The organism is Paenimyroides marinum (genome assembly GCF_900108395.1).
GTDB lineage: Bacteria > Bacteroidota > Bacteroidia > Flavobacteriales > Flavobacteriaceae > Flavobacterium > Flavobacterium marinum.
In genome coordinates this window covers 1-48,882 of sequence record NZ_FNXE01000027.1, presented here as the reverse complement: position 1 = coordinate 48,882, position 48,882 = coordinate 1, and the positions used below count along the sequence as shown (strand labels likewise).

Sequence of the window (48,882 nt, the reverse complement as noted above, 5' to 3'; positions counted from 1 at the left end):
AAAGAAGCTGCCCTTTTGGGACAGCCTCTTTAAATTTTAATATGTAAATATTTAGTTTTCAAAAGACTGCAATGAAACCAATTTTGAATACGTTCCATTTTTAGCTAATAACTCATCGTGCGTACCTTGTTCGGCGATTTCGCCGCGGTGCATTACCACAATCATATCTGCTTTTTGAATGGTTGACAATCGATGGGCAATAACCACAGAGGTTCTGTTTTCCATCATTTTTTCCAACGCATCCTGAACCAAACGTTCGCTTTCTGTGTCTAATGCCGAAGTAGCTTCATCCAAAACCATAATCGGAGGGTTTTTCAAAACAGCACGGGCAATCGAAATCCGTTGTTTTTGTCCGCCCGAAAGTTTTCCACCGGCATCGCCAATATTTGTATTGATTCCTTGAGGAAGATTCTGAACAAATTCAAACGCATTTGCAATTTTTAAGGCAGCAACTATTTCTTCATCGGTAGCGTTTAATTTTCCTATTCTTACATTATCGGCAATGCTTCCGTTAAACATAATGCTGTCCTGGGTAACCAAACCTAATTGTTCACGCAATGAAATCAGTTGAAGGTCTTTAATATTGTTTTGATCGATTAAGATTTCACCTTTTTCTACATCATAAAAACGCATCAATAAATTGGCAATAGTACTTTTACCGGAACCCGACTGACCAACCAAAGCAACCATTTTTCCTTTAGGAATTTCTAAATTAAAATTCTTTAAAACATTGCGTTCACCATCGTAAGAAAACGTTACGTTTTGAATGGATATTTTATCGTTAAAACCTTTTATCTCTATTGATTTTTCAGTATCACGGATAACATTTGGCGTATCAATGATTTCAAAAACGCGTTCTGCCGCAGCCATACCGTTTTTAACCTGATAAGTTGCTTTAGAGATGGCTTTTGCAGGAGTTAAAATATTATAAGCCAATGTAATGTATGCTAAAAACAATGCACCGTCTAATGTTTTTTCTACCAAAACCAAGTTTCCGCCGTAAATCAATAAAACGGCAATGGTAACGATTCCCAAAAACTCAGACATAGGCGATGCCAAATTGTTTTTCTTACCAATTTTATTGGTTAAAACGTATAGACGGTCGATTGATTGATTAAACAATCTTTTGAAAAATCCTTCGGCATTGTATCCCTTTACTACTTTTAATCCCGACAACGTTTCTTCTACAATCGAAATCAAATGTCCGTTTTCTTGTTGCGCACGCGTAGATTGCGATTTTAATGATTTTCCTATTTTTGAAATAATAAATCCGGCAATTGGTATAAAAATGAAAACAAACAAAGTAAGTTCCCAACTAATTTTAATCATTGCAATCAGCGAAAAAATAATGGTTAGCGGTTCTTTTACGATTAATTCCAAAACCAGAAAAAAGGAATTTTGTACTTCGTTTACATCGCCTAACATTCGTGCCATTACATCGCCTTTACGTTTTTCAGAATAATAGGCAACGGGTAGCTCTACAATTTTGGCATACATTTTTCGTCTGAAGTCGCGTAAAACACCGGTTTTTAATTTCATTAAATGTTGCAATCCCAAATACCCCGACAGGTTTTTAAGCAAAAAGGTAATAATTACCAGCGAAACCGTTAATACCAATGCGTAATTAGCTCCGTAAGTTTCAGAATAATGTGTAACGTAATAAAAAAGCGTGTCGTTTAAATAGGTATCAATACTTCCCAAACCGTTATAAGTGGGCAATTGGGTAACTTTTTCGCTGTTTCCAAACAATACTTTCAACACGGGGAAAATAAAGACCATTCCCACTGTGCCAAACAAAGCGTATAAAACGTTAAAGATGATGTTCCAAACAATGTTTTTCTTATAATGTAACGCGTAAGGAAGTATCTTTTTTAAATTCTCGTCCATTAATTTAAATTCATATCGTTAATAATGCGCTGAATTTTATCAGTTAGATAATCATCGGCATCTTTAATCTCTTCAACTGATTCAATAGGGGTATTGCTGCTAAAGTAGAACTTTATTTTAGGTTCGGTTCCGCTTGGTCGCGCACAAATTTTAGATCCGTCTTCCAGATAATAAATCAATACGTTTGATTTTGGCAGATACAATGGTTCCGTTTCGTTAGAAAACAAATTGGTAGCTAACGAACTTTGGTAATCTTCAATAAAAACTACACGTTCGCCTGCTATTTCTTTTAACGGGTTGTTGCGGAATTCTGTCATCATATTAGCAATTTCTTCGGCACCGTCTTTTCCTTTCTTGGTTAAAGAAATCAAGTGCTCTTTGTAATAACCAAAATCGACATATAAATTTTGTAATTCTTTGTAAACCGATGAACCCGATGCTTTTGCAATTGCCGCTATTTCACAGATTAACAAGGTAGAAGCCACGGCATCTTTATCACGAACGGCATCGCCCACCATATAACCGAAACTTTCTTCGCCACCACCAATGAATTTTTGTTCAGGGAAATCTTTGATGAACTTCGCGATCCATTTAAAACCGGTCAAGCCCACTTTACAATCAACCTCGTAAGCTTCTGCTAATGCCAAAATCATCGGAGTTGATACTATGGTTGATCCTATAAAATGTTTTTTGCCTTGTAATTTTCCTTCGCGTTTCCATTGTTCCAACAAAAAAGCGGTCATAACAACCATTGCCTGATTTCCGTTCAACAAAATCATTTTTCCTTCATTATCGCGAACGGCAACTCCCAATCGGTCTGAATCCGGATCGGTTCCAATCACAATATCGGCATTTAGTTCGTTAGCCAGATCAATTGCCATTTTCAACGCTTCCGGTTCTTCCGGGTTGGGCGATTTAACCGTAGGAAAATCTCCGTTTGGTTCAGCTTGTTCTTTTACGATATGAACATCGGTATAGCCTGCTTTTTCCAACACATTTGGAACGGCTTTTATTGATGTTCCGTGTAACGATGTATAAACGATTTTTAAATTTTTACGGGCATTTTCAGGTAACTGAAACACTGCGTTTTCAATAGCGGATTTCGCAAAAGCTTCATCGATTTCGGCACCGATGTATTCGATTAAATCCGGATTTGATTCAAACAAAATATCCGAATAATCTAAACGATCAATAACCTGAATAATTTCTTTATCTTGAGGAGGAACTAATTGTCCACCATCTTGCCAGTAAACCTTGTAGCCGTTGTATTCCGGCGGGTTATGCGATGCTGTTAACACAATTCCCGAGTGGCAATTCAAATAACGAACAGCAAAAGACAATTCGGGTGTGGGACGTAAATCCTCGAATAAATATACCTTGATTCCGTTGGAAGAAAATACATCGGCAACCACTTTTGCTAAAGTCTTGCTGTTGTGACGACAATCATAAGCTATCGCTACTTTGATTTGTTCGTTTGGAAATGATTGTTTTAAATACTGCGACAATCCCTGAGTGTTTTTACCCAATGTATATTTATTGATTCGGTTAGTACCCACACCCATAATTCCGCGCATTCCGCCCGTTCCAAATTCTAAATTTTTATAAAAAGCATCTTCCAGTTCTTTTGGAGAAGATGTGATTAATTCTTTGACTAAATTTTGAGTTTCAGCATCAAAAGGCTCTTGAATCCATTTGTTGCTTTGATTTAATATATTTTTTGGAATATCCATTTTATTGTTTTTTTGAGTTATAAATTACGTTGGTCTGAAATTTTATAACGAGCTTCGTTATTTTTATTCCGAAGGATGATTTCGCCCAAAAATCCGGCTAAAAACAGCTGGGTTCCCAAAATCATTGCGGTAAGCGAAATATAAAACCACGGATTGTTTGCTACCAGAACTGCTGGTTCGTGAACAGATAATTTGTACAATTTGTAAATACCAATGAATGCGGCACTGCAAAAACCTACAATAAACATTAACACACCAAGGGCTCCGAACAAGTGCATTGGGCGTTTGCCAAATTTTGATAAAAACCAAATGGTTATTAAATCTAAAAATCCATTGATAAACCGACTCATTCCAAATTTTGAAACGCCGTATTTACGTGCCTGATGTTTTACAATTTTTTCTCCGATTTTTGTAAAACCTGCATTTTTTGCCAATACGGGAATGTAACGGTGCATTTCGCCATATACATCTATGTTTTTTACCACTTTGTTACTGTACGCTTTTAAGCCGCAATTAAAATCGTGTAGTTTTACACTTGATGTTCTGCGTGCTGCCCAGTTAAAAAGTTTCGAAGGAAAGTTTTTTGCCATTACGGAGTCGTAACGCTTCTTTTTCCAGCCGGAAACCAAATCGTATTTTTGATTTACGATCATGTTGTATAAATCGGGAATTTCATCGGGACTATCCTGTAAATCGGCATCCATTGTAATGACCACATCACCTTTAGCAATGGCAAAACCTGAATGTAATGCCTGTGATTTTCCAAAATTCTTCTGAAAGCGGATTCCTTTTACATTAGTATCTTTATTGGAAAGGTCTTCAATAATATTCCACGATTCATCGGTGCTTCCGTCATCAATAAAAACAACCTCGTACGAATAATTGTTTCGTTGCATTACTGCAGTAATCCATTGATATAATTCGGGCAGCGATTCAGCTTCGTTCAATAAAGGAATTAAAATCGTAAGGTTCATTATTGTGCTTTTGGAGTTGAAAATTCTGATCTGTTTTTAAATGTCAATGCAATTAACAAACCTGCAATTGATGAACCTAAAAGATCTTGAGCAAATGAGAAAATTAAAGTCTTAATTGAGAAATTATCGTCGGCGTTATTATTTACCACACTAATTTTTTCATTAATTTCAGCCTGTGATAAATTTAAATCTTCTCCTATTTTTCTTGTCATTTCAATCATCAATTCATTATTTACAATCTTTGCTTCGGGATTTACAAAGTTGAACAAAATGTATTTTGAAAGATAACTTGCTAGAAAACCCAAAACAATCATTATAAAAAAGGCAGTAAAACCTTCTTTAAAAGTAATAAGGTTATTTAAGCGTCTTTTAGTAATCCAAACGCAGCAAATTCCTAAAATTAAAACTACAACTATATTTACGATAGTAAAATATGATTGTACGAACAACGTATAATCTGCAAAGAAAACAATTAGGTTTACCAATACATAGTAAGCCATTAAAATATAACCGAATGTTAAACCTGTTGTTTTATTGATAATATTCATAGTTTTAAGAATTTTATAAAATCTTACAAATATACAAAAATAGATGGTAGAATTTTTTGCTGTTTCATGATAAAAAAAGTCTAAAGTTATGTTTGCAAATTCAAAATATGTTGTAAATTTGCAGTCTGAAAAATAAACAAGTTTAAACAAAAAGCTATTGTTTTGTTTATACCTTTTTGAAATATAAAAGCATCAGAACAAACAATAAGCATTAACATTAAAAATCGATTTATCATGCAAAAAGGTATTCACCCAGAAAATTACAGATTAGTAGCGTTTAAAGATATGTCTAACGATGACGTATTCATCACAAAATCAACCGTTGAAACAAAAGAAACAATAGAAGTTGATGGCGTAGAATACCCGGTTTATAAAATGGAGATTTCGCGTACATCGCACCCATTCTATACAGGTAAATCTAAATTGATTGATACAGCAGGTCGTATCGATAAATTCAAAACAAAATACGCTAAATTCAAAAAATAATTTTTGGATTATTTTAGATAACAAAAAAAGTAGCTCTAAGAGCTACTTTTTTTGTTATACTATATATCTTTATTTTTTAAAACGGTACTGCACACCTAAACCAGCGTTGAAATAACTTGCAGAACCTTGTTTGATTCCTGAACCATTAAATCCGAAGTCTTGACTAAAGTGATTTACAAATGTTCCGTCAAGAAAAACAGCAAACTGGTTAGAGATATTGTATTTTGGCATAATTCCTATTTGTGCTACACCAACCATATCGGTTCCTTTTAAGCTCTCGCTTTTTCCTGAACCCAATCCAAAACCGGCATGTGCGGTTACATCAAAAGGTTGCATTATTCCATTTACAGCTGTTAAAATGTTGTACGTAGCTTCTAATGTCAATTTTCCGTATTTTACACCTGAATCATCTAAATCTTTATGTTGAAAATTTGAACTTGCGAAAGTACCTCTTACCCCCCAAACATCATCAATATGATAATTTATACCTGCTTGAAAAAATTTAAATCCGTTGTAATCGCTTGTTGTAATACCTTCTTTTGGACTTAAAGCTGCATTCATTCCGTATTGTACTTCTATACTTAAATTATCCCACAATGCTCTGTTTGCTTGTGCCTGGATGTTTTGAGCCAACAAAACAAATCCTGATACCAATAAAAGGCTTCTCAATTTATTTTTCATCATATTCTATTTTTAAATGATAACGTTAAAACTCCAAATTTAGTATTTACTTTAATAAAACACCCTATTAAAAGTAAATAAAAGTCAAATAATAGTATTTTCTGTTGAAAGTTTGGATTGTTATATAAATGGATATAAGAACCTTTTAGATAAAACCAACGGGCAACGGTCTATAAAAGAGAATATAGAGCATGAAAACCTTGCTAAAAAATGATTGGAGAAAAGGCTGAAACCAAAATAAATAAAAAAAGCTGTCTTTTTTAGACAGCCTCTTTTTATTTATTTTAAAGGATTATAGGTTTCCGGTTTCCAATCTTCACTTAATAAGTTCACAAAAGAATAATGTATCGCATCTTTAGAATCAAATTCGCCATTTTTGTTGATATCTTCTATAGATCTAAAATACAATTTATCGTCAATAACCTGCCAATCAAGTAATTCGTGATAAGTAGGCGTTAACTTGGTAAATTTTGTTCCGTTAATGTTTGATAGATACAGCGTTTTAATATCATTATCGTCGTATCTGCCATCTTTATTGGTATCCACATCAACCAACGTATAAACCAATAATTGCTTGTTTGTTTTTAATGCCAGTTCATCTAAATAATTGATTGATGAGATCTGCATTTTATTGGTTGTCAAAGGTTTTAAATCTAACGAATCTTTATGCTGAAACATAATATTGGTTATAAATCCCGTAATTTCAGGTGTAGAATAATTTGAAATCTTATAACTTACCTGACTGTTGATTTTTGAACTGCCCGAACGCGTTGAACCGGTATTGTAAATGCGTACATTGCCCACCGGATGTATCAAATAATTTGTTCCGTTGAATTTTATCGGCAAATCGGCAATATTAATTTCAGTAGAATCTATTTTTTGATAGCTGACTTCCGGTGTTTTTTGTTCGGCTTCATAAATAACTTTAGGTGTTTCTGCTTTTTCTTTACACGAAACAAAAACAGCTAAACTAACGGTTAAAAGGGTTATATATGACTTCATAAGTTTCAAATCTATCTTCAAATATAAAGATTTTTCAGCTTTACCAACGCATATTTAGCTTTAAATTAAAAGTTCGCATGGTCATTCGGTTGGGAATGGCATACATTACTTTTGAATACACATCGCGTACCCAGGTATTGGTAATGGCATTTTCGTTATTGAAAAGATTGTAAATTTCAAAACCTACCGCAACTTCTTCAAAAGGCTGTAACCATTTTTTATCTGAAGTAAAGGTTTGATCCTTAAAAATATAAGAAAAACCGGCATCGGTTCTCATATAATTTTTCAAACGGATCTGATAATCATACGGATCTACATACGATGGTGATCCACCAGGTAATCCCGTGTTATACACCTGATTTAAATAGAGTTTTAAGTTGGGTATGGCAGGCATATAATCCTGAAACATCAATCCTAATTTTAAACGCTGATCGGTTGGGCGAGCAATAAATCCTTTGTTGTTATAATTTTCTTCGGTTTTTAAATATCCCACAGAAAACCACGATTCGATTCCCGGAACAATTTCTCCATTCAATCGTACGTCTGCTCCGTAAACATAAGCCTCTGCATTGTTGTCTGCTCTATAACGAATACGCACGTTTTCTAATGTATAGGTGTTTACGTTAGACATATTTTTATAATACAATTCGGTAAACAGTTTAAATGGCGTTTCTTTTATTTTAAAGCTGTAATCATTCGATAAAACCACGTGAACAGCTTGCTGTGCTTTTACATCAGGATTAATCGATCCGTCCATTGCCCGCAGTTCGCGATAGCTTGGTGGCTGATGATACAAGCCACCCGACAAGCGAAAAACCATATCGGTATTATCCCAATTGGGTTTTATGGCAAACTGTGCCCGCGGACTGATTGTAAACTGTGCATCTGATGTTTCGTATCCTTCTGCATCAACATTCCAGTAATGACCTCTAACACCAATATTGACAAAGGTTTCGTGTTCACCAATTGCCCCGCGCTTACTCCATTGTGCAAAACCGTTTAAACGATTGATTTTTACAAAATTTGTTGCCCGAACATTTTGATACGGCAACAATTCGCCTTGATAAGGTTCATACGGTTGGTTATTGGGTGTGGAAAAATACGGATGTGCTAACGAAAACCCGGCAGAATCAACCATTTCCCATTCTACCAAACGATCACGTACATCTTCGCTAACATAACGCACGCCCCATTCTATCTCGTTTTCGCCTCTTTTATGCTGGCCTTTTACTTCAGCACTGACAATTAAGGCATCATAATTATTTCTACCGTGATTCAACTGTGAACCCAAGCCTACGGTGTATTCAACTTCGCCGGCATTTCCGCCTAAATCTCCACTTACATTTCCCATGGCGTATTGCCCCCAAATATCGTAATATTCTTCTTCTTTGGTGTGATATGCCGATGCGATTACCTTATAACTGTTTTCTAAATTGGGCTTGAATACACCTTTTAATGCCCCAAAATAGGTTTGGTACTGATCTATTTCTGAACCTTCGTAATAAACCGACATTTCTTTTGCATCACCAATGGTTCCGAATTTTGTACGTTTTACCAGAGGCGTATATTCATATACATTTTTTGAAGCGTTTAAAAGCAGACTCCACTCCCACTTTGCCGACGGCTGAAAGGTTATTAACGATTGCGCATCTAAATAACGAGGTTTGTAATCAACTTCTACATCTTGTGATTTTACCAGCAAGGCATTGTTTCGGTAACGAAAACCTGTAATGGCTGTCCATTTTTGATCTTTTGATGCCAAATCAACCGTAACGCCACCACCAAGAATACTGGCATCTAACTGTCCGCCAAATTGTGTAGGCTTGCGATAGGTTATATCTAAAACCGATGACATTTTATCGCCGTATTTTGCCTGATAACCACCTGACGAAAAATCGACTTTATCGGTCATAGACGTATTGGTAAAACTTAATCCTTCCTGCTGACCCGAGCGAATTAAAAATGGTCGATACACTTCTATTTCGTTTACATAAACCATGTTTTCATCGTAATTTCCACCACGAACCGCATATTGAGTTGAAAGTTCGTTGTTTGAATAAACGCCCGGAAGTGTTTTTAAAATATTTTCAACACCTGCATTGGCTCCGGGAATTCTGCGGATAACATCGGGCGAAATAATAGTTGTGCCTTCAAAACGCTGACGCAGATTTTTATCGATAACCAATTCCTGCAATTGTTCTGAAGCATCGCTTAAACGAATATTTAATTCAAACGACTGATTTTCTCGTAAAGATTCTACATAGGTAACGGGCAGATAATTTTCTGCCTGAAACTGTATGCTGATATTTTCTGCCGGAGTTACCTCTAAAAAATAAAATCCGTTGGTATTGGTATGTACCTGTTTATGCTGCGCCTGAACCAAAACGTTTTGTACCGGCACATTCTGCTCATTCAAAACAACGCCTTTAATATGAGCCGTTTGTGCAAATCCACAAGCAGAAATCACAAAAAATAAAAAAGTATAGGTGCTTTTTTTCAAAATATCTTATTTAGTTAACAACTATTGTTTGTTCAAATGTTGTGTTATTTCCAACACGGTCAGTTACTTCTAAACGCAACGTATTGGTGCCGGGCGTAAATTTTTCATCGCTCAATTTATGAATTAATTTCTTTGTTTTATAATCGTAATCAAATAAAATCCATTCATTGTTTAAATAACCACTGTAAGTATTGATACCCGACAATTTATCTTCTATTTCAAAAACCAATACGTCTTCTTTAGTAAAGGTCTCGTAATCACTTACAAAATTAACTATTGGATCTGCTTTATCGGTAACCAGCTCATAAGTCCCCAGTTCTTTGGTGCGAATTCTGAAATCGTTTCCACGTTTCCACGTATCAAAATATTTGACTTTTTTTCCATCGGTTTTGCCAATAAACGTTTGGTCTTTATTGGGATAATCATCTGGAACTAACATTTTTATGCTGATGTTTTTTTGAACCGCATATTCATCTTTATGTAAGGTTAATTTGTTGTTTTCTGTTTTAATTTTCAGATAAACATCTTCAAAAAATGTTCGCGCATCCCATTCTACCGAAACATTATTTTCTTCAAAAGCATAATCTTTTAAATAATCGATATATTTTCCGTCAGGTTTTGGCTTTTTATTGATTTGGTAATCGTAATATTTCACAGGAATTTCGATTGTTTGCTTGTTTTCATGTGCATCGAACACTTCAATTTTAAAATTCAAATCTTCACCCTCATTTACAACAATTTGCCCGTTGTTTTTCTTTGTTTTGATCAAACTCAATGGTAAATCATTGACCACAAATAGCTTTTGAATTCTGTTTCCCGACAACTGATAATATTTATAATCAATATACTGGTTCAGATATTTAGATTCATCGAAAGAAAATTCATCAAAAACCACTTCAAAATTTTTAGTTCCGTTAACATAAGTAACCATTCGGTAGATTCCGTTTTTTCCCCGACTTCCGTTTTGTGTATCGTGTGTGTTGATACCAAAACCAATAGTTCCTTTAGCCTGAATGGTATTGCTCTTATAACTGTTGTTTTGTTTGCTTAACGCTATTTCAAAAAACGAGTTTTCATTGTTTATTATTGTTTCATCGGTTATAGGATATACATACACACCGTTAATTATTGCCTGTTCTGTATCGGTAATGGCATCTTTTAGCGAAAAAGCCTGTGCATTTAAAATATGTTCTGTTTTAGTATCCCGAATTTCGTAATGCAGATGTGGACCACCCGAACCACCGGTATTGCCGATATATCCTATAACATCGCCTTTTTTAACAGGAAGTTCTTTTGCCAATGGAAACAATTCGATCTCAAATTGTTTTGATTCATACTGTTTATCGTTAACATATTTTGCAATTTTGTCTCCATAAGCACTTAAATGTCCATAAACAGTGGTGTAACCGTTATTGTGTTTAACGTACAATGCTTTTCCGTAACCAAAACTGCTGACTTTAATTCGGTTTACCACTCCGTCTGCAGGTGCATATACCGGGTCGCCAATTTTATAATTTGCACTAAAATCAACTCCGGCATGAAAATGATTGGGACGCAATTCGCCAAAACTGCCTGCAACCAACAAAGGAATCTTTATGGGAACGTCAAAATCTGTTATGGTTTTGTGTTGTGCCAATGAATTTAAACTTATCAAGAAAAAGCAAAAAAATCTGTAATTCATTTCTAAAAATTTAATTAAGAATAAGATATGAAAAAAAAATCACTTAAAACAAAGCTATTAAATTAAATTAAAACAAATAAACCGTGTTTAATTCATTTTTTTTTTTTATTTTCGACAGAAGAATAGTAATTTTGTAAATATAAATAAGGTTGTATAATGGAAAAACTAAGTGATATCACCCTATCGATTGAAACGAAGTTAAGTAAATTGATACAACATTTGGAAAAAGTTGTAGAAGAGAACAATCAATTAAAAAGTACGCTTCTGCAATACCAAACACAGCAAAACGAATTAAAGCAACAATATCTTGAAGTGCAAAAGCAATATGAAGATTTGAAAATGGTAAATTCGTTATTGGGCAGTGAAGATTTTAAAAAAGAAACAAAACTAAAGATAAATTCATTAGTTCGGGAAATAGATCATTGCATAGCACAATTAACAAACAACGATTAATTGTTTATGGAAGAAAAATTGAAAATAAAAGTTTCTATTGCAGACAGGGTTTACCCTTTAACTGTTCATCCGGAACAAGAAGAAGGAATTCGGGCTGCCGTAAAAAAAATAGAAGCAATGACCTTACAGCTCGAAGAAAATTTTGCCATGCGGGACAAACAAGATGTTCTGGCGTTTTGTGCCTTACAGTTTGCCTCACAAGTAGAGCAAAACAGAATACAAAACGAAGAAGGTTTAGAAGATTCTAAAGAAAAATTAATTGAATTTAATAACAGTTTAGACAATATTTTATTAAAATATCATATAAAATAACAGCTTAATTTAAGTTGTTAAAGCACTGCTCACATTAGCTCCTGTTTGATAAACTCAACACTAACAAATTAAAATGGGCGAAGCATTATCACTAAAGCATGCCATCTTTGAATGGATCCTTGAACGGTAAGATAGCTCAAAACTTGTTTTCCTAGAGTTTATGCAACTCTTCTAATGTGAGCTTTTTTTATTAACTATTTACACACTAATGGAGACAATAATAATTATTTGTGCAATTATAGCAGGTGCAGTAATTGGTTTTGCAGTAGCAAAATACCTGGAAAAAAACAACGCATCGTCTATAATAAAGAATGCACAAAACGAAGCCAAAGGAATTTTAAAAGACGCACGAGCGGAAGGGGAAACAATTAAAAAAGACAAAATCCTTCAGGCAAAAGAAAAGTTCATTGAATTAAAATCTGAACACGAACAGGTTATTTTATCGCGCGACAAAAAAATGGCTGAAGCCGAAAAAAGGACCCGTGACAAAGAATCGCAAATTTCTAACGAATTAAACCGTGCAAAAAAGGCAGCAGACGAAAGCGAAAAAACAATCAAAGAATACGCTGTAAAACTGGAAGCCTTAGAGAAAAAACAAGAAGAAACCGAAAAATTACACCGCGTTCAGGTAGAAAAACTTGAACAAATTGCTGGCTTAACCGCAGACGAGGCAAAATTACAATTAGTAGAAAGCCTTAAAGCAGAAGCTAAAACACAGGCAATGGCTTACATACAAGACACCGTTGAAGAAGCTAAAATGACCGCCCAGCAAGAAGCCCGTAAAATCATCATCAACACCATTCAGCGTGTAGGTACCGAAGAAGCTATTGAGAACTGCGTGTCGGTTTTCAATATTGAATCAGACGATGTTAAAGGACGAATCATTGGTCGTGAAGGTAGAAATATCCGTGCTTTAGAAGCAGCAACCGGTGTTGAAATTATTGTTGACGACACGCCGGAAGCAATTATCCTTTCATGTTTTGATCCTGTAAGAAGAGAAATCGCCCGTTTATCACTGCACAGATTGGTGACAGACGGTCGTATTCACCCTGCAAGAATTGAAGAGGTTGTTGCCAAAACAGCTAAACAGATAGATGAAGAAATCGTCGAAACCGGTAAACGTACCGTTATTGATTTAGGTATTCACGGATTACACCCCGAATTAATTAAAATGGTGGGACGTATGAAATACCGTTCTTCATACGGTCAAAACCTTTTACACCACTCACGCGAGGTTGCTAAACTTTGCGGATTAATGGCTGCAGAATTAGGATTAAACGTTAAATTGGCAAAACGTGCCGGCTTGTTACACGATATTGGTAAAGTACCTGAAACAGAAAGCGATTTACCACACGCATTATTAGGAATGCAACTGGCAGAAAAACACGGTGAAAAACCGGAAGTTTGTAACGCCATTGGTGCCCACCACGACGAAATTGAAATGACTGCCTTAATTTCGCCAATTATCCAGGTTTGCGATGCTATTTCAGGTGCAAGACCAGGAGCCCGCAGACAAGTTTTAGATTCGTATATTCAACGTTTAAAAGATTTAGAAGCCATTGCTTACGGATTTGGCGGAATTAAAAACGCATACGCAATTCAGGCAGGTAGAGAATTACGCGTAATTGTAGACTGTGAAAAAGTATCTGATGAACTGGCTTCGAATTTATCGTTTCAGATTTCGCAAAAAATTCAAACCGAAATGACTTATCCCGGTCAGGTAAAAGTAACGGTAATTAGAGAAACAAGAGCAGTAAATATTGCGAAGTAACCCTTTTATATATAATAAAAAAATCCCGCGAATTGCGGGATTTTTTTATTCCAAATTATTTAGTTGCTTTTAAAGAAACTGTTAATTTAATATTGTCATTGATTACTTTATCACCGGCTAAATCTTTAACAACAGAGCCAGAGTTAAAATTCACACCCCATTTTGTTCTGTCAATTTCAAAAGGATCAGAAACCACCGTTACATCCGTATCAGTTACAACAACTGTAGCAGGAAATTTAATAGCGTGAGTAGTTTCTTTAACAGTTAAATTACCTTCAACCATTTGTTTTGCGTTTTCTTCAGAAACACTTGTAATTTCAAAAGTAGCAGTCGGGAATTTTGATACATTAAAGAAATGGTCTGCGTTTTCTGCGGTAGCTCCTTTTAAATGCCCTTCTAATCCGGCTTTTTTCTCAGCATCTGTAATATCGGTAACATTAATAGAGTTCATATCAATTGTAAATTTACCACCTGTAACAACATTATCGGTTACAAAAACTTCTCCGTCTTTTAAAGAAATCGTTCCGGTATGTTGGTCTCCGGAAACTTTACCGCCAACCCAGTCAATTTTAGAGTCAGTTACGTTTGTAGTGTATGTTACAGCATCAGCCGTTTGTGTTGCAGTTTCTATAGCATCAGTAGTTTCAACAGTTGCATTCTCTTTTTTACATGCAGTGAATGATAAAGCTGCTAATACAACTAAAGCAATTACATTTTTTTTCATAATCTTTAATTTTAATTTAGTACAAATATATTTAAAAACTTTATTCAACAAACTAAAATGAATAATAACAACTATTTTCTTAACATAGATTAACGATATAAAACTGCCAATTTGTCTAAAAACCAACTATGGCTTTAATTTTGCTTAGAGTGATTTAGTAAAATGTAAGGAAAATGGAAAACGAAGAATTGAAAAACCAAGATACAGAACAAAATACAGAAAATATATCTGAAAACGAAATAGCTGATACCGCAGAAAAATTATCAGAAACACAGCAATTAGAGGAACAATTAGCTGCCGAAAAGGACAAGTTTTTAAGACTGTTTGCTGAGTTTGAAAATTTTAGAAAAAGAACAGCTCGCGAACGATTAGATCTGTTTGCCACAGCTAATGAAGATGTAATGAAAGGAATTTTACCTGTTTTAGATGATTTTGACAGAGCCATTGCTCAAATGGAAACCTTAGGCGAAAGTGAACACTTGACAGGATTTAACCTGATCGCAACAAAATTGCGTGACAATTTGTCTGCAAAAGGATTAAGTCTGGTTGAAATAAATAAAGGTGATGCATTTAATGCAGATATTTCAGAAGCAGTTACACAAATTCCTGCAGGCGATGATTTAAAAGGAAAAATCGTTGACGTAATTGAAAAAGGATACAAATTAGGTGATAAAATCATTCGTTTTCCAAAAGTGGTTATCGGACAATAAAAGGTTAAGATGAAGAAAGATTATTACGAAATATTAGGTATTGACAAAAGTGCCGACGCTGCTGCGATAAAAAAAGCCTATCGGAAAAAAGCTATTGAATTTCACCCTGATAAAAATCCGGGAGATAAAGAAGCTGAAGAAAACTTTAAACTGGCAGCCGAAGCTTATGAAGTTTTAAGCGATCCGGATAAAAAAGCCCGTTATGACCAATATGGTCACGCTGCATTTGAAGGTGCCGGCGGATTTGGCGGTGGCGGATTTAACAACATGGAAGATATTTTCAGTCAGTTTGGAGATATTTTTGGTAGTGGTTTTGGCGGCTTCGGTGGTTTCAGCGGATTTGGTGGCAGTAGCGGTCAACGTCGTGTAAAAGGATCAAGTTTACGCATAAAAGTAAAACTTACTTTAGAAGATATTGCTAACGGTGTAGAGAAAAAAGTTAAAGTAAAACGCAAAGTAAAGGCAGCCGGTGTTACATATAAAACTTGCGGAACCTGTAACGGGTCCGGACAAGTAATGCGAGTTCAAAATACCATTTTAGGTCGCATGCAAACCTCTTCTCCATGTCCTACCTGTCATGGTTCTGGTCAGATTTTAGATCACAAACCAAAGGATGCCGATGCAGAAGGAATGATCACTGCAGAAGAAACCGTATCAATTAAAATACCTGCCGGTGTTTCAGACGGAATTCAGCTAAAAGTGTCAGGCAAAGGAAACGAAGCTCCTGGCGCAAACAGTATTCCTGGTGATCTAATTGTTGTAATTGAAGAAATCGAACACGAATTTTTAAAACGTGAAGGCGAAAACATTCATTATGATTTGTATTTGAACATTGCCGATGCTGCTTTAGGTGGATCTAAAGAAATAGATACCGTGAACGGAAAAGTGCGTATCAAAATAGAAGAAGGAATACAATCTGGCAAAATTTTGCGATTAAAAGGCAAAGGTTTACCAAGTTTAAACGGCTACGGAAACGGAGATTTCTTAATACACATCAACATTTGGACACCTAAAAAATTAACAAAAGAACAAAAAGATTTCTTCGAAAGAATGAAGGATGACGACAATTTTATACCACATCCGCAAAAAGGAGACAAAAGTTTTTTTGAAAAAGTAAAAGAAATGTTTTCATAATTCAAATTTGTTTTATAGATTTGCGATACACTTATAAAACGGTGGATTTTCTTTTTCATAGCAATTTTTCCCATCCTTGTATTCACAAGGATGGGTTTTTTTTGCAACTGTTTCGTAGCTTTGTAAAAATAACATCAAAATAAATTATGACCCCAATATTAGAAGTAAACAATGTTGTTAAAAAGTATGGCAAAAAAACCGCTTTAAACAATGTTTCTTTATCTATACCGCACGGCAGCATTTACGGACTTTTAGGTCCAAACGGTGCCGGAAAAACTTCGCTTATTCGCATTATAAACCAAATTACTTTTCCCGATAGCGGCGAAATTTTATTAGACGGCGAAAAGTTAAGTCCAAAACACGTACAACATATTGGTTATATGCCCGAAGAACGCGGTTTATACAAAAGTATGAAGGTAGGCGAACAAGCTTTATATCTGGCACAATTAAAAGGGATTTCTAAAGACCAAGCCAAAAAACAATTGAAATATTGGTTTGAAAAATTAGAAATCGGCGATTGGTGGAACAAAAAAATTCAGGAACTATCAAAAGGTATGGCACAGAAAATTCAGTTTGTGGTTACCGTTCTGCATCAACCAAAATTGTTGATTTTCGATGAGCCTTTTTCAGGCTTCGATCCTGTAAATGCCAACATTATTAAAGACGAAATCTTAGAATTAAAGAAAAAGGGCAGCACCATTATTTTTTCAACACACCGAATGGAAAGTGTAGAAGAGCTTTGTGATGAAATTGCCTTAATTCACAAATCAAACAAATTATTAGACGGCTCTTTAATCGATATTAAAAAACAATATCGTTCCAATACGTTTGATTTGGGAATCAATACGCAGAACGAACAACAATTGAAAGATTTTCTGAATGCAAAATATCAAATCGAAGATACGTTTTTTAAATCTTTAGATAATGAACTGAAATTGTCTGTAAATTTAAACAGAAAACCTGTGAATGAATTACTTCAAGATTTAATTCCGTTTGGGCAAATCACACATTTTTCTGAAAAAATTCCGAGCATCAACGATATTTTTATTCAAACTGTAACCAATAACTAATGGGCGTTTTATCCTTAATTATAAAAAGAGAATTTATTTCTAAAGTTCGAAATAAATCATTCATAGTGATGACTTTTGTTAGTCCGCTTATTTTTGTGGCAGTTGCAGCACTGATCGGATACTTAAGTTCAATGAAAACCGAAGTGAAACATATTGGCATACACGATGAAAGCGGGATGTTCGTCAACGATTTTAAAAGCAACGAAAGTTATAAATACCACGATGTTTCTAAAATCGATCCAAAAATATTGAAAGACAGCGTTTCGCAGGCAAATTATGAGGGCATCTTGTTTATTCCTTCAAAAGAAAATCTGAAAGATTACGAAGAAGCGATTGAATATGTTTCCGAAGACAGTCCCAGTATTGGCTTCATTGCCGATGTAGAATCTAAGCTTTCAGATAAATTAATGCGTCAGAATTTAAGTTCAAAAGGCATTGATACGGTGCTGTTAGATCAATCTAAAATTGATGTAACCATGCACTTAACCAAAGCATCGGGCGAAGAAACCGTTAAAGGGCTGAACGAAATGAAAGTTGCTATTGGCTCGGCATTTGGTTACTTGATTATGATGTTCATTATTATTTACGGAAATATGGTGATGCGCAGCGTTATTGAAGAGAAAACCAACCGAATCATTGAAATCATTGTATCATCTATTAAACCGATACAATTAATGATGGGAAAAATCATTGGTACCACTTTTGCCGGTATATTACAGTTTGTTATCTGGGCAATTGTAGGAATGATTTTATTAGTAATAGCCAATACCGTATTTGGTTTAAACACATCAACACCTACAACAGAACTGGCAATGGAAACTGCTAAATTTGCCAATGTAAAAGTATATTTTGCTGAGTTTCTAAAACTTCCTTTGTTAAGCATGATTGCTTACTTCCTGATTTATTTCATTGGCGGGTATTTCTTGTATAGCTCATTGTATGCTGCCATTGGTGCCGCAGTTGATAATGAAACCGATACCCAACAGTTTATGTTTCCCGTAATTATGCCGTTGATGTTGGGTGTTTATATTGGTTTTTTCACCGTAATGAATGAACCGCACGGAACCGTAGCAACCATTTTTTCCATGATTCCGTTTACCTCGCCAATTGTAATGTTAATGCGTATTCCGTTTGGTGTGCCGTTTTACCAAATTGCACTTTCAATTGCACTTTTATTTGCTACCTTTATAGCTATTGTTTGGGTAGCTTCAAAAATTTACCGCGTAGGTATTTTAATGTACGGCAAAAAACCAACCTGGAAAGAACTTGTAAAATGGCTAAAATATTAAGTATGGCTAAAATATTAATTATAGAAGACGAAGCCTCCATCCGCAGAGTGTTATCTAAAATATTGGCAGAAGAAAACGATCAGTATGTGGTTTCTGAAGCTGCCGACGGAGAAGAAGGTTTAGAAAAAATAAAAAACGATGATTTTGATTTAGTTATTTGCGATATAAAAATGCCCAAAAAAGACGGCGAAGAAGTATTGCAGGAAGCTAAAAAAATAAAACCCGAAACACCTTTTATCATGATTTCGGGTCATGGCGATTTAGAAACAGCCGTTAATACCATGCGTTTAGGTGCTTTTGATTACATTTCAAAACCGCCCGATTTAAACCGATTGCTGACAACCGTTCGCAATGCATTAGACAATAAATTGTTGATTGTTGAAAACAAACGTTTAAAAAAGAAAGTAAGTAAAAGCTATCAAATGATTGGTGAAAGCGAACCTATTCAGCAAATCAAAGACATGGTTGATAAGGTTGCCGAAACCGATGCGCGCGTGTTGATTACCGGACCAAACGGAACAGGAAAAGAACTGGTGGCACATAACCTGCATGAAAAAAGTAATCGTTCGCAATATCCGTTGATAGAAGTAAACTGTGCGGCAATTCCATCAGAATTAATCGAAAGCGAATTGTTTGGTCACGTAAAAGGTGCGTTTACATCAGCCGTTAAAGACCGAGCCGGGAAATTTGAAGCTGCAGACAAAGGAACGATCTTTTTAGATGAAATCGGCGATATGAGTCTGGCTGCACAAGCAAAAGTATTACGTGCGTTGCAGGAAAACATGATTACCAGAGTGGGTGCCGATAAAGACATTAAGGTTGATGTTCGTGTGATTGCAGCAACCAATAAAGATCTGCGTAAAGAAATTGAAGAAGGCAGATTCCGTGAAGATTTGTACCATCGTTTGGCGGTGATTCTTATAAAAGTTCCGGCATTGAATGATCGCAGAGACGACATTCCGTTATTGATAGAACATTTTACAAAGAAAATTGCAGACGAAAACGGCAGTGCACAAAAAACATTTTCTACCGATGCCATAAATCTTTTAAAAGCATACGATTGGACGGGAAATATCCGTGAATTGCGAAATGTGGTAGAACGATTGATTATTTTAGGCGGAAAAGAAATATCTAAGTCCGATGTAGAATTATTTGCATCAAAATAAACAAAATGAATTTAAAAAAGATACATCCAAAATTACAGCAAGCCTTAATTGAAAACGGTTTAACCGAAGCTCCAAATGTTATTAAAGAAGCTTTTGGAACCATAAAATCGGGCAACGATGTGGTTTTAATCATAGAAAATCAGGAAGAAAGAGAAGAAACCATCGCTATATCGGTCATTCAGCGGTTGGAAAAAGCTTTTATGCTGTCGCCACGTGCATTGGTAATTGTTCAGGACAAACCACAGGCATTACAAATGGAAACAGTGTTTAAAAAACTAGCAAAATACACCGGTTTGCGTATTTTTATGACGCACGATAAAACCGATTTAGATGAAGATAAAAACCAGATTTCTATAGGAATCGATGTTTTAATTGGTACCCCCGAACGCTTGAATTTTATGTTTGGAAATGCCGGTTTTGATGTAAACCAGCTAAAAATGTTGGTTATTAACGATACCGATGAATTGCTTCGTTTGCGACACGATACCCGTTTGTACCGCTTGTCTGAAAGTATTGGCAAAACACAACGTTTATACGTATCTGAACAAGAAACCGAACGTTTAGAAATCTTTGTTGATAAAACCATGTTAGACAGCTACTGGTTTTCAGATGAGGAAGATTTTGATGAGGAATAGTTTCATTTGAAAATACTCACGTTATATTTTACCCGTTTTTATCTCTCAATATTCCTTATTTTTGCATAAATAAACTAACATCAATTATATGAAAGCATACGTATTTCCAGGTCAGGGAGCTCAATTTTCAGGAATGGGTAAAGACCTATATGAAACATCAGAAGTTGCCAAAGAACTATTTGATAAAGCCAATAACATTTTAGGTTTCAACATTACTGAAATCATGTTTAACGGAACAGATGAGGAGCTAAAACAAACCAAAGTTACACAACCTGCAGTATTTTTACACTCGGTTATTTTAGCGAAAACCCTACCCGATTTTAAACCTGAAATGGTTGCCGGACATTCGTTAGGCGAATTTTCAGCGTTGGTTGCCAACGGAACATTATCTTTTGAAGACGCGTTGCAATTAGTATCTAAACGAGCTATGGCAATGCAAAAAGCCTGCGAAATTACCCCTTCTACAATGGCTGCCGTTTTAAATTTAGACGATAAAGTGGTTGAAGATATTTGTGCGTCGATTGACGGTGTTGTGGTTGCAGCAAATTACAATTGCCCTGGACAATTGGTTATTTCAGGTGAAACAAAAGCTGTGGAATTAGCTTGCGAAAAAATGAAAGAAGCCGGTGCAAAACGTGCGTTGATCTTACCTGTGGGTGGAGCTTTTCATTCGCCAATGATGGAACCTGCACGCGAAGAATTAGCTGCAGCAATCGAAACAACTACCTTCCACACTCCTATTTGTCCGGTGTACCAAAACGTAACGGCTTCAGCCGTGTCTGATCCGGCAGAGATTAAGAAAAACCTTATCACGCAATTAACCGCTCCTGTTCGTTGGACACAATCGGTACAACAAATGATTGCCGATGGTGCTACTTCATTCACAGAAGTTGGTCCTGGAAAAGTATTGATGGGATTGATTAACAAGATTAATAAAGACGTGGAAACGATTAAAGGATAATATATTTAAGAACGACTTTCGAAAGGAAGTCGTTTTTTTATGTTATAACGTGAGTTCGATTATTATTTGCTTGATTTTGATACACAAGCTCCATAAATAGCGTCGGGTTTTAACCCGATGCTAAAAAAGAAGCAGATTAGTAGGGCTTTAGCCACACAGTTTGGCTAAAGCCTGGGAACATACAACTCTATGAAAAAACCGGCTAAAGCCACGTTGCTACTCATTTTTACGTTCTGTTATTAATCGAATTCAGGTTTATACTATTGGAAAAATTACTTGAAAACCAACACCACGAACGGATTGTATCTTAATACGATCATCATATTGAAAATATTTTCTTAAACCAGAACAATTATTTCATGGATTCAACCGATACTCAAAAATTTATTATTACACTTCGTTATCATTTTGGTAATCAACAGGTAAAATCAATCCAAAAAGTAGAAGGTACAGAAGAACAAAACCGATTGTAACAAGTAAAAGCACACGTGTATTTAATAAAATAATCTATATAAAATTTACAAATTATATAGATTATTTTTTAATTTTATATAGATAAAAATATACAAATCACATTTGTTATGGCATTACCTTACGTTATATCGCACCGCAAAAATAGCTTGCATCCCAACAAAGAGTCGCAATATTTTTTAAAATTGGTACAGAACAACCTTGTTGATTTAGATCATATTTGCAAAGAAATCGAGAAAGAAAGCACCCTTACCGCCCCGGATATTTATGCGGTAGCAGTGGCACTGCAAAACAAAATAATGGAACATTTGGCAAACGGTAACAGCGTAAAACTTGATTTTTTAGGCAAATTTTCAATGGGTGCTAAAGCCAAAGCGTGTACCGATAAAGAATTAGTAACAGCGAAAAGCATAGTCAAATTTCACATCAACTACCAACCCTCTGCAAAAACCAAAAAGTGGTTGAAACAGGATTTTGTTTTAAAGAAGAAATAAAATCGTAGTTTTACTTTCTATTAAAAAACGAATTATGAGATATTTTTATTTGCTTATTATTGTTTGTGTGTTGGGTTGTCAACCTAAAGAAGACAAACCTGAATTGGATTATGTGAAGATTGATGTTTATCCTATGCAATATCATATACCTTCGTCAATAACAATTGATTTTAAAAGTAGAATAGTTACATTTAGCGATTTATCTCAATTACAAATTATTCCAGAAGATTGTGGTTTTATCTCTGATAAACTCGAACCTAATGTAGAATTTAATCTTTTACATTTAAATGAAGAAGAATTTAATGAATTGAAAAAGATAATAAATATGAATTTTTTAAATTCAGTGCGACAACTCAATTACTCTGAATTTTATGATGAAGGAACAATGTTTAGAATAAGCATTTCAAACAATGATAAAATCTATGCAACCGGAAAATTTTTAAAGTTCGAACAAAGCTTAGATAAAAGAAAGATTTTCGAAGTTCTAAAAATAATAAAAAAGCATACAAACTCCGAATTCAATAAAAAATATATAAACGATATTTCACGATATCTTTACTAAAATAAAACAATGATCCCAAATTTACGAACAGTAACCGTTACCCGATATATCACGCCTTTGAGAGAAGGTGGTTCTTTACCTGCCTTGGCAGAAGCAGATGACGATTTTAAATATGTGATTAAATTCCGTGGCGCTGGTCATGGAGTAAAAGCATTAATTTCTGAACTTTTAGGCGGATTAATCGCTAAATATTTAGGTTTACCCGTACCCGAACTGGTTTTTATTGAACTAGATGAAGCTTTTGGGCAAACCGAAGGCGACGAGGAAATTCAGGATTTGTTGAAATTTAGCAAAGGGCTGAATCTTGGTTTACACTACTTGTCCGGTGCAATTACTTACGATGTTGCTATCAACGATTGCGAAGAACTTTTGGCATCTAAAATTGTATGGTTGGACAGTTTTATTACCAATGTTGACCGTACCTTTCGCAACACCAACCTCTTGATTTGGCACAAAGACTTGTGGTTGATAGATCACGGAGCATCGTTCTATTTTCATCATAACTGGAGCAATTGGGAGAAAACTTCTGTAACGCCTTTTCCGTTGATTAAAGATCATGCACTAATTCACAAAGCAACCAAATTGCAGGAAGCACACAATGAATTTACCTCAAAATTAAACGATGATGTGTTGCGTGAAATCGTAAATAAAATTCCTGACGAGTTTTTAAACTGGGAAGAAGGTCCTTCGAATGATGAAATCCGAGAGGTCTATTTTAAATTTTTGTCAAACCGATTGGCACATGCCGATATTTTTCTAAAAACGGCTCAGGATGCAAGATAAAGTAGTATATGAATACGCAGTAATTCGTGTTGTTCCAAAGGTTGAACGCGAAGAATTTATCAATGTTGGTTTGATTTTGTTCAGCAAACGCAAACGTTTTATCCGGTTTGAATACCAGATTCCCGAAGAAAAAATCAGAAGTTTCTGTCAAGAATTTGACATTGAACAGCTGAAAGAAAATTTGGAATCGTTTGCAAAAATCTGCTCCGGAGCTAAAGACGGCGGACCGATTGCCCAATTAGAACCCGATGAAAAATTCCGCTGGATTACCGCCGTAAAAAGTTCAAGTATTCAATCATCAAGACCACACCCCGGTTTTTCAAATGATTTGAATGCAACATTTGAAAGGTTGTATAACGAATTGGTAAAATGATAATTAGTAAATTTGAAAATTAGATAATTTGGAGATTTGAAAATGAAATATATTCTTTATTCAGTGCTATTTATAACCTTTTTTTCTTGTAATAAAAAAGAAGAAAACAAGCCAATACAAAAAATTGAAAAAGAATATATTACTGATCCTTTAGTTTATGAGGTAATAAATGCTGTTTTGGATATGCCTGAAATAAAAAAAGATTCAGCAAAATATATGTTGAATACAGCTAACTTATTTCTCTTTGATTTAGGAATGGACGGCGAAGATTTTTTCTTTCATGCAGAAAAATATTTTGGAGCGATTGATACCGTTTCGATTGAAAATCAAATAAAAAAATCAAGATATAGTTTTTATAAACAAGAAGAAATCAAAAGTTATCAACTTATCGATTATGATTTGACTTCTATCAATACCGATGAAGAATTAGATAGTTTAAATAATTCAGTCAATAAGTATATTCCTCATCTTTCAATTAGTTTTCCAATATTTAACAAGGAGAAAAACATAGCTCACATATCTTATTATTACTATTGTGGCTTTTTATGTGGTTTAGGAAAACAAATGTTCATAAAAAAGGTTAATAATAAATGGGAAATTCTAATTGTTTACAATGAAACCATATCCTAATAGATACTAAAAAAACTTATCTTTGCCCCGATACAAGGAATCAGCTTGCATAATTTATCTTTTGTTTCTTGATATGTTTTTTAAAAACTTTTTTTAAATCTTTATAAATACTACCTTTTAAAGGATTGTTTTCAATTGCTTCTAAAGCTTTATCGACTTTAACACTTAAAGGGATTTCTTTAAAAATACTGTATGAAAAACTACTATCCTTTTCAATTTCATCAATTACGCCTTGTGGGTCATTTTCAATTAATATTATCAACATTGTATAATCCTTCTCTTTTATCGCATAATCAAAAAGATTTTTATATTCACCGTCTTCTTTGAGCACAGGAGGAATAATACATTCCACTTTTTCTTCATGCGTGCCTTCTATCTGAGCATTGCACCACAAAGAAAAAAGAACCATCATAATCGTTATATACTTCTTCATAATTTATCTATTTTCATCTAACTATACAATTTTATTCATTTCTCTTAAACTCACTCAAAATAATGGCGGTGGCGGTGGCAACATTCAAGCTTTCGGTTTGTTGTAATGCACCAAAACGCGGAATGGCTATTTTTTGTGTGACCAAATGTTCTATTTCCTTTGATATTCCGTTTGCTTCGTTGCCCATCACAATAATTCCCTCGTTAGGCAATTGCTGTTTGTAAATATTTTCACCATCCATAAAAGTTCCTAAAATCGGTAATTCGTATTTTCTTAAATATTTCGGTAAATCGGTATAAAAAACATTTACACGTGTTAACGATCCCATGGTAGCCTGCACCACTTTTGGATTATAAACATCAACCGTTTCTTCGCTGCAGATTAAATCAGTAATGCCGAACCAATCGCATAATCTGATGATGGTTCCCAAATTTCCCGGGTCACGCACATCGTCTAAAGCAACTTTTAAACCAATTTTTGACGGCGGATTAACGTCTTTCATTTTAAACAATGCCAAACATTCATTCGGAGTGGTTAAAAGGGAGATTTTTTTTAATTCAACATCTGAAATTTCAGTTATAAATGCACTCGAAACATCAAATTTCAATTGTTGGGTAGTGTAAATCTGCTCAAGCTTAAAATTAGAATTTAACAGCTCTTTAATCACTTTAAATCCTTCGGCAATAAAAATTTTATTTAAATCGCGATATTTTTTTTGCTTTAACTGCGTTATATATTTGATTTGGTTTTTAGTAAGCATTCGTAAAAAATTGTAATTTTACCGGTTGAAACTGTTATGACTTTGAAAAATAATTTATCAAAAGTAGTATTTATTACTGTAATTTCCAGCATTTTTTTAGCATGTTCTTTAACAAAGAGGGTTCCTGTTGACGAGCGTTTGTTAATGGAAAATAAAATTCTGGTTAATGGCAAAACAGAAAACAGCGAAACCATAACGACACAATTGTATCAACAGCCCAACAGCAATGTTCTGGGCTACCGCCTGCGCTTGCACTTGTATAATATGGCAAAGGTAAACCCCGATTCAAGCTATCAGGCATGGTTAGATAAACATCCAAAAAACGAACGGTTTTTAACCAATCTTCTATCAGCAAAACAAGTAGATCGCTTGGGGACATCTTTTTTTGTTTCAGGTTTGGGCAGAACGCTTAAAAATTTAGGCGAAGCTCCTGTGATTTACGATAAAGAACGTACCAGTAAATCGGTAACCAAATTAAGGAATCATTATTTTAACCAAGGATATTTCAATACCAAAGTCTTGTTTGAATTAGATAGCCTGCAACCTAAAAAGGTAAAATCCTTATACAAAATCACTACAGGAAATCCTTATGCGTATGACAGTATTTCGGTAGTTGTTCGTTCGCCCGAATTAGATTCTTTATATAAAACCAACAGACGGACAAGCATTATTAAAAAAGGAGAACAATACAACGCTGCCAAATTAGACGAGGAACGCGACCGAATTACGTCGTTCTTTAGAAACAATGGTGCTTACGATTTTCAAAAAACGTATATTAATTACGAATTAGATACCTTAAAAAACAATCACACGACTGATATTTTGTTAAATATCGAAAACAAAAACATTAAAGAAGGCGATACTTTACGAACAGAACCTTTTAAACTGTACAAAGTCAGTCAGGTTAATGTTTTTAACAGCAACACCTCTTCAGATGCTTCCGTGATTACCGATTCTGTTCAATATAAAAACATTAATATTTACAGCAAAGGCAAATTAAATTACAAACCTAAAGTGCTAAGCAACGCTATTTTTATCGATAAAGACGGATATTTCTCTGATATGCGTCGTTCTATCACTTCACGTTCGTTAAGCAATTTAAAGGTGTTCAGATATCCATCTATTGAGTATGTACCCGATACACGAGATAGTTTAGGCAAAGCCCTCATAGCAAACATTACTTTAAACCCCAAACCACGAGCTATGTTTACGCCTTCTATAGATGCCACGCATTCAAACATTCAGGATTTTGGTATCGAAGGTAGTTTAGGGTATCTGTTTAACAATGTATTCAGAGGAGCCGAAGTTTTAAACGTAAGCATCCGTGGAAATATTGGTTCCTCATCAGCAAAATACAGAAACAATAAAAACACCTTTTTTGATATTTTAGAATATGGAGCCGATGTGAAACTGACCTTTCCACGCTTTTTGTTCTTTCCAAATATCATTGACAGGCTGGTAGATCGTACATCGTTTCCAAATACTACATTAAGCGTAGGTTTTTTCAATCAGCAAAACATTGGTTTAGACAAACAAAACCTTACGGGAATTTACAGCTATTCATGGTCTTATAAAAGGCGAAACACTTTAAGCTTAGATGTTTTTAATTTACAGTTTGTTCGTAACATGAATCCGGGAAATTACTTTAATGTATATCGCTCGTCTTATAATAACCTGAACAACCTTGCTGATCAAACCAATACCAATCCGGATTATTTTGATGAAAACGGAAATCTGACCATTGCCGAAGGTGGTGCCGATGCGTTTATTTCAGATGTATTAAACGGAAATACGGACATTGCACAAAACGACCCAAAATATCAATCCGTTCGCAGTATTTCTGAACGTAAACAGCGGTTAACAGAAAACAACCTTATTTTAGCAAGTAACATTGTTTATACGTATTCTAACCGTTTTAATATCAAAGATCAGGATTTTTTTACATTCCGTACCAAAATAGAATCGGCAGGAAATGTTTTAAATGCTTTGGCAAAATCTAACAGCAAGTTAAGCGATAATGGTAAACGAACCGTTTTAGATGTTGCCTATTCACAGTACATTAAAGGCGAAGTAGATTTTGTAAAATATTTCGACTTAGGAAATAAAAACGTGTTGGCATTACGTGCCTTTGGCGGCATTGCCATTCCGTACGGAAACAGCGACAATATTCCGTTTTCACGAAGTTATTTTGCAGGCGGATCAAACGATAACCGTGCGTGGCAATCTTACCGCCTGGGGCCCGGACGCAGTGGTGGTATCAACGATTTTAACGAGGCCAACATGAAATTGGCATTTAATGCAGAATATCGTTTCAATGTTACCGGTCCCTGGAACATGGCTATTTTTGCCGATGCAGGAAACATCTGGAATACTTTAGATAATGAGACCGATGAAAAAATGACGTTTAACGGCATTAAATCTCTTCAGGATATTGCTTTGGGAACAGGTTTGGGCGTTCGGTACGATTTCAATTTTTTTGTCATTCGGTTAGATGCCGGTTTTAAAACGTATAACCCTGCCAATGAATCAAATAAACAATGGTTTAAAGAATGGAATTTGAGTAAAACCGTTTTAAATGTCGGAATTAATTATCCGTTTTAATAAAATTACTACTTTTGTATATTCAACATTTTTCAAATTAAAACGCACAACATAAAAAATATGGCACATAATATTAAGCCGGGTGTTGCAACCGGCGATCAGGTTCAAGAAATATTCAATTACGCAAAAGAAAAAGGATTTGCCTTACCGGCAGTAAACGTAACTTCGTCAAGCACCATTAACGGTGTCTTGGAAACAGCTGCAAAATTAAATTCGCCTGTTATCATTCAATTCTCTAACGGTGGCGGATTATTTATGGCGGGTAAAGGTTTAAGCAACGAAAATGAACGTGCGGCTATTGCAGGTTCTATTGCAGGTGCAAAGCAAATTCACGAGCTGGCAGAATTATACGGTGCTACCGTAATTTTACATACCGACCATTGCGCAAAAAAATTATTACCTTGGATTGACGGTTTATTGGATGCCAGCGAGAAATTTTATGCAGAAACCGGTAAACCTTTATTTTCATCGCACATGATTGATTTGTCAGAAGAACCAATCGAAGAAAATATCGAAATCTCTAAAAAATACCTTGAGCGTATGAGCAAAATGGGAATGACTTTAGAAATAGAATTAGGAATTACAGGTGGCGAAGAAGACGGCGTTGATAACACCGGCGTTGATTCTTCTAAATTATACACACAACCCGAAGAAGTTGCTTATGCGTATGAAGAATTAATGAAAGTTTCTCCTCGTTTTACAATTGCAGCTGCTTTTGGAAACGTTCACGGAGTGTATAAACCCGGTAATGTAAAATTAACGCCTAAAATTTTAGATAATTCTCAAAAATACGTTCAGCAAAAATTCAATACAAAAAACAATCCTGTTGATTTTGTATTCCACGGTGGTTCCGGATCTACATTAGAAGAAATCCGCGAAGCAATCTCTTACGGAGTCATCAAAATGAACATCGATACCGATTTACAATTTGCCTTTACCGAAGGCGCCCGCGATTATATACTGTCTAAAAAAGAGTATTTAATGACACAAATCGGAAATCCGGAAGGTGCAGATGTACCAAATAAAAAATATTATGATCCGCGTAAATGGATGCGTGAGGCCGAATTAACATTTAACAAGCGTTTAGAGCAAGCTTTTGCCGATCTTAACAACATAAATACATTATAATAATTTGTTTCAAGTTCTATTTGTTTTAAATCGTTTAGAACAAATCCTGAAACCCTAAACAAAATAATAACATGGCTTGGTTTAAAAGAAAAGAAAAAGGTATTACAACACCTACCGAAGATAAGAAAGACATACCGAAAGGTTTATGGTATAAATCGCCAACAGGAAAAATCGTTGAATCTGAAGAATTAGCAAAAAATTTATGGATTTCTCCTGAAGACGATTACCACGTACGAATTGGTAGTAAAGAATATTTCGAAATCTTATTTGACGACAACAAATTCAAAGAATTATTTGGTTCTATTACATCAAAAGATCCTTTAAAGTTTGTTGATACCAAAAAATACAGCGATCGTTTAAAAGAAGCAAAAGATAAAACCAAATTAAAAGATGCCGTACGCGTTGCCGTTGGTAAATCAAAAGGCGCCGATTTAGTTGTTGCCTGTATGGATTTTGCTTTTATCGGTGGATCAATGGGATCGGTAGTAGGTGAAAAAATTGCCCGTGGAATTGACCATTCCATCAAGCACAATATTCCGTTTATGATGATTTCAAAATCAGGAGGTGCCCGTATGATGGAAGCTGCTTATTCATTAATGCAAATGGCAAAAACATCGGCAAAACTGGCACAGCTGGCAGATGCTAAAATTCCGTATATCTCTTTATGTACAGATCCAACCACAGGAGGAACAACAGCATCTTATGCTATGTTAGGAGATATTAATATTGCAGAGCCGGGAGCTTTAATTGGCTTTGCCGGACCGCGTATCGTTAAAGACACCACAGGTAAAGATTTGCCGGAAGGTTTCCAAACATCAGAATTTTTATTAGAGCATGGTTTCCTTGATTTTGTAGTTCACAGAAAACAATTAAAGAACAAGGTAAATTTATATATAGATTTGGTTTTAAACAGACCAATTCGTTAAGAAAAAGGCATCGTACAAGCGATGCTTTTCTTTTTTAGACTAAACAAAAAGCTTAACATAATAAATGCTTAACAGCTATTGTAAACAATATCAAAAGTTTAAAAAATAATTAAAAATTAGTTTCGTAAAACCCTTGTAAAATAAAATAATCATTTTATATTTGCACACGCAATAAGGCTTACAAGCCGTGACATTGATAGTTCTTTGCTCGAGTGGTGGAATTGGTAGACACGCTGGACTTAAAATCCAGTGAACAGTAATGTTCGTGCGGGTTCAAGTCCCGCCTTGAGTACTTTTTGCAAATAATAAAATTCTTATTAAATTTGCATTTATGTTCTTTAAAATAAAAACGCGAAAATAGCTCAGTTGGTAGAGCGCAACCTTGCCAAGGTTGAGGTCGCGGGTTCGAACCCCGTTTTTCGCTCAACGTTATTACAATTTGCTCGAGTGGTGGAATTGGTAGACACGCTGGACTTAAAATCCAGTGAACAGTAATGTTCGTGCGGGTTCAAGTCCCGCCTTGAGTACTAACGTTTTTTTTAACTTTGCGAAAATAGCTCAGTTGGTAGAGCGCAACCTTGCCAAGGTTGAGGTCGCGGGTTCGAACCCCGTTTTTCGCTCTATACAATAATCGCTCGAGTGGTGGAATTGGTAGACACGCTGGACTTAAAATCCAGTGAACAGTAATGTTCGTGCGGGTTCAAGTCCCGCCTTGAGTACAAAATCCTGAATCTTTTGATTCGGGATTTTTTGTTTATTGCCTATTAGCTGCTATTTTTAATCATATAATTCTCTATTTTCTCTTATTTAGAACTTAATTTTTCTGCGTACAGGACAAAACCAATAGCCTTTTTAATTTAAAATGATTTTATATTAACCTCATTAGAAAGCTTTTATCAACATTTTATCAACATTTCATTTTAAGATGTGTAACTTTAAAATAATAAACTTAATATTTATTGCTATGAACACAGTTAGAATATCAAAAAAATTAGAAAAAGCTTTGAATGCTCAGGTTACTTTAGAAGCTTACTCAGCTCAAATGTACCTAATGCTTGCTTGTTGGGCCGATGAAAATCAATTAGACGGAGTTAAGAACTTTATGATGAAGCATTCTCAGGAAGAACGCATTCACATGGCCAAAATTATTGAATATATCCAGGAACGTGGCGGAACCGTGAGTATTGATGCTATTAACAAGCCCGGACCAAAACCAAATTCTGTAATTGAATGCTTTGAAAGTGTTTTAAATCAGGAAATAGAAAACACCACGGCAATTTACAAAATAGTAAAAATGAGTATGGATGAAGAAGATTGGGCAACGTGGAACTTTATGCAATGGCTTGTTGCGGAGCAACGCGAAGAAGAAAAACTGGCTCTTGACCTGTTAGACAAGGCCAAACTTGCCGGTGGTTCTTCCATGAGCGATACTGCAAAATTTGAGTTAAACAAAGTTATTGGCAATACCGGACAAGAATTCCCTATTGCAGATGATGTAAATCCTTTGGAATAAAAACGTGTTCAATCAAATTTTAAAGGCTGTCCTTTTTTGGGGACAGCCTTTTTATTGAATTACTCCTTAACTTTAACAATCGTTCCGTTGCTGTGTTGCGAATGTTCCGGTGCATACATACTTTGGATGGTAGAAATACCGCTTGTAAAGGTTCCGATGTTGTTTAAACGTACTTCATATTCCAAAACGTATTTCCCTTTGGTTAACATATCAACAAAGAAATGTGTGGCAGCATCGCGGGTAGATTGATAATATCCTAAACCATTTTTATAATGATAACCCGACAATACATCAACCGGTTCAAATGTAGCAGGACGTACGTCTTTAATATGCACAAAACTCATATTGCGAATAGCTTCTATTTCTATTCTTACTTTTACTTTTTGTCCTAAAATCAGTTTGGTTTCTGCAGTTACCAAATCCCATTTACCTTCTTTGTTTTCGGTATAATAATTTCGGGAAATGTTTAACAAACCATCCTGAGAGTTTTTGATTGTACTCATATCTTCAAAATATTGCCAATAAACACCCCCAAAAACAGGTTGTGAGGTCGTATTTTTTACTTCAATTTTTCCCATCGATGGTTTTACTTCTTCACCTGTCCAACGATACGAATAGTTTCCAATTTGTTGTTCGGTTTCAGTAGCTTTACCGGTATTTATTTTCTCATTTCCTACCTGAATCTGGATACTTCCTTTCTCCGGTTTTGTATCTTGTTGACTCAATAAAAATGCGTACAATGACTGAGTAGTTGCTTTGGTAGTTCCCCAATCGGTTTGCAGTTTTTGACTCAACAACCAGGCATTTAAACGTTGGACTTTGTCCTGTGGCATTTCCGTTTCTTTGTAAGCTTCGATAATTAATGCCTGAACTTCCGCAGCATTGTAATAGTAATAATTTTTACTTGAGTTTTCTTTCCAATACATTCCGTAGGTTTCATCAATCACAGCACTTTCTTCTAATTGATGGATGATTTGTTTTGCCCAATTGGTATCACCTTTTCGCTGTAAAACCAAAATTAATCGGGCTTTATCATACAAAGGCAATTTAACCCAATCTTTTTTCAACGCTTCTAACCTTTGGTCAATTCTCGCCTGATTTTCTTTGGAAACCGCAAACGAATCTGTGTAATAACTCTTTACAAAAGCATAATCAATGACTTCTGAAAATGAAGCTTCTTGTTTGTTTTTAAATTTCTTTTCAAACTGAACATCCAAATAACGATAGGCTTTGTTGATGAATCCTTCGGTATTGTTTAAAAACGGATTCTGAATACCTAAATTTTTCAACTGTGCAATCGTTACCAAAATATGTGTGGTAATGTACGGATTTTCATTTCCACCCGAAAACCAAGGCAAAGCTCCCGACGGCAATTGTCGTTCCGTTAAAATATCTTCAATTTTCTTGGCTTCGTCGTCTAATCGATTTACATCGAAATAATGAGCAAATTGTGCTTTTTGTTCTTCGTCCGAAACTAAATCTTTCATCCAAGGTGTTTCCTGCAACAAAATTTCTTTCAGCTCTTCGTTTTCTTCCAATTTAGATTTCGGGTTTTCTTTCCATTCTTTGACTAATTGTTGAATCGACGGATTGTTTTCCAAAACATTTGATGCAATGACATTCGCAAAATATTTAGCAAACAACTGTTCCGAACATTGATGCGGATAATCCAACAAATATGGTAACGATTGCATCATCAACCAAGTGGCATTGTTGGAAACATCAATACGCAACTGATGATTTTCCAAAGTCGCAGAGGTATTTTCCGACAAATTTGTTAATTGATAGGTTTTGTTTTCATTTGCTAATTGCCAAATCGGTACCGTTTCCGTAACCAACTGACGATTGCTTAAAACCGGAATTACACTTTCTTCTCCATCCGTAAAATTGCCCGACTGCACCGAAATACGATACTGTAAACCTTCAATGTTTTTGGGAATCTGTACCGTCCAACTAACCGCATTCGCACTTAATCCTTCAATGGTAACCGGAACTAATTTTTCGGTTTTGATGATTTCGTCCGACAGTTCTTCGCCCGTAATGGTATTGAACAAACGCAACATAGCCGTGGCATTTAGTGGCTGAGCCGTGGTATTGCTCACACGGGCTTTTAACACCACCTCATCGGTTTCGCGGACAAAACGAGGCATATTCGGCTGAATCATTACGTCTTTTTGGGTTCTGCTCAACGTTTCTATATAGATATAATCTGTGGATTTATTGTGTGCCAAACCTCTGAATTTCCATTGCGTCAACGCCTCAGGTGCTGTAAAATCAATCACAATTTCTCCCTTATCATTGGTTTGCAAATGCGGATAGAAAAAGGCTGTTTCGTTTAGGTTTTTGCGTAACGGAATGTTATTATGTGTATCTTCAACATTTTGTATTCCGTAGGTTGTTGTTGAAGTTGTTGTTGTATATGCTACTGAATTTTCTTCCATAAAACGTTCTCCGCTCCCCGGTCCCTTACTGCTTTTGTCTGCAGCACCACCCTCCATTGTTTTTGAAGAAACAGTGCTTGCTACAACATTGCTTTTAGGTTTACTAACCGTTCTGTAAGTATCAACAACAATTTCATCAAAAGAGAAAGAGTCATCTTCAATTAAAACAAAATTTAATATTTGTGTAGGTTGTACATATAATATTTCTGTTTTAAAACCTTCATAAACAACTTTAACCTGATCTCCAACTGAAGCTTTAATTTTATAAACTCCTTCTATATCAGTTTCTGTGAATTTATCTGTTCCCAAAACATTTACAGCTGCTCCCGGTATTGGATCTCCAAATTCCGTTCTCACAATTCCTGTTATTTCTTTTACAATACCATCTCTGATAATATGTTTTGAATCTATAATATCATATTCTAATGCTTTATCATTTCGTAATACTTTTTCGATGAAAACTTTTTCTTCATCTAAAGTATCAGTAAAACTTTCAACTCTTTCTATATAATACTTATAAATTCTATTAAATGTTTTCATCTGTTTATTTAATCTGTTATAAGAAATTTTTGAAACAATTTCATCAATCGGTTGCAAATGAACTACTGTTAGTCCTTTTTTCAATTCCAAACGTTGTTCTTTATATCCTAAAGCAGTAACACCAATCAACTGTGATTTCTCTCCCAAAACTTTTGCAAAACCGTCTTCGTTGGTTGTTGTTTGATTAGCGTTTTTGAAATTAAAAATCATCGCATTGGAGATAAATGCTCCGGTTTTTTCATCACGCACTTCAATTTGATAAAAATCAGCTGTATTATTTAGGATATCTACGGGAAGTTGACTGTAATAATCGGTGTAATTTGTTCTGTTGCTAAAATTATACCCAAAATAATTCCACGTATTCCAATAAAAATGGATATTAGACGCACCAAAATCTGAACCGTATAAATAATTATGCTGTATCATATCTTTCTTTTCTGGTGATGAAAAGCTTACGTAAGTATAATCATTCAGTTTTTGAGAATTTGTGATCCAAGATTTTTCATCTCTATCCCATTCATCAATTAGTAAATCTAAAGAAGCATCGTACATAGAGGCTAAAAACTCGCCTTGAAACGCTTTGTTGGTTTTGGCATTTTTTAGCAACAATTTCCATTGGTATTGTTGTGCAGGATTTAATTTATCGTTCCACGATTGCCATTCTACCAACCATTTTTCGTCTTCTTTTTTCTCTTGCTCAATGGTATAACTTCCTTTATCTGAATACAATTGTTGCTCTTTCATAAAAAACCAATTGTACGAAATGGTTTCATTTTCGGTGCTGTTTGCTAACGGAATTTTAATTAATTGCGAACCTTTTTTAACCAAAAACTGTTTCGATTGAACCGTGGCGTCACGGTCAAAATATTCTACATACAACCAAACATTATCATACAAACTGTTGGTTTCTAAAATCAGTTGGTTTTTGTTTGATTTGGAATGATTTGTAACCGCAACGTTTTTGTTTGTCGCTAATTTTTCTTCTGCATTTTTAATATCAAAATTCGTAGAAGATTTAACAGACAAACCTGATTTTTCGTCTAAAATTTCAAACGCTAATTGATAAGCTCCTGTTTTCCAATTTTTAATATCTAATTCAAAATCTTTATCTTTTTGAGTGGTATAAGTGCCTTCGTAAACCAATTTTCGTTCTAAAGGTTCATTATCTTTTTCAGTATACGTTTCATACGGAAATAATTTTCTGAATGTCGTTTCATCTATCGACGTTAATTCAGGCAAACTCCACGGACGATTGCCATAAAATGTTGAATTAGGTAAGGTTTGATAAATTTTCACTGTTCCGGTTACCGGCGAAAATTCGTTATTGTGTGTAAACGATTTAATTGAAACATTCAAAGGTTCATCTGTTTTTGCTGTATTATATTTATAAATGCTTAATCTATGGTTGGTATTTGCAACTGTGAAACGGCGATCGTATTCACGAACTTCTCCCGCCGTGTCGGTTACTTCAATAAAATAATTAACGTAATTTGTTATTATTTTCTCTTTCAATATGTTTCCAATTGAATCCGATGGAATAGTAAACGTATATTCAAAAGCACCTTGCTCATTAGTTAATAATTCTTCTTGAATATCAATTATTTTTTTTGATTGATAGGTTTCGTTATCGTAATACGAACTGTTAATTCTCAACTTCACCTTTGCATTGGCAATTGCACCGCCTGCCAAACTGTTCGCTTTCCCTTTTATGGTAACTTTTTCATCATAAAAAACATTTTGTTTGATTTCTTCTAACGTTACATCAAAAGTGGGGCGTTTGTATTCTTCTACTTGATAATCAAATCTTTCATCAGGAAATGAAAGACCTTCCCAAAATTGCTTATCATTTTTATCTGTGTATTCGTCTAATTCTTCAAGCGCTATAGAAAATTCACCAGTTGCAATAGATTTTGGCAACAAAAAAGTTCCGCTAAAAGCACCTAATTTATTGGTGGTAACAATAATTTTGTTGACTTCATCGCCATTGTCATCTTCCAAAATTACCTGAAACGATTTATTTTCCAATACACTATTACCTTCCTTTTCTTTCAGATACAAAATCCCTTTAAAATGAACTTCTTGTCCCGGACGATAGATGCTTCGGTCGGTAAATAAATCAATTTTTGCTTCTCGTTTCGCATCGTCTTTGCTTATATATTGCCCGTAACTATCTACATACAGATTGGTTTTGTAGGTTTCGTTTTTCAAATATACCGCAACGGTATTGTCTGTGTTATATTCTGTTTTGTTGGGAACAATTACTTTCCCCAATTCATCGGTTACAAAACTTTTGTTTTTGAATCGAACCACTACTTTTTCATAAGGTTTTCCTGTTTTTGGATGTACCACATATAAAGCAGAAGTTTCATTGTCGATATTTTTTGTAAACACCGAAACATTTGTTGTTTGAAACGTATTTATTCTTTGATAATGAAAACTTTCCAAATCTTTCGTTTCTGAATAAGCCACTAACAAATACGTTCCTAAAGGAAATTGAGCTCCTAAAATTTCTGTTGATGTTTGAAAGTAAGGTAAATCTTTTGGTAAAACGTGTGAAATAATTTTAAGCGGTTGCTGATTTTTAACAACCAACTGATAAACACTGTCATTTAAAACCGTGTGTTTAGAAAAATCGTAATATGCTAAATGCACACTGTCAATATTTTTGTAATCAATAAGGTATTTTACAGGTTCTCCTTCGTAAACCTCTTTCTTTAACGAAACCGCAAACTCTTTTTGTTTAATACTGTTTTCTAAAAGCTGTACATTTTCTAACTGATCGTTTTCCTGTTTATTTTTCTTAACTTCTGCAATGGCTTTTAAAGAACGTTTATAATAATCTTTCTTATCGGTTTTATTAGCTTCTTTGCTCAATTTAATCGCATAATCAGCGTACCACCGATTTTTATAAAAGTTGGTCGATAGATTTTTTCCTAAACCCTGAAAAGCTGTTCCTTCTGCAGATTTGTCATCAGCAAATTTTTCAAAACGCAGGTATCGGATTTTGTCTAATGTTTTGTTTTGATTGGTAGCGATATAGTGTTGTTCCAACTTTTGAAACAATTCAACAGCCTTTTTACCCAATTCATTTTTTAAATCATCTGCTTTGGGTGGAAAAACGATTTTCTCCTTTGAGAAGGAAGCGTCAAAACGATAGAATTCCTCCTGAAGGGGACGCACTAAAGATGAATTGTAAGCGTAATCATTAATAAAATTTATCGCAAAAAATTCATACACCGATTGATTTAGATTGTTATCAATATAATCATAATCAATCAAATCTTTGATCGTTGAAACTTTAGTTTGTTTCAATAACGATTCCTCTTCAAACAGTAATTTTACTTCTTCCAAAACCACTTGTTGATAATGTTCCTTAGACCATAAATCAATATCCTTTGGAATTTCTGCCGTTGTGGTTGTTACTAAAGAATTCCTTCTCCAATAACTTTGTTTTGAATCGTAAGCCGACAGTATTGTTTTGATATAATACCAACGATAAACTTCTTTGTAAATTCCTTTACTACCTGCTAATTCTTTTTGCAGACGGTCAACTTTTTTTTGATAATTTGTTTCTTCTAAGACATTTTCCAACTTCATTTGAAACAAAACGGCTTTCGCTTTTTCAGCTTCATTTTTAGATTGATGTGCTTTCTTGTACAATGCATCCACATTCGTTTTAAGTGTTTTATAACTCCCTTCCTTCTCCAACTGATAAATTTCTTTCCATTCTTTAGAAAAATTTTGAGCAGTAAGCAATGATGTACAAAAAAGTGTTACCAAGAAAACAACAGACTTCATAAACAGTTCTAATTTAGTTTTAACAAATTAACAAAAAATTCTCCAACCTTAATTCCCTATCTTTACTTTTTATAATTTTAAGCTATGAAAAAGTTAGTTTTTGGCGGAGTATTGTCTCTTGTTTTGGTATTGTTTTCTTGTCAATCCAAAAAAGAATCCACAGAAACGGATGAAACCGGACAACAAATCGCTTTAATTACCGATTACAATGACTTGTTTGCAAAATTCACTAAAAACGACGAGAAGCTTTATGTAATCAACTATTGGGCTACGTGGTGCAAACCTTGTATAGAAGAGCTTCCGGAGTTTATGGAAGTGAATAATGAATTGAAAGACAACACAAATTTTAAAATGATTTTAGTCAGTCTGGATAAATCGAGTGCCTTGGAAACCGACGTGAAAGCCTTTATCGAAAAAAATAATATTCCCACGGATGTTTATCTTTTGAGCGATAACAAACGGCAGATGGAATGGATTCCGTTGGTTAATGAACGCTGGAGTGGTGCTATTCCGGCAACGGCTTTGTATAAAAACGGAAAACAGCTTTATTTCACCGAAGGAACTTTAACAAAAGAACAATTAAAAGAATTAATTCATAAACACCTCTAAATTTTTAAATCCTATGAAAAAGATGTTCCTTATCGCTGCGGGAGTTTTGTTCCTTACGGCTTGTAAAAAAGAAACGACCATTACAGAAGAAAATGTAGCAAACGATACGCTTGCGCCAACCGAAGAAGTTGCTGTTGAAAGAACCGGTTACAAAATCGGCGACAACGCAACCGACTTTTCATTGACGGGTACCGACGACAAACAGCATTCCTTATCTGATTACACGGATGCCAAAGGTTTTATCGTTATTTTTACGTGTAACCATTGCCCTTATGCAAAAGCTTATGAAGATCGAATTGTGGCTTTAGACAAAAAATACAAAGAATTGGGTTATCCTGTAATTGCCATTAATCCAAACGACGCTTCTGTTCAACCCGAAGACAGTTTTGATTTAATGAAAGTACGTGCTCAGGAAAAAGGATTTACGTTTCCTTATTTGGTAGATGAAAATCAGGAAATTTATCCGCAATACGGAGCTACTAAAACACCGCACGTTTTTGTATTGCAAAAAGAAAACGGTAAAAACATTGTAAAATACATTGGTGCTATTGATAACAATCATGAAGATGCGAACGATGTTTCGGAAAAATATGTTGAAGCAGCCGTTGATGCACTTTTAAAAAATGAGCCCATAAAACAAACCGAAACCGTTGCAATTGGCTGTACAATTAAAGTTAAAGAATAATTTTTGATAAAAACTCTTTCAGATTCATTGAAAGAGTTTTTTTTTAATTTATTTGAATTGTTACCTGATGAATGTGATAACGGTCAAATAATTCTCTGATTTCCTTCATCAAACGTTTTCGATCTTCTAAAATAAGATCTTCTGTTTCAATTTCTAATGTAGCAATATGGTTTTGCCCATCCATTGTCCAGATAAGCAATTCACGAATAACAGTGACTTCTGGTAAGTTTTCTATTTCTTTGTGAATGGTTTCAATAGCGATTCCTTCCGGAACTGCCTGTAACAAAACTTTAAACGTCTTCCAAAGATTTTTAAAAGCATTATACCCAATAAATAAAGCAATTCCAAGGGTAAGCACTCCGTCAATCCAATACCATCGGGTAAAATAAATAATTATTGATCCAACTAAAACTGCGATCCAGCCTAACACATCTTCCAACAAATGCAACATTACGGCGGTACTGTTGGCATCTCTTGTTGCGTGAGAATGATGAGAATGTACGTGATGATGTGTAGCCGTCCCGCCTTTTTTAATTTTCAAGAAAGCAAAACCATTGATTGCAATCCCCAAAACCGCCAAACCAAACATCCCGATACTATTCACTTCTTTAACGGTATCAAAGGACTGAACAGCGTTAATTGTCATAAAAAAAGCACCTATCAATAAAATACCCGACATTATAATTGCCGACAACAATGAAAATCGGCGGTAGCCATAACTAAATGAAGACGATTTAGGTTTTCGGGAAAACTTATCCATATAAACCGCCATTCCAATCGCAACGGCATCCATAAAATCGTGAAAAGCATCAGCAATAATCGCAGTGGAATTGGTAAGAATACCACCAATCAATTCTATAATCGCAAAAAACAGATTGAGAAAAAATGCCAGCGATAAACCTTTTGACGCTTTGGAAGCTGTATTCATAATAGCAGGAAGTTTATGTTAAAGGTATTAAATTATCAATACATATAAAAGTCTTTATCGTAATCAAAAAACACATCATAAAAATTCATCTATTGAATAAATCAACCTACTTAAAAGAAAGTATACTCTTAATTTTGGATAGAAAAACTCTTGTTACTATTTTATTTCCCTATATTTATCTGTCTAAAAAATACCACTTGATATGGGCAAACACCAACAACGCGTAAAAGAAGTAATCACTTTTTTTGAAAACAAAGACCTGTTTTTGGGATTCCGAAAGCTATTAGATTGTGCTATTGATACACAAGATATGGCTGTTTACAAAGAGACTGTGGAACTGACCGACTGGAAAGAGAAACACCCGAACGAAGAAGAAACACTAATTCATCGATCCATTGCTTTACTGAAAAAAATCAGAAATATTGAGGTCAAAGAACATCATACCAACGAGCATGTGCTGAAAGCTACAGAAATTACCAAAAGCTACGGAAACCAAAAGTTTACTTTAGGTCCGGTTTCACTAACGCTGAAAAAAGGCGAAGTTTTTGGATTGGTGGGCGAAAACGGGAACGGAAAAACTACTTTATTAAGGATTCTTGCAAAAGAGCTCGATTATTCATCAGGTACATTGGATTATTCGTTTGCTGCAAAAAAACCAACGGATTACGAATTGAGAACCAAACTTGTCTATATTCCGCAACGCACCGAAAAATGGTACGGAAGCCTGATGGACAACCTGCGTTTTGTACTTTCCAATTACGGCGAAAAACCGGAAGAAATCGAGCTTCGCGTGTTGATGATGGTCGCTCGTTTAGGCTTATGGAACTACAAACATTTGAAATGGAGTGAATTATCTTCCGGTTACAAAATGCGTTTTGAACTGGCAAGAACGCTTTTGCGTAAACCCGAAATATTATTGCTTGACGAACCTTTGGCAAATCTGGACGTTTTGGCACAGCAAATCATTCTGGAAGATTTGAAATCCATTGCCAATTCAGTCAATAATCCGATTGCTTTGATATTGAGTTCGCAGCAGCTTTATGAAGTTGAGAAAATCTCTAACAAAGTTATTTTCCTTAAAAACGGTAAATACAACGAGCCAAAACCGGAAACCGAGACTGAAAAACCAACACTAATTTTGGAACTAGACAGCAATAGCACACGAGAGGAACTGACCAATGTATTTTCGGAACTTGCAATAGAAAAAATCACGTTCAACGGCGGAATTTATATGCTGTATTTCTCTGGCGAAACTGCCTTTTCCGATGTCATTCTCACTTTGGGGCAAAACAGAGTTCCTATGACTTACATTCGTGACATTTCCGCCTCTACCCGCCGATTTTTTGTAAACTAAAAACTACTTTTATGAACTTTATCAATAAAATAAACAAATATCTTATCGAACGGTTTCCAACCATTTGGAATACTAAAATTGTTTGGATACTTCTCATCTGTTTACCTATTCACGGATTGTTCTTTTTGATTGGTTATTTTTCGCACACCAATCCGCAAACATTTCATTATGGTTATACTGCAAGCGATTATTTCAATTCGGGAATGATTTTGGTGCACATCATCATTTCGCTGTTGATGATTACAGGCTGGCTGGTCGCCATGTTTAAAAACAATGCTTTTAAGAATTTTTATCCGGTAAGCCGTACACAGCTTTTTGGACAGTTTTTGTGTTATTTCATCATTATTTTCTGTTCGGTCAGTTTTTATTTCTCTTATATGTTTGGGTTTAAACTGTTCATAACCAAAGAATATCCCGATGATTTAATGATTAAAAATGTAGCGATTATCAACAAAGCTAATGCTTTTTTAAGCACTGATTATCAACCTTATCAATTATCACAACGTAAATACCCGCAGATTTTTGAAGAATTGCATTGCGAAACCAACTCAGATTATATCGATTATTCCAAAAATCATTATGCGATACGCAACGAAGTGTATCAGTTTTATTCGTTGTATCAAAAAGCAGTTACACAGAAAAATGAGTACAACGAATTTCTGTACCCTGAAGAAGAACAAAAGAAAAATATTGATTTTGTGCGTTATCAGGTAAGAAATGATACATGTTTTTATTTCTACCGCAAAGAGGTTGTTGATGTTTCGGAATATGTAAAAAATGCGGAATTGTCTTATTATAATTTTTCACGTCCGTTTTATACGTTGTCCTCAGGAACATCTTCAAACCGGTATGATTCCTATTATTATAACGAAACTTATTATCCTCCACAAAATGATGCTCAGCTCAATCAACAGATTATCGAACTTTTGGACCGGAACAATCCTGAGGAAATCAAGCAGATTTTAGATGATTTCCTAAATATATCCAAACAGCTAAAAATCAAAACTAATCTCAACACAAACGACTGGTTTAAAATTGTTTACCACCCCGATAATTTTGAAGTGAAGCAGTTCATTTACAACAACTTTAATTTTGATTTAAACCCTTCTTATTATCCATATGATGCAGAAGCTGTCGTAGAAGCAGCTACCGCAAATGCTTCAGACGCTGTGATTGCGGAAGAAACCGTGTCGAGAAACAGCACTTATTATTTTTTCAAGAACAATCACACCAATTATTTCTATGAAACGGGTACGCTGAAAAACACTTTGTTAAATATTGATTCTATGAAAAACTATGATTTTATATCACAAAATATTCATATTTATCTCTGGATGTCGTTTATCCTTTCTGCTCTTATTTTCAGTTTCAGGGTAACCAATCTGCGAACGGTTATTTTTACAGGAATTACCACAGGTGTTTTAAGCCTATTGGTGGGATTGATATCTTTGATGTATTCACTCAGCGTTTCTTCCTACAATGTGGAATATTTTACTTCATATTTCATTTTAGCATTAGGGTTTGTCATCTTAAGCATACCCATTTTTATGCCTAAATCAGGTTCAAAATTGTTCCGGGGGATTTTAATTAATATGAGTATTCTCGGTTTTGTACCTTACGTTTTTTTGATTTTAGGCATCATCACTATGCACCAAAAAGATGCTTGTACTGAAATTTATAATTATTCCGATTGCTTTATTTTGCTGGATTGGCTGGATATCATACCCACAAGTTGGATTTTATTAACAACCGGATTTATATTTCTGTTGATATATACATCAGTCATAAAAAAATGGCGGGCATTGCCGGAATAAAAAATACGAATGATGAAAACACATACCACCAATTATTTTAGTACATTAATTACAGTTGCAGAAGATTGTAAGGCAGAACGTGGAACCATTCCTCCGGAAAAAAACAAATTGACGATTGCCAATTATCAATTTGATTTATTGGCAAAACAACCTTTTCAATATACTTCTGATGAAATTCTGTTCACAGTTTTTAGCATAAGAAACGATATTTCTGCTTCTGAAACAGCTACCGAAAAAAGGAAATTCTTTTCAAAAGGTCAACCATGCTTAAGGACTTCACCTTTGGCAAAAAATTATGGTTGGGGCATTTATTTTAACGAAGAAGGCAAAATAAAACTGATGGATTCTGCTTCAGACGAATATCAAAAACTGCTGAAAGATGAAAACATTAAAAAAGTTTCGGCAATGAAAAGTAAGAGAACCTAATGGAATAAAACTAAAAATCCTGACAAACTAATGAATGTCAGGATTTTTTATGTTTAATATCAAAAAGCTACATATTTCTTCGATACTGCCCGCCTACTTTAAACAAAGCTTCGGTAATTTGTCCTAAAGAACAAACTTTGGTAGCATCCATCAAAGCTTCAAAAATATTCTGGTTATTGATGGCTACTTCCTGAATACGTGTCAGCTGTTGTTGCTCTTCTTCGGCCTTAGCCTTGTGAAGATTTTCTTTTGTTTTAATCTGGAACTCTTTTTCTTCTTCGGTTGCACGAATGACTTCTTTCGGAACAACTGTTGGTGATCCTTTTGAACTTAAGAAGGTATTCACTCCAATAATCGGGAAATCACCATTGTGTTTCAATGTTTCGTAATACAATGATTCTTCCTGGATTTTTGAACGTTGGTACATAGTTTCCATGGCTCCTAAAACACCACCACGTTCGGTAATACGGTCAAATTCCTGTAAAACGGCATCTTCAACCAAGTCTGTTAATTCTTCAATAATAAACGAACCTTGTATCGGATTTTCGTTTTTCGCCAATCCTAATTCTTTATTGATAATCAACTGAATTGCCATTGCTCTGCGTACAGACTCTTCAGTTGGCGTAGTAATCGCTTCATCGTAAGCATTGGTATGCAACGAATTACAGTTATCGTAAATCGCATACAGTGCCTGCAACGTAGTACGAATATCGTTAAAATCAATCTCTTGTGCGTGCAATGAACGACCCGATGTTTGAATGTGGTATTTCAACATTTGTGCACGTTCATTGGCTCCGTATTTTTGTTTTAAGGCTTTTGCCCAGATACGACGTGCCACACGTCCAATTACCGCATATTCCGGGTCGATACCGTTTGAAAAGAAGAATGACAAATTCGGTCCAAATGCGTTGATATCCATTCCGCGCGACAAATAATATTCTACATACGTGAAACCGTTTGCCAGCGTAAATGCTAATTGTGTAATCGGATTAGCTCCTGCTTCTGCAATGTGATAGCCCGAAATTGAAACCGAATAGAAATTACGTACATTATTATTAATGAAATATTCCTGTACATCGCCCATTAAACGCAAAGCAAATTCCGTTGAGAAAATACAAGTGTTTTGTGCCTGATCTTCTTTCAGAATATCTGCCTGAACCGTTCCACGAACTTGAGCCAGCGTATTCTTCTTGATTTCGGCATAAACATCAGCAGGCAAAACCTGGTCACCTGTAACGCCCAAAAGCATCAATCCTAAACCGTCATTTCCTTCCGGCAATTCGCCGTTGTATCGAGGTCTTTCTAAACCATTATCTTCATAAATCGCTTTGATTTTTGACTCAACTTCTGCTTCTAATTCATTTTCTTTAATGTATTTTTCACAGTTCTGGTCAATCGCTGCATTCATAAAGAAACCTAAAAGCATCGGTGCAGGACCATTAATTGTCATTGAAACTGAGGTTGCAGGATGTGATAAATCGAAACCTGAATACAATTTTTTCGCATCGTCCAAACAACAAATCGAAACCCCAGCGTTTCCAATTTTTCCGTAAATATCAGGACGATGACCCGGATCGTTTCCGTATAAAGTTACCGAATCAAAAGCGGTTGACAAGCGTTTTGCAGGCATTCCTTTTGATACATAATGGAAACGGCGGTTGGTTCGTTCTGGTCCTCCTTCACCGGCAAACATACGCGTTGGGTCTTCCCCTTCGCGCTTAAACGGATACAAACCGGCTGTAAACGGAAATTCTCCCGGTACATTTTCCTGCAATACCCAACGTAAAATATCGCCCCAAGCTTCATACTTTGGTAAAGCGATTTTTGGAATCTGCAAATGCGATAACGATTCAGTATGTGTTTGAATTTTGATTTCTTTGTCACGAACTTTGAACGAATAAACCGGATTTTTGTATTTGTTTACTTTATCGTCCCAGGTTGTAATCACTTCCCAGTTATACGGGTCTAAATCACGTTTCAACTTGTCAAATTCAGCTAATAAAACTTTGGCTAATTCTGTATTTTCTGTACCGTTAATTTCAATGCCGTGTTGTGTCAATACAGGAATTTTTCCCGAAATAGTTTCAATGGTTTTAAAAATTCCATACAGTTTCTGAGCAACTTCTTTCTGTGTTTTTGCCTTTGCGTCATAACTTCTGTTATTTTCTGCAATTTCAGATAAATAACGGGTTCTGCTTGGCGGAATTACAAAAATCTTCTCGCTCATTTCTTTGGTAATCTCAAAAGTAGAATTCAAATCAGCTCCTGTTTTTTCAACAACTTTATCAATGATTGCTTTATACAATTGATTCGTTCCCGGATCGTTAAACTGAGAAGCAATGGTGCCAAAAACCGGCATTTCATCAGGATTTATATCCCAAAGATTATGGTTTCTCTGATACTGTTTTTTCACATCACGCAACGCATCCAAAGCCCCACGCTTATCGAATTTATTAATCGCTACGATGTCGGCAAAATCCAACATATCGATTTTTTCCAACTGTGTAGCCGCACCAAATTCAGGTGTCATAATATATAACGAAGCATCGGAATGGTCTAAAATTTCCGTATCTGATTGACCAATACCTGATGTTTCCAAAATAATCAAATCGTATTTCGCCGCTTTCAGTACCTGAATCGCTTCCTCCACATATTTTGACAATGCCAGATTGGATTGACGCGTTGCCAATGAACGCATATACACACGAGGATTGTTGATGGAATTCATACGAATACGGTCGCCAAGCAATGCACCACCTGTTTTCTTTTTCGAAGGGTCAACTGAAATCAATGCGATATTCTTTTCCGGGAAATCAATCAGAAAACGACGAACCAATTCATCTACCATTGATGATTTTCCTGCTCCACCCGTTCCGGTAATTCCCAAAACTGGTACAGATTTATCCTCTACTTTATTGAAATCAAACAACTTCAGAAAATCATCTTCACGATTTTCGGCTAATGAAATCAAACGGGAAATTGTGGTAACATCTTTATCTTTTAAGGATTGATAAATATCTTTTCCTTCCGGCAAATTCAAATCTAAAGTTGGGTAATCAGCTTTTTCAACCATATCATTGATCATTCCCTGCAAGCCTAACTCACGACCATCATCCGGCGAATAGATACGGGTAATGCCGTAATCCATTAATTCCTTGATTTCAGAAGGAAGGATAACGCCGCCGCCGCCGCCAACAATTTTTATATGACCTGCTCCTTTTTCCTGAAGCAGATCATACATATATTTAAAATACTCGTTGTGTCCGCCTTGATACGATGTCATGGCAATGGCATTAGCATCTTCCTGAATCGCCGTGTTTACTACATCTTCTACCGATTTATCGTGACCTAAATGAATCACTTCACATCCGGTAGATTGAATAATACGGCGCATAATGTTAATGGCTGCATCATGACCGTCAAACAAAGCTGCTGCTGTTACGATACGAACCTTGTTTTTGGGAGTGTATATTTTTTGTTCCATCTTGTTTTTATTTCGACTTCGCAAGTTACATCTTTTAAAAATTATATAAAATAGCTTAAGGCATTATCTTTAAAATGTTTAATCAACAAAAAAACAGGAAACCAATTGTTTCCTGTTTTTCATTTATTTAAGCCGGGACTTATCGTTTTAACGAGAAGTGACCATTTACTTCTTTGTTTAATCCTGTTTTTGGATCTAGATATTCGGCTTTGAACCAGTAGTCGGTCGATGGAAGCGGTTTGCCGTTGAAAGTTCCGTCCCATCCTTCGCCTGCCGGGCTTAACTGTTTGATCAGTTTGCCAAAGCGGTCAAAGATGTAAATCTTCGATTCGGGCTGGTTCTTTAACGACCAGATGTTCCAGGTGTCATTGTAACCATCGTTGTTCGGGGTAAAGTATTTTGGATAATCCATCAC

Annotated in this window: 40 protein-coding genes, 5 tRNA genes and 1 other RNA gene; 31 read left to right on the top strand and 15 right to left on the bottom strand. The window is 35.2% G+C overall.

Annotation, left to right across the window (positions count from 1 at the left end; all coding sequences use genetic code 11):
• Positions 1-51: 51 nt before the first annotated feature.
• Genes BLW20_RS09820 through BLW20_RS09805 form a run of 4 tightly spaced genes read right to left on the bottom strand, consistent with a single transcriptional unit; the run spans position 52 to position 5,139 of the window.
• Entirely contained in the window at positions 52-1,887 is a 1,836-nt protein-coding gene (locus tag BLW20_RS09820; protein WP_091099836.1) for an ABC transporter ATP-binding protein, read from the bottom strand.
• A complete protein-coding gene (locus BLW20_RS09815) occupies positions 1,887-3,617 on the bottom strand; it encodes a phospho-sugar mutase (RefSeq protein ID WP_091099832.1) in 1,731 nt (576 codons plus the stop codon). Before BLW20_RS09815 ends, BLW20_RS09820 begins: the two co-directional genes overlap by 1 nt.
• Before the next feature lie 17 nt (positions 3,618-3,634).
• Positions 3,635-4,591, bottom strand: a complete 957-nt coding sequence (locus BLW20_RS09810) for a glycosyltransferase family 2 protein (protein ID WP_091099831.1) — start codon at positions 4,589-4,591, stop codon at positions 3,635-3,637.
• Positions 4,591-5,139 carry a DUF4199 domain-containing protein gene (locus BLW20_RS09805; RefSeq protein ID WP_091099827.1) on the bottom strand — a complete coding sequence of 183 codons (549 nt, stop codon included), beginning with the start codon at positions 5,137-5,139 and terminating at the stop codon, positions 4,591-4,593. The genes BLW20_RS09810 and BLW20_RS09805 overlap by 1 nt, the downstream gene beginning before the upstream one ends.
• Positions 5,140-5,373: 234 nt before the next feature.
• Between BLW20_RS09805 and BLW20_RS09800 the strand changes: the two genes are divergently transcribed.
• Positions 5,374-5,625 carry a type B 50S ribosomal protein L31 gene (locus tag BLW20_RS09800; protein ID WP_091099823.1) on the top strand — a complete coding sequence of 84 codons (252 nt, stop codon included), beginning with the start codon at positions 5,374-5,376 and terminating at the stop codon, positions 5,623-5,625.
• Between the two features lie 69 nt (positions 5,626-5,694).
• On the opposite strand, the gene BLW20_RS09795 is transcribed toward BLW20_RS09800, so the two are convergent.
• From BLW20_RS09795 to BLW20_RS09780, 4 genes are all read right to left on the bottom strand, one after another.
• A complete protein-coding gene (locus BLW20_RS09795) occupies positions 5,695-6,309 on the bottom strand; it encodes a hypothetical protein (RefSeq protein ID WP_143037771.1) in 615 nt (204 codons plus the stop codon).
• Between the two features lie 276 nt (positions 6,310-6,585).
• Positions 6,586-7,308, bottom strand: coding sequence for a hypothetical protein (locus BLW20_RS09790; RefSeq protein WP_091099817.1), 723 nt, complete (start codon positions 7,306-7,308; stop codon positions 6,586-6,588).
• Positions 7,309-7,348: 40 nt separating this feature from the next.
• On the bottom strand, positions 7,349-9,808 hold the full coding sequence (locus tag BLW20_RS09785) for a TonB-dependent receptor (protein WP_245725307.1): 2,460 nt from the start codon (positions 9,806-9,808) through the stop codon (positions 7,349-7,351).
• A gap of 10 nt (positions 9,809-9,818) precedes the next feature.
• Positions 9,819-11,489 carry a M23 family metallopeptidase gene (locus BLW20_RS09780; RefSeq protein ID WP_091099814.1) on the bottom strand — a complete coding sequence of 557 codons (1,671 nt, stop codon included), beginning with the start codon at positions 11,487-11,489 and terminating at the stop codon, positions 9,819-9,821.
• Positions 11,490-11,645: 156 nt separating this feature from the next.
• On the opposite strand from BLW20_RS09780, the gene BLW20_RS09775 reads away from it, so the two are divergent.
• The 4 genes from BLW20_RS09775 (at position 11,646) to rny (ending at position 14,025) form a co-directional block, all read left to right on the top strand.
• Complete coding sequence (locus BLW20_RS09775; RefSeq protein WP_091099810.1) at positions 11,646-11,942, top strand: hypothetical protein; 297 nt, start codon at positions 11,646-11,648, stop codon at positions 11,940-11,942.
• A 6-nt stretch (positions 11,943-11,948) separates the two neighbouring features.
• Entirely contained in the window at positions 11,949-12,254 is a 306-nt protein-coding gene (locus BLW20_RS09770) for a cell division protein ZapA (protein WP_091099807.1), read from the top strand.
• A gap of 52 nt (positions 12,255-12,306) precedes the next feature.
• Positions 12,307-12,414, top strand: a non-coding RNA gene (gene ssrS, locus BLW20_RS09765) — 6S RNA.
• Between the two features lie 48 nt (positions 12,415-12,462).
• Entirely contained in the window at positions 12,463-14,025 is a 1,563-nt protein-coding gene (gene rny / locus BLW20_RS09760; RefSeq protein WP_091099804.1) for a ribonuclease Y, read from the top strand.
• 55 nt (positions 14,026-14,080) lie between these two features.
• On the opposite strand, the gene BLW20_RS09755 is transcribed toward rny, so the two are convergent.
• Positions 14,081-14,749 (bottom strand): YceI family protein, encoded by a 669-nt coding sequence (locus BLW20_RS09755; RefSeq protein ID WP_091099800.1) that lies wholly within the window; start codon positions 14,747-14,749, stop codon positions 14,081-14,083.
• Positions 14,750-14,922: 173 nt separating this feature from the next.
• On the opposite strand from BLW20_RS09755, the gene BLW20_RS09750 reads away from it, so the two are divergent.
• The 12 genes from BLW20_RS09750 to BLW20_RS09695 all read left to right on the top strand — a co-directional run bounded on the left by BLW20_RS09750 (position 14,923) and on the right by BLW20_RS09695 (position 25,027).
• Positions 14,923-15,459 carry a nucleotide exchange factor GrpE gene (locus BLW20_RS09750; protein ID WP_091099796.1) on the top strand — a complete coding sequence of 179 codons (537 nt, stop codon included), beginning with the start codon at positions 14,923-14,925 and terminating at the stop codon, positions 15,457-15,459.
• 9 nt (positions 15,460-15,468) lie between these two features.
• Positions 15,469-16,593, top strand: coding sequence for a molecular chaperone DnaJ (gene dnaJ, locus BLW20_RS09745; RefSeq protein WP_091099792.1), 1,125 nt, complete (start codon positions 15,469-15,471; stop codon positions 16,591-16,593).
• A gap of 146 nt (positions 16,594-16,739) precedes the next feature.
• Positions 16,740-17,663: an ABC transporter ATP-binding protein gene (locus BLW20_RS09740; RefSeq protein WP_091099789.1), complete on the top strand. Its 924-nt coding sequence runs from the start codon at positions 16,740-16,742 to the stop codon at positions 17,661-17,663.
• Entirely contained in the window at positions 17,663-18,952 is a 1,290-nt protein-coding gene (locus BLW20_RS09735) for an ABC transporter permease (RefSeq protein ID WP_091099785.1), read from the top strand. Before BLW20_RS09740 ends, BLW20_RS09735 begins: the two co-directional genes overlap by 1 nt.
• A gap of 2 nt (positions 18,953-18,954) precedes the next feature.
• Positions 18,955-20,118, top strand: coding sequence for a sigma-54-dependent transcriptional regulator (locus BLW20_RS09730; RefSeq protein ID WP_091099847.1), 1,164 nt, complete (start codon positions 18,955-18,957; stop codon positions 20,116-20,118).
• 5 nt (positions 20,119-20,123) lie between these two features.
• Positions 20,124-20,753 carry a DEAD/DEAH box helicase gene (locus BLW20_RS09725; protein WP_091099782.1) on the top strand — a complete coding sequence of 210 codons (630 nt, stop codon included), beginning with the start codon at positions 20,124-20,126 and terminating at the stop codon, positions 20,751-20,753.
• Between the two features lie 88 nt (positions 20,754-20,841).
• Complete coding sequence (gene fabD, locus BLW20_RS09720) at positions 20,842-21,714, top strand: ACP S-malonyltransferase (RefSeq protein WP_091099778.1); 873 nt, start codon at positions 20,842-20,844, stop codon at positions 21,712-21,714.
• Between the two features lie 581 nt (positions 21,715-22,295).
• Positions 22,296-22,679, top strand: a complete 384-nt coding sequence (locus tag BLW20_RS09715; RefSeq protein WP_091099774.1) for an HU family DNA-binding protein — start codon at positions 22,296-22,298, stop codon at positions 22,677-22,679.
• Positions 22,680-22,713: 34 nt separating this feature from the next.
• The gene (locus BLW20_RS09710) at positions 22,714-23,241 is read left to right on the top strand and encodes a hypothetical protein (protein ID WP_143037770.1); all 528 of its coding nucleotides are present in this window, start codon (positions 22,714-22,716) and stop codon (positions 23,239-23,241) included.
• A gap of 9 nt (positions 23,242-23,250) precedes the next feature.
• Positions 23,251-24,024 (top strand): HipA family kinase, encoded by a 774-nt coding sequence (locus BLW20_RS09705; protein ID WP_091099769.1) that lies wholly within the window; start codon positions 23,251-23,253, stop codon positions 24,022-24,024.
• The gene (locus BLW20_RS09700) at positions 24,014-24,397 is read left to right on the top strand and encodes a DUF3037 domain-containing protein (protein ID WP_091099766.1); all 384 of its coding nucleotides are present in this window, start codon (positions 24,014-24,016) and stop codon (positions 24,395-24,397) included. Before BLW20_RS09705 ends, BLW20_RS09700 begins: the two co-directional genes overlap by 11 nt.
• A gap of 42 nt (positions 24,398-24,439) precedes the next feature.
• Entirely contained in the window at positions 24,440-25,027 is a 588-nt protein-coding gene (locus tag BLW20_RS09695) for a hypothetical protein (RefSeq protein ID WP_091099760.1), read from the top strand.
• Between the two features lie 40 nt (positions 25,028-25,067).
• Here BLW20_RS09695 and BLW20_RS09690 read toward each other — a convergent pair whose 3' ends face one another.
• Positions 25,068-25,460: a hypothetical protein gene (locus BLW20_RS09690; protein WP_091099758.1), complete on the bottom strand. Its 393-nt coding sequence runs from the start codon at positions 25,458-25,460 to the stop codon at positions 25,068-25,070.
• Between the two features lie 31 nt (positions 25,461-25,491).
• Positions 25,492-26,220 (bottom strand): TrmH family RNA methyltransferase, encoded by a 729-nt coding sequence (locus BLW20_RS09685; RefSeq protein ID WP_091099757.1) that lies wholly within the window; start codon positions 26,218-26,220, stop codon positions 25,492-25,494.
• A 42-nt stretch (positions 26,221-26,262) separates the two neighbouring features.
• On the opposite strand from BLW20_RS09685, the gene tamL reads away from it, so the two are divergent.
• The 9 genes from tamL to BLW20_RS09640 all read left to right on the top strand — a co-directional run bounded on the left by tamL (position 26,263) and on the right by BLW20_RS09640 (position 32,388).
• Positions 26,263-28,821 carry a translocation and assembly module lipoprotein TamL gene (tamL, locus tag BLW20_RS09680; protein ID WP_245725306.1) on the top strand — a complete coding sequence of 853 codons (2,559 nt, stop codon included), beginning with the start codon at positions 26,263-26,265 and terminating at the stop codon, positions 28,819-28,821.
• Positions 28,822-28,881: 60 nt separating this feature from the next.
• The gene (fbaA, locus tag BLW20_RS09675; protein ID WP_091099753.1) at positions 28,882-29,949 is read left to right on the top strand and encodes a class II fructose-bisphosphate aldolase; all 1,068 of its coding nucleotides are present in this window, start codon (positions 28,882-28,884) and stop codon (positions 29,947-29,949) included.
• Positions 29,950-30,020: 71 nt separating this feature from the next.
• Positions 30,021-30,875, top strand: coding sequence for an acetyl-CoA carboxylase, carboxyltransferase subunit beta (gene accD, locus BLW20_RS09670; protein WP_091099752.1), 855 nt, complete (start codon positions 30,021-30,023; stop codon positions 30,873-30,875).
• A 206-nt stretch (positions 30,876-31,081) separates the two neighbouring features.
• Positions 31,082-31,167, top strand: a tRNA-Leu gene (locus BLW20_RS09665).
• 59 nt (positions 31,168-31,226) lie between these two features.
• Positions 31,227-31,299 (top strand) — tRNA-Gly (locus BLW20_RS09660).
• A gap of 17 nt (positions 31,300-31,316) precedes the next feature.
• Positions 31,317-31,402: transfer RNA gene (locus BLW20_RS09655), tRNA-Leu, on the top strand.
• 20 nt (positions 31,403-31,422) lie between these two features.
• Positions 31,423-31,495 (top strand) — tRNA-Gly (locus BLW20_RS09650).
• A gap of 13 nt (positions 31,496-31,508) precedes the next feature.
• Positions 31,509-31,594: transfer RNA gene (locus BLW20_RS09645), tRNA-Leu, on the top strand.
• Between the two features lie 245 nt (positions 31,595-31,839).
• On the top strand, positions 31,840-32,388 hold the full coding sequence (locus BLW20_RS09640) for a ferritin (protein WP_091099750.1): 549 nt from the start codon (positions 31,840-31,842) through the stop codon (positions 32,386-32,388).
• A 59-nt stretch (positions 32,389-32,447) separates the two neighbouring features.
• On the opposite strand, the gene BLW20_RS09635 is transcribed toward BLW20_RS09640, so the two are convergent.
• Positions 32,448-39,167, bottom strand: a complete 6,720-nt coding sequence (locus BLW20_RS09635) for an alpha-2-macroglobulin family protein (RefSeq protein ID WP_091099740.1) — start codon at positions 39,165-39,167, stop codon at positions 32,448-32,450.
• Positions 39,168-39,251: 84 nt separating this feature from the next.
• On the opposite strand from BLW20_RS09635, the gene BLW20_RS09630 reads away from it, so the two are divergent.
• Together BLW20_RS09630 and BLW20_RS09625 are read left to right on the top strand one after the other, a co-directional pair.
• Complete coding sequence (locus BLW20_RS09630) at positions 39,252-39,776, top strand: TlpA family protein disulfide reductase (RefSeq protein ID WP_091099737.1); 525 nt, start codon at positions 39,252-39,254, stop codon at positions 39,774-39,776.
• A gap of 13 nt (positions 39,777-39,789) precedes the next feature.
• On the top strand, positions 39,790-40,461 hold the full coding sequence (locus BLW20_RS09625; protein ID WP_091099733.1) for a thioredoxin family protein: 672 nt from the start codon (positions 39,790-39,792) through the stop codon (positions 40,459-40,461).
• Between the two features lie 43 nt (positions 40,462-40,504).
• On the opposite strand, the gene BLW20_RS09620 is transcribed toward BLW20_RS09625, so the two are convergent.
• On the bottom strand, positions 40,505-41,389 hold the full coding sequence (locus BLW20_RS09620; protein ID WP_091099730.1) for a cation diffusion facilitator family transporter: 885 nt from the start codon (positions 41,387-41,389) through the stop codon (positions 40,505-40,507).
• A 202-nt stretch (positions 41,390-41,591) separates the two neighbouring features.
• On the opposite strand from BLW20_RS09620, the gene BLW20_RS09615 reads away from it, so the two are divergent.
• From BLW20_RS09615 to BLW20_RS09605, 3 genes are read left to right on the top strand one after another with little or no spacing between them, the layout of a single operon-like run.
• The gene (locus BLW20_RS09615; protein ID WP_091099726.1) at positions 41,592-42,743 is read left to right on the top strand and encodes an ABC transporter ATP-binding protein; all 1,152 of its coding nucleotides are present in this window, start codon (positions 41,592-41,594) and stop codon (positions 42,741-42,743) included.
• An 11-nt stretch (positions 42,744-42,754) separates the two neighbouring features.
• On the top strand, positions 42,755-44,557 hold the full coding sequence (locus tag BLW20_RS09610; RefSeq protein WP_091099722.1) for a hypothetical protein: 1,803 nt from the start codon (positions 42,755-42,757) through the stop codon (positions 44,555-44,557).
• Between the two features lie 12 nt (positions 44,558-44,569).
• A complete protein-coding gene (locus tag BLW20_RS09605; RefSeq protein WP_091099719.1) occupies positions 44,570-44,983 on the top strand; it encodes a DUF6157 family protein in 414 nt (137 codons plus the stop codon).
• A 67-nt stretch (positions 44,984-45,050) separates the two neighbouring features.
• On the opposite strand, the gene BLW20_RS09600 is transcribed toward BLW20_RS09605, so the two are convergent.
• Positions 45,051-48,467, bottom strand: a complete 3,417-nt coding sequence (locus tag BLW20_RS09600) for a methylmalonyl-CoA mutase family protein (protein ID WP_091099716.1) — start codon at positions 48,465-48,467, stop codon at positions 45,051-45,053.
• A gap of 139 nt (positions 48,468-48,606) precedes the next feature.
• A partial coding sequence (locus BLW20_RS09595; protein WP_143037769.1) for a T9SS type B sorting domain-containing protein occupies positions 48,607-48,882 on the bottom strand: 276 nt, incomplete at its 5' end.

What these genes read in the sequence shown, in the direction of transcription:
- BLW20_RS09635 (WP_091099740.1), bottom strand. Translation starts at nt 39,167, where the DNA reads ATGAAGTCTGTTGTTTTCTTGGTAACACTTTTTTGTACATCATTGCTT.
- BLW20_RS09805 (WP_091099827.1), bottom strand. Translation starts at nt 5,139, where the DNA reads ATGAATATTATCAATAAAACAACAGGTTTAACATTCGGTTATATTTTA.
- BLW20_RS09690 (WP_091099758.1), bottom strand. Translation starts at nt 25,460, where the DNA reads ATGAAGAAGTATATAACGATTATGATGGTTCTTTTTTCTTTGTGGTGC.
- rny (WP_091099804.1), top strand. Translation starts at nt 12,463, where the DNA reads ATGGAGACAATAATAATTATTTGTGCAATTATAGCAGGTGCAGTAATT.
- BLW20_RS09775 (WP_091099810.1), top strand. Translation starts at nt 11,646, where the DNA reads ATGGAAAAACTAAGTGATATCACCCTATCGATTGAAACGAAGTTAAGT.
- BLW20_RS09820 (WP_091099836.1), bottom strand. Translation starts at nt 1,887, where the DNA reads ATGGACGAGAATTTAAAAAAGATACTTCCTTACGCGTTACATTATAAG.
- BLW20_RS09800 (WP_091099823.1), top strand. Translation starts at nt 5,374, where the DNA reads ATGCAAAAAGGTATTCACCCAGAAAATTACAGATTAGTAGCGTTTAAA.
- BLW20_RS09610 (WP_091099722.1), top strand. Translation starts at nt 42,755, where the DNA reads ATGAACTTTATCAATAAAATAAACAAATATCTTATCGAACGGTTTCCA.
- BLW20_RS09705 (WP_091099769.1), top strand. Translation starts at nt 23,251, where the DNA reads ATGATCCCAAATTTACGAACAGTAACCGTTACCCGATATATCACGCCT.
- BLW20_RS09600 (WP_091099716.1), bottom strand. Translation starts at nt 48,467, where the DNA reads ATGGAACAAAAAATATACACTCCCAAAAACAAGGTTCGTATCGTAACA.
- BLW20_RS09815 (WP_091099832.1), bottom strand. Translation starts at nt 3,617, where the DNA reads ATGGATATTCCAAAAAATATATTAAATCAAAGCAACAAATGGATTCAA.
- BLW20_RS09710 (WP_143037770.1), top strand. Translation starts at nt 22,714, where the DNA reads ATGAGATATTTTTATTTGCTTATTATTGTTTGTGTGTTGGGTTGTCAA.
- BLW20_RS09770 (WP_091099807.1), top strand. Translation starts at nt 11,949, where the DNA reads ATGGAAGAAAAATTGAAAATAAAAGTTTCTATTGCAGACAGGGTTTAC.
- BLW20_RS09735 (WP_091099785.1), top strand. Translation starts at nt 17,663, where the DNA reads ATGGGCGTTTTATCCTTAATTATAAAAAGAGAATTTATTTCTAAAGTT.
- fbaA (WP_091099753.1), top strand. Translation starts at nt 28,882, where the DNA reads ATGGCACATAATATTAAGCCGGGTGTTGCAACCGGCGATCAGGTTCAA.
- BLW20_RS09780 (WP_091099814.1), bottom strand. Translation starts at nt 11,489, where the DNA reads ATGAATTACAGATTTTTTTGCTTTTTCTTGATAAGTTTAAATTCATTG.
- accD (WP_091099752.1), top strand. Translation starts at nt 30,021, where the DNA reads ATGGCTTGGTTTAAAAGAAAAGAAAAAGGTATTACAACACCTACCGAA.
- BLW20_RS09615 (WP_091099726.1), top strand. Translation starts at nt 41,592, where the DNA reads ATGGGCAAACACCAACAACGCGTAAAAGAAGTAATCACTTTTTTTGAA.
- BLW20_RS09715 (WP_091099774.1), top strand. Translation starts at nt 22,296, where the DNA reads ATGGCATTACCTTACGTTATATCGCACCGCAAAAATAGCTTGCATCCC.
- BLW20_RS09700 (WP_091099766.1), top strand. Translation starts at nt 24,014, where the DNA reads ATGCAAGATAAAGTAGTATATGAATACGCAGTAATTCGTGTTGTTCCA.
- BLW20_RS09640 (WP_091099750.1), top strand. Translation starts at nt 31,840, where the DNA reads ATGAACACAGTTAGAATATCAAAAAAATTAGAAAAAGCTTTGAATGCT.
- BLW20_RS09810 (WP_091099831.1), bottom strand. Translation starts at nt 4,591, where the DNA reads ATGAACCTTACGATTTTAATTCCTTTATTGAACGAAGCTGAATCGCTG.
- BLW20_RS09605 (WP_091099719.1), top strand. Translation starts at nt 44,570, where the DNA reads ATGAAAACACATACCACCAATTATTTTAGTACATTAATTACAGTTGCA.
- BLW20_RS09750 (WP_091099796.1), top strand. Translation starts at nt 14,923, where the DNA reads ATGGAAAACGAAGAATTGAAAAACCAAGATACAGAACAAAATACAGAA.
- BLW20_RS09790 (WP_091099817.1), bottom strand. Translation starts at nt 7,308, where the DNA reads ATGAAGTCATATATAACCCTTTTAACCGTTAGTTTAGCTGTTTTTGTT.
- BLW20_RS09755 (WP_091099800.1), bottom strand. Translation starts at nt 14,749, where the DNA reads ATGAAAAAAAATGTAATTGCTTTAGTTGTATTAGCAGCTTTATCATTC.
- BLW20_RS09695 (WP_091099760.1), top strand. Translation starts at nt 24,440, where the DNA reads ATGAAATATATTCTTTATTCAGTGCTATTTATAACCTTTTTTTCTTGT.
- BLW20_RS09795 (WP_143037771.1), bottom strand. Translation starts at nt 6,309, where the DNA reads ATGATGAAAAATAAATTGAGAAGCCTTTTATTGGTATCAGGATTTGTT.
- BLW20_RS09620 (WP_091099730.1), bottom strand. Translation starts at nt 41,389, where the DNA reads ATGAATACAGCTTCCAAAGCGTCAAAAGGTTTATCGCTGGCATTTTTT.
- fabD (WP_091099778.1), top strand. Translation starts at nt 20,842, where the DNA reads ATGAAAGCATACGTATTTCCAGGTCAGGGAGCTCAATTTTCAGGAATG.
- BLW20_RS09685 (WP_091099757.1), bottom strand. Translation starts at nt 26,220, where the DNA reads ATGCTTACTAAAAACCAAATCAAATATATAACGCAGTTAAAGCAAAAA.
- BLW20_RS09740 (WP_091099789.1), top strand. Translation starts at nt 16,740, where the DNA reads ATGACCCCAATATTAGAAGTAAACAATGTTGTTAAAAAGTATGGCAAA.
- BLW20_RS09630 (WP_091099737.1), top strand. Translation starts at nt 39,252, where the DNA reads ATGAAAAAGTTAGTTTTTGGCGGAGTATTGTCTCTTGTTTTGGTATTG.
- BLW20_RS09725 (WP_091099782.1), top strand. Translation starts at nt 20,124, where the DNA reads ATGAATTTAAAAAAGATACATCCAAAATTACAGCAAGCCTTAATTGAA.
- BLW20_RS09730 (WP_091099847.1), top strand. Translation starts at nt 18,955, where the DNA reads ATGGCTAAAATATTAATTATAGAAGACGAAGCCTCCATCCGCAGAGTG.
- BLW20_RS09625 (WP_091099733.1), top strand. Translation starts at nt 39,790, where the DNA reads ATGAAAAAGATGTTCCTTATCGCTGCGGGAGTTTTGTTCCTTACGGCT.
- dnaJ (WP_091099792.1), top strand. Translation starts at nt 15,469, where the DNA reads ATGAAGAAAGATTATTACGAAATATTAGGTATTGACAAAAGTGCCGAC.